57 protein-coding genes (1 of these 57 running past the window's edge) are annotated in these 55,664 nt (G+C 66.1%); 23 read left to right on the forward strand and 34 right to left on the reverse strand.

The features are described 5' to 3' along the window. Window positions 1–14: 14 nt before the first annotated feature. The 5 genes from RT513_RS12310 to RT513_RS12330 form a co-directional block, all read right to left on the reverse strand. On the reverse strand, window positions 15–809 hold the full coding sequence (locus RT513_RS12310) for a hypothetical protein (protein ID WP_313534100.1): 795 nt from the start codon (window positions 807–809) through the stop codon (window positions 15–17). A gap of 122 nt (window positions 810–931) precedes the next feature. Further along, window positions 932–1,375, reverse strand: coding sequence for a hypothetical protein (locus RT513_RS12315; protein WP_290691323.1), 444 nt, complete (start codon window positions 1,373–1,375; stop codon window positions 932–934). Window positions 1,376–2,882: 1,507 nt separating this feature from the next. Next, complete coding sequence (locus tag RT513_RS12320) at window positions 2,883–3,518, reverse strand: BRO family protein (RefSeq protein ID WP_290691320.1); 636 nt, start codon at window positions 3,516–3,518, stop codon at window positions 2,883–2,885. Window positions 3,519–3,727: 209 nt separating this feature from the next. Further along, the gene (locus RT513_RS12325) at window positions 3,728–3,931 is read right to left on the reverse strand and encodes a hypothetical protein (RefSeq protein ID WP_290691317.1); all 204 of its coding nucleotides are present in this window, start codon (window positions 3,929–3,931) and stop codon (window positions 3,728–3,730) included. 518 nt (window positions 3,932–4,449) lie between these two features. Further along, window positions 4,450–5,004 carry a recombinase family protein gene (locus RT513_RS12330; protein ID WP_290691314.1) on the reverse strand — a complete coding sequence of 185 codons (555 nt, stop codon included), beginning with the start codon at window positions 5,002–5,004 and terminating at the stop codon, window positions 4,450–4,452. Between the two features lie 453 nt (window positions 5,005–5,457). On the opposite strand from RT513_RS12330, the gene RT513_RS12335 reads away from it, so the two are divergent. Genes RT513_RS12335 through RT513_RS12370 form a run of 8 tightly spaced genes read left to right on the forward strand, consistent with a single transcriptional unit; the run spans window position 5,458 to window position 11,508 of the window. Continuing rightward, window positions 5,458–6,069: a ribonuclease D gene (locus RT513_RS12335; RefSeq protein WP_088215764.1), complete on the forward strand. Its 612-nt coding sequence runs from the start codon at window positions 5,458–5,460 to the stop codon at window positions 6,067–6,069. Window positions 6,070–6,085: 16 nt separating this feature from the next. Continuing rightward, window positions 6,086–7,048 (forward strand): SIS domain-containing protein, encoded by a 963-nt coding sequence (locus tag RT513_RS12340; RefSeq protein ID WP_290691311.1) that lies wholly within the window; start codon window positions 6,086–6,088, stop codon window positions 7,046–7,048. Window positions 7,049–7,052: 4 nt separating this feature from the next. Then, complete coding sequence (lptC, locus tag RT513_RS12345; protein WP_088215762.1) at window positions 7,053–7,721, forward strand: LPS export ABC transporter periplasmic protein LptC; 669 nt, start codon at window positions 7,053–7,055, stop codon at window positions 7,719–7,721. Next, window positions 7,718–8,278: a lipopolysaccharide transport periplasmic protein LptA gene (gene lptA / locus RT513_RS12350; protein WP_088215761.1), complete on the forward strand. Its 561-nt coding sequence runs from the start codon at window positions 7,718–7,720 to the stop codon at window positions 8,276–8,278. The genes lptC and lptA overlap by 4 nt, the downstream gene beginning before the upstream one ends. A 5-nt stretch (window positions 8,279–8,283) precedes the next feature. Next, the gene (lptB, locus tag RT513_RS12355; protein ID WP_088215855.1) at window positions 8,284–9,042 is read left to right on the forward strand and encodes an LPS export ABC transporter ATP-binding protein; all 759 of its coding nucleotides are present in this window, start codon (window positions 8,284–8,286) and stop codon (window positions 9,040–9,042) included. Window positions 9,043–9,058: 16 nt separating this feature from the next. Continuing rightward, window positions 9,059–10,420: a hypothetical protein gene (locus RT513_RS12360; protein ID WP_290691331.1), complete on the forward strand. Its 1,362-nt coding sequence runs from the start codon at window positions 9,059–9,061 to the stop codon at window positions 10,418–10,420. A gap of 11 nt (window positions 10,421–10,431) precedes the next feature. Beyond that, entirely contained in the window at window positions 10,432–11,007 is a 576-nt protein-coding gene (gene hpf, locus RT513_RS12365; protein WP_088215759.1) for a ribosome hibernation-promoting factor, HPF/YfiA family, read from the forward strand. A 36-nt stretch (window positions 11,008–11,043) separates the two neighbouring features. Beyond that, entirely contained in the window at window positions 11,044–11,508 is a 465-nt protein-coding gene (locus tag RT513_RS12370; protein WP_035742686.1) for a PTS sugar transporter subunit IIA, read from the forward strand. A 160-nt stretch (window positions 11,509–11,668) separates the two neighbouring features. Here RT513_RS12370 and galU read toward each other — a convergent pair whose 3' ends face one another. The 3 genes from galU to cysQ form a co-directional block, all read right to left on the reverse strand. After that, window positions 11,669–12,562: a UTP--glucose-1-phosphate uridylyltransferase GalU gene (galU, locus tag RT513_RS12375; protein WP_035707656.1), complete on the reverse strand. Its 894-nt coding sequence runs from the start codon at window positions 12,560–12,562 to the stop codon at window positions 11,669–11,671. Window positions 12,563–12,730: 168 nt separating this feature from the next. After that, entirely contained in the window at window positions 12,731–13,543 is an 813-nt protein-coding gene (locus tag RT513_RS12380) for a 3-deoxy-manno-octulosonate cytidylyltransferase (protein ID WP_290691302.1), read from the reverse strand. Window positions 13,544–13,550: 7 nt separating this feature from the next. Next, the gene (cysQ, locus tag RT513_RS12385; RefSeq protein WP_290691299.1) at window positions 13,551–14,345 is read right to left on the reverse strand and encodes a 3'(2'),5'-bisphosphate nucleotidase CysQ; all 795 of its coding nucleotides are present in this window, start codon (window positions 14,343–14,345) and stop codon (window positions 13,551–13,553) included. 629 nt (window positions 14,346–14,974) lie between these two features. Between cysQ and dapE the strand changes: the two genes are divergently transcribed. The 3 genes from dapE to RT513_RS12405 all read left to right on the forward strand — a co-directional run bounded on the left by dapE (window position 14,975) and on the right by RT513_RS12405 (window position 19,851). Beyond that, complete coding sequence (gene dapE, locus RT513_RS12395; protein WP_290691297.1) at window positions 14,975–16,111, forward strand: succinyl-diaminopimelate desuccinylase; 1,137 nt, start codon at window positions 14,975–14,977, stop codon at window positions 16,109–16,111. 95 nt (window positions 16,112–16,206) lie between these two features. Next, window positions 16,207–18,489 (forward strand): ribonuclease R, encoded by a 2,283-nt coding sequence (gene rnr, locus RT513_RS12400; RefSeq protein WP_313534101.1) that lies wholly within the window; start codon window positions 16,207–16,209, stop codon window positions 18,487–18,489. Window positions 18,490–18,585: 96 nt separating this feature from the next. Further along, window positions 18,586–19,851, forward strand: coding sequence for a lytic murein transglycosylase (locus tag RT513_RS12405; protein WP_409518415.1), 1,266 nt, complete (start codon window positions 18,586–18,588; stop codon window positions 19,849–19,851). A gap of 77 nt (window positions 19,852–19,928) precedes the next feature. Here the strand turns inward: RT513_RS12405 and RT513_RS12410 are convergent, their stop codons facing one another. From RT513_RS12410 to RT513_RS12435, 6 genes are all read right to left on the reverse strand, one after another. Beyond that, the gene (locus RT513_RS12410; RefSeq protein WP_290688932.1) at window positions 19,929–20,756 is read right to left on the reverse strand and encodes a DUF1217 domain-containing protein; all 828 of its coding nucleotides are present in this window, start codon (window positions 20,754–20,756) and stop codon (window positions 19,929–19,931) included. After that, entirely contained in the window at window positions 20,753–21,151 is a 399-nt protein-coding gene (flbT, locus tag RT513_RS12415) for a flagellar biosynthesis repressor FlbT (protein ID WP_290688930.1), read from the reverse strand. Before flbT ends, RT513_RS12410 begins: the two co-directional genes overlap by 4 nt. Continuing rightward, the gene (gene flaF / locus RT513_RS12420) at window positions 21,148–21,525 is read right to left on the reverse strand and encodes a flagellar biosynthesis regulator FlaF (protein ID WP_290688928.1); all 378 of its coding nucleotides are present in this window, start codon (window positions 21,523–21,525) and stop codon (window positions 21,148–21,150) included. Before flaF ends, flbT begins: the two co-directional genes overlap by 4 nt. A 78-nt stretch (window positions 21,526–21,603) precedes the next feature. After that, window positions 21,604–22,806 (reverse strand): flagellin, encoded by a 1,203-nt coding sequence (locus RT513_RS12425; protein WP_290688926.1) that lies wholly within the window; start codon window positions 22,804–22,806, stop codon window positions 21,604–21,606. Window positions 22,807–22,980: 174 nt separating this feature from the next. Further along, window positions 22,981–23,277 carry a hypothetical protein gene (locus RT513_RS12430; RefSeq protein ID WP_290688924.1) on the reverse strand — a complete coding sequence of 99 codons (297 nt, stop codon included), beginning with the start codon at window positions 23,275–23,277 and terminating at the stop codon, window positions 22,981–22,983. Next, on the reverse strand, window positions 23,270–23,527 hold the full coding sequence (locus tag RT513_RS12435) for a rod-binding protein (protein WP_290688922.1): 258 nt from the start codon (window positions 23,525–23,527) through the stop codon (window positions 23,270–23,272). Before RT513_RS12435 ends, RT513_RS12430 begins: the two co-directional genes overlap by 8 nt. Before the next feature lie 101 nt (window positions 23,528–23,628). Here RT513_RS12435 and RT513_RS12440 point away from each other — a divergent pair, with 101 nt between their 5' ends. Both RT513_RS12440 and RT513_RS12445 read left to right on the forward strand, forming a co-directional pair. Further along, a complete protein-coding gene (locus tag RT513_RS12440; RefSeq protein WP_290688920.1) occupies window positions 23,629–25,044 on the forward strand; it encodes a flagellar hook-length control protein FliK in 1,416 nt (471 codons plus the stop codon). A gap of 7 nt (window positions 25,045–25,051) precedes the next feature. Continuing rightward, window positions 25,052–25,711 (forward strand): flagellar hook capping FlgD N-terminal domain-containing protein, encoded by a 660-nt coding sequence (locus RT513_RS12445; RefSeq protein ID WP_290688918.1) that lies wholly within the window; start codon window positions 25,052–25,054, stop codon window positions 25,709–25,711. Window positions 25,712–25,714: 3 nt separating this feature from the next. Here RT513_RS12445 and RT513_RS12450 read toward each other — a convergent pair whose 3' ends face one another. From RT513_RS12450 to RT513_RS12465, 4 genes are read right to left on the reverse strand one after another with little or no spacing between them, the layout of a single operon-like run. After that, the gene (locus tag RT513_RS12450; protein WP_290688916.1) at window positions 25,715–26,158 is read right to left on the reverse strand and encodes a MarR family winged helix-turn-helix transcriptional regulator; all 444 of its coding nucleotides are present in this window, start codon (window positions 26,156–26,158) and stop codon (window positions 25,715–25,717) included. Continuing rightward, entirely contained in the window at window positions 26,155–26,985 is an 831-nt protein-coding gene (locus RT513_RS12455; RefSeq protein ID WP_290688914.1) for a carbon-nitrogen hydrolase family protein, read from the reverse strand. Before RT513_RS12455 ends, RT513_RS12450 begins: the two co-directional genes overlap by 4 nt. 4 nt (window positions 26,986–26,989) lie before the next feature. After that, window positions 26,990–27,247, reverse strand: coding sequence for a glutaredoxin 3 (gene grxC / locus RT513_RS12460; protein WP_088215742.1), 258 nt, complete (start codon window positions 27,245–27,247; stop codon window positions 26,990–26,992). 33 nt (window positions 27,248–27,280) lie between these two features. Continuing rightward, a complete protein-coding gene (locus RT513_RS12465; protein ID WP_256947325.1) occupies window positions 27,281–28,018 on the reverse strand; it encodes a ComF family protein in 738 nt (245 codons plus the stop codon). 45 nt (window positions 28,019–28,063) lie between these two features. Between RT513_RS12465 and RT513_RS12470 the strand changes: the two genes are divergently transcribed. Together RT513_RS12470 and hemH are read left to right on the forward strand one after the other, a co-directional pair. Then, window positions 28,064–28,885, forward strand: a complete 822-nt coding sequence (locus RT513_RS12470) for an SAM-dependent methyltransferase (protein ID WP_290688911.1) — start codon at window positions 28,064–28,066, stop codon at window positions 28,883–28,885. Window positions 28,886–28,937: 52 nt separating this feature from the next. After that, complete coding sequence (gene hemH / locus RT513_RS12475) at window positions 28,938–30,005, forward strand: ferrochelatase (protein WP_290688909.1); 1,068 nt, start codon at window positions 28,938–28,940, stop codon at window positions 30,003–30,005. Between the two features lie 106 nt (window positions 30,006–30,111). Here the strand turns inward: hemH and RT513_RS12480 are convergent, their stop codons facing one another. Further along, window positions 30,112–30,306, reverse strand: coding sequence for a hypothetical protein (locus RT513_RS12480; protein ID WP_088215738.1), 195 nt, complete (start codon window positions 30,304–30,306; stop codon window positions 30,112–30,114). 138 nt (window positions 30,307–30,444) lie between these two features. Next, the gene (locus tag RT513_RS12485) at window positions 30,445–31,065 is read right to left on the reverse strand and encodes a L,D-transpeptidase (RefSeq protein ID WP_373447802.1); all 621 of its coding nucleotides are present in this window, start codon (window positions 31,063–31,065) and stop codon (window positions 30,445–30,447) included. Between the two features lie 219 nt (window positions 31,066–31,284). Between RT513_RS12485 and RT513_RS12490 the strand changes: the two genes are divergently transcribed. Further along, window positions 31,285–31,797, forward strand: a complete 513-nt coding sequence (locus RT513_RS12490) for a CAP domain-containing protein (RefSeq protein ID WP_088215737.1) — start codon at window positions 31,285–31,287, stop codon at window positions 31,795–31,797. A gap of 78 nt (window positions 31,798–31,875) precedes the next feature. Here the strand turns inward: RT513_RS12490 and RT513_RS12495 are convergent, their stop codons facing one another. The 7 genes from RT513_RS12495 to ruvC all read right to left on the reverse strand — a co-directional run bounded on the left by RT513_RS12495 (window position 31,876) and on the right by ruvC (window position 39,865). Further along, entirely contained in the window at window positions 31,876–32,370 is a 495-nt protein-coding gene (locus tag RT513_RS12495) for a murein L,D-transpeptidase family protein (protein WP_088215736.1), read from the reverse strand. A gap of 81 nt (window positions 32,371–32,451) precedes the next feature. Next, entirely contained in the window at window positions 32,452–33,675 is a 1,224-nt protein-coding gene (locus RT513_RS12500; RefSeq protein WP_290688907.1) for a class I SAM-dependent RNA methyltransferase, read from the reverse strand. Beyond that, window positions 33,672–35,525 carry an ABC transporter ATP-binding protein gene (locus RT513_RS12505; RefSeq protein WP_088215734.1) on the reverse strand — a complete coding sequence of 618 codons (1,854 nt, stop codon included), beginning with the start codon at window positions 35,523–35,525 and terminating at the stop codon, window positions 33,672–33,674. Before RT513_RS12505 ends, RT513_RS12500 begins: the two co-directional genes overlap by 4 nt. Continuing rightward, window positions 35,522–37,459 carry an ABC transporter ATP-binding protein gene (locus tag RT513_RS12510; protein ID WP_290688906.1) on the reverse strand — a complete coding sequence of 646 codons (1,938 nt, stop codon included), beginning with the start codon at window positions 37,457–37,459 and terminating at the stop codon, window positions 35,522–35,524. Before RT513_RS12510 ends, RT513_RS12505 begins: the two co-directional genes overlap by 4 nt. 133 nt (window positions 37,460–37,592) lie before the next feature. After that, window positions 37,593–38,639 (reverse strand): Holliday junction branch migration DNA helicase RuvB, encoded by a 1,047-nt coding sequence (gene ruvB / locus RT513_RS12515; protein WP_088215732.1) that lies wholly within the window; start codon window positions 38,637–38,639, stop codon window positions 37,593–37,595. Window positions 38,640–38,699: 60 nt separating this feature from the next. After that, window positions 38,700–39,365 carry a Holliday junction branch migration protein RuvA gene (gene ruvA / locus RT513_RS12520; protein WP_313534102.1) on the reverse strand — a complete coding sequence of 222 codons (666 nt, stop codon included), beginning with the start codon at window positions 39,363–39,365 and terminating at the stop codon, window positions 38,700–38,702. Next, window positions 39,362–39,865, reverse strand: a complete 504-nt coding sequence (ruvC, locus tag RT513_RS12525) for a crossover junction endodeoxyribonuclease RuvC (protein ID WP_088215730.1) — start codon at window positions 39,863–39,865, stop codon at window positions 39,362–39,364. The genes ruvA and ruvC overlap by 4 nt, the downstream gene beginning before the upstream one ends. Window positions 39,866–40,190: 325 nt before the next feature. On the opposite strand from ruvC, the gene RT513_RS12530 reads away from it, so the two are divergent. Continuing rightward, window positions 40,191–40,400 carry a DUF1127 domain-containing protein gene (locus tag RT513_RS12530; RefSeq protein WP_088215729.1) on the forward strand — a complete coding sequence of 70 codons (210 nt, stop codon included), beginning with the start codon at window positions 40,191–40,193 and terminating at the stop codon, window positions 40,398–40,400. Window positions 40,401–40,503: 103 nt separating this feature from the next. On the opposite strand, the gene RT513_RS12535 is transcribed toward RT513_RS12530, so the two are convergent. The 4 genes from RT513_RS12535 to RT513_RS12550 form a co-directional block, all read right to left on the reverse strand. Beyond that, window positions 40,504–41,370 (reverse strand): 50S ribosomal protein L11 methyltransferase, encoded by an 867-nt coding sequence (locus RT513_RS12535; RefSeq protein ID WP_290687463.1) that lies wholly within the window; start codon window positions 41,368–41,370, stop codon window positions 40,504–40,506. Between the two features lie 28 nt (window positions 41,371–41,398). Further along, entirely contained in the window at window positions 41,399–42,100 is a 702-nt protein-coding gene (locus tag RT513_RS12540; protein ID WP_290687462.1) for an AAA family ATPase, read from the reverse strand. A 70-nt stretch (window positions 42,101–42,170) separates the two neighbouring features. Next, window positions 42,171–42,824 (reverse strand): peptide-methionine (S)-S-oxide reductase MsrA, encoded by a 654-nt coding sequence (gene msrA, locus RT513_RS12545; RefSeq protein ID WP_088215727.1) that lies wholly within the window; start codon window positions 42,822–42,824, stop codon window positions 42,171–42,173. Between the two features lie 85 nt (window positions 42,825–42,909). Beyond that, window positions 42,910–45,138 carry a primosomal protein N' gene (locus RT513_RS12550; RefSeq protein WP_290687460.1) on the reverse strand — a complete coding sequence of 743 codons (2,229 nt, stop codon included), beginning with the start codon at window positions 45,136–45,138 and terminating at the stop codon, window positions 42,910–42,912. A 68-nt stretch (window positions 45,139–45,206) separates the two neighbouring features. Here RT513_RS12550 and fsa point away from each other — a divergent pair, with 68 nt between their 5' ends. The 5 genes from fsa to RT513_RS12575 all read left to right on the forward strand — a co-directional run bounded on the left by fsa (window position 45,207) and on the right by RT513_RS12575 (window position 49,463). Continuing rightward, window positions 45,207–45,860, forward strand: a complete 654-nt coding sequence (fsa, locus tag RT513_RS12555) for a fructose-6-phosphate aldolase (protein WP_035707584.1) — start codon at window positions 45,207–45,209, stop codon at window positions 45,858–45,860. Next, entirely contained in the window at window positions 45,857–46,666 is an 810-nt protein-coding gene (locus tag RT513_RS12560) for an aminoglycoside phosphotransferase family protein (RefSeq protein WP_409518416.1), read from the forward strand. The genes fsa and RT513_RS12560 overlap by 4 nt, the downstream gene beginning before the upstream one ends. A gap of 63 nt (window positions 46,667–46,729) precedes the next feature. Continuing rightward, window positions 46,730–47,413: a DUF484 family protein gene (locus RT513_RS12565; protein ID WP_290687456.1), complete on the forward strand. Its 684-nt coding sequence runs from the start codon at window positions 46,730–46,732 to the stop codon at window positions 47,411–47,413. Continuing rightward, a complete protein-coding gene (locus tag RT513_RS12570) occupies window positions 47,410–48,330 on the forward strand; it encodes a tyrosine recombinase XerC (protein WP_088215724.1) in 921 nt (306 codons plus the stop codon). Before RT513_RS12565 ends, RT513_RS12570 begins: the two co-directional genes overlap by 4 nt. Window positions 48,331–48,755: 425 nt before the next feature. Next, window positions 48,756–49,463 (forward strand): CDP-alcohol phosphatidyltransferase family protein, encoded by a 708-nt coding sequence (locus tag RT513_RS12575; protein WP_088215851.1) that lies wholly within the window; start codon window positions 48,756–48,758, stop codon window positions 49,461–49,463. 113 nt (window positions 49,464–49,576) lie between these two features. Here the strand turns inward: RT513_RS12575 and ileS are convergent, their stop codons facing one another. From ileS to RT513_RS12590, 3 genes are all read right to left on the reverse strand, one after another. Further along, a complete protein-coding gene (gene ileS / locus RT513_RS12580) occupies window positions 49,577–52,510 on the reverse strand; it encodes an isoleucine--tRNA ligase (protein WP_290687471.1) in 2,934 nt (977 codons plus the stop codon). 173 nt (window positions 52,511–52,683) lie between these two features. Next, window positions 52,684–53,694: a YcjF family protein gene (locus RT513_RS12585; protein WP_088215723.1), complete on the reverse strand. Its 1,011-nt coding sequence runs from the start codon at window positions 53,692–53,694 to the stop codon at window positions 52,684–52,686. Then, window positions 53,691–55,106 carry a YcjX family protein gene (locus RT513_RS12590; protein WP_088215722.1) on the reverse strand — a complete coding sequence of 472 codons (1,416 nt, stop codon included), beginning with the start codon at window positions 55,104–55,106 and terminating at the stop codon, window positions 53,691–53,693. The genes RT513_RS12585 and RT513_RS12590 overlap by 4 nt, the downstream gene beginning before the upstream one ends. Before the next feature lie 95 nt (window positions 55,107–55,201). Between RT513_RS12590 and truA the strand changes: the two genes are divergently transcribed. Then, window positions 55,202–55,664, forward strand: the 5' portion of a protein-coding gene (truA, locus tag RT513_RS12595) for a tRNA pseudouridine(38-40) synthase TruA (protein ID WP_290687469.1). Its footprint extends 305 nt past the window's final position; 463 of the gene's 768 nt are visible here — the first part of the coding sequence; it begins with the start codon at window positions 55,202–55,204; the stop codon falls past the right edge of the window.

The following is a 55,664-nucleotide window of genomic DNA, read 5'->3' on the forward strand; positions in this document are numbered from 1 at the left end:
AGTTCACCCGGAGATTACGCCGCCGTCCAATTTCCACCACTTCCGAGACACGACCTTTCAATGAGCGCTTCGGCCTTGGTGGTGTATCCCGCGATCCGGGACAGGGACGGGATGACCTCCCCGTTGCCTCCCTGCCTGTCCGCAGTAAGGAGTTGACGGACGACCTCCACCTCCCCCCGCTGTGCATACTCCTGAGCGAGCGCAAAGAGTGTCTCGTTCTGCTCCTGCCCGGAGAGCCCTAGGAAGTCCCTGTTGGCGCTGCTACGCTGGAACACCTTCCTGACAATCTCGGAGGGCTCCACGGATGCATGAAGGTCATCATCGACGCTGTTCCGCATCCCGTCGAGGATCGTGGAGTTGATGAGCGTCTTGGTGTGCTCTGTCTTTTCAGCCGCATCCTTCTCCATCCACGAGCCCCGGAAGGCGTCTGTCTGGCGATAGAAGTTGGCCTTGGAGATTTCCGTGGGGAGGTCCGCCGCGAAGTCCTCGCGCATCCTGTCGAACTCCGCCCCGGCATCTCCGTAGGTGCGGTCGAAGTCGGTGTTGTAATAGGAGGACCACGAGACGCGGAAGTCGGAGGAAGCGCGTTCGCCAAGGAGCGCATTCAGGGCATCGTTCCGCACCCTTATGCCGTCCGAAGAGCCCGTTCGAGCCTCCTCACGTAGCTGCTCCGGTGTCATCATCTGGAGCCGCGCGAAGTATTCCTTGTTCTCGGTGGAGTTGGGATCGTTCTTGATCGCCCGATCCACCTTTCCATACTCCTCCAGCGTCGCGTTAAGCCCCCCAAGGGAGCGCACGAGGGCGTCCACATTGGAGTTCCGAACGGGCTGTGCTGCGCGGAGAACGGGGGCGGAAGCGATGCCGGGGGATTGCAGCTTGATCCGAGGGGTGCGCGGGTCTGCGATGTCCGTTCCAAAAATGCCGGATTTGCTCATTGGGCGCTCTCCTCTTTGTCAGCAACCCTCGGGGCACGGAGCAAACGGATAAGGCGACGAACCTCCGTCACATCTCCCGCCACACCTGAAACACCCTTGAGAACCTCCGGCATCAGCACGACGCCCTCTTTCGTGGCTGCGATCAAAATTGGGAAGATGGGGGTAAGAAGCCGTAGGGCCTCATCTGTCAGGTCAAGGAGGAAGCGCACCTCTTCGACCGAGGCAAGGAAGGTGCGGATTTCGGCTACTTCCGTCTCAAGATGTGCCGGAGTGATCTGGCCCCCCTCTACCGGAAAAAGCGCGCGGGGCACGTAGTCGGCAACCATGGTCAGGTTGGCAATGATGCTGCCACGGAGTCGGCGGAATTCTTCGAGGATTGGATCAAACACGTCCTCTTCCGTGTCGGGAGAGAACACATCGGTGGTATTTTGGATAGTCATCTCGGGTTGTTTTCCTGAAAGTTGGGTAAGGGTTCCCGCCGCCCCGCAACAATGCGGTCGTGGGTGAAGGCTTTCCCGGTCGCTGCCGCGCCGGATACTGCATGAGGTCCGCAGAAGAACGGGCACACCTTTTCCGGCACGTCACGACAGGACGCGCGGATTTCGGCATCTATTCTAGCGGCACTGACTCGCCGTCCTGATACCCTCACAGAGCCACGGAGAGCGCCTGTGGAGTCGGCCTCCGATTTCTCAGAGGGTTGGGCATGGGCAAACCTTCTAACGCCTCCAGAATACCGCTCATGGCCTCCGTGCGTGTCAGATTTGATAGTGTCCCGCCTATCGTGCGCGGGGGTAAGGGTTGCACTGAGTGCCTAGGACGGGGCGCGGCTTCCACACCACGCGACGGTTGAGTCGGGGCAGCGTTGCGCCCCTGTGAGTGTAGTTATGGAGGAAGGAGGCAGCCCAGTCAACGGAAATTATCAAGCCATTTCAGCTAGTTATTGCGGTATTGGATTTTTGTATTTGTGTTGTCTGGTTCTACTAGAAAAATCAGAAGGTTGCGACGTGACTGTGCCCAAAACTGTGCCCAAAGACGCATAAACTAGCCCTTTCCGGGCCGCGTCACATCGCGCACTTCGGCCAATGTAAGCGGGGTGAGAGGTTCCGGGACACCCCATCCCGGCCCTGTATTCGGGCATGAGGAGCTTCCTACGGTTTCACTGTCAGCGGGCACGAGGGGCAAAAGATACCCAAGCACCCGCGCAAGGGGGACCCATGAGCATAGGTCCGTCATCGGTAGGCCGTGCTGAAGGGACTGAAGCGAAGCCACACAGCAGTCAATCGAGTTAAGGACTTCGCGCTCAGGTGGGCGCTTCCCCCGTCTGATGATAGCAGCGGCCTTCGGAGCATTTCGTGGGTGAATTTCCCCGGTCTCCTTGCCACGGTCAGGAATGAGAGGGGTGACGTAGTCGAGAGCACTGGCCAGAGGTGCCCACACTTGGGGAGCGCCCACGGGAGCGCCCTGTTGCAAGGCGTTCAGAGCCACCATGCAACAGCCCGCCGCTTGCAATACATCTCTTTCCGCGTTTGACGCTTTGGATGCGGCGCGCGGTCTCGGTCTGGTTTTGGGTGTCATGCTTATCTCCAAATGCGGGTCCAAGGTCTGCCCGCCAGCAAAAACATGAATCTGTCCCGGCTGACTGTAAACCGCATTAAGCTATTGAAAAATATGAAGCATTCCCAGTACTGGGAACGCGTGTTGAAGAACGAATCACAACCCTTTGACGGGAATCGAAAACTCCCTCGCGCCCCTTCCAAGCTCATGCGACGCGAATGTGGCATCACAGCAACATCTTATGGTTGTATTTCTTCCCCGCGCGCATATGCGCCGTCCTTGCGGATCGCGGTCGAGAACGTCGCGTCTATACACGTTCACCTGCGCCTCAAACTCCTTCCCATGGGTCCGAATGAAGCGGGTGTCCTTGCCGATGGGGACCCCGAGGGTGGCTCAGAGCTTCCGAACAGCGGCGGTGATGCGCCCCTTCTCGGATTGCGTGAAATAGACGTGATTGATTGCCGCATACTCCGCCAAGGTCACGGACGTGAGTTCCGCAGTGAGCTTCCCGTTCTCCTTCTCCAGCTTCCCGTTTTCCCTCTCCAGCTTCTCCTTCTCCACGCGGAGCCGGTCCACCTTCCCGTTGAGGAGCGTAAGTGCCTTGAGGACAAGCTCGTCCTCCGACATCTCGCCAGTCACCACCTTCTCCTCGCCCATGATGTAACCGCCGTCCTTGCGGATCGCGGGGAGGACATCGCGCGTCACCCAGTCTTGGAACTCGCGGGCCACGGGGTTCTTCCGTTTGGCGCGCATGATGAGCTTGTAGAGGCCACTTTCGGAGATGAGCGCCAGCTGATAGCGGGCTCCTGAGAAGAGGTCGCTCAGCGCGTTATACGCGCTCAGCTTTCGGATGACCATCTGCTCGTCATCCGTAAGGAATGAACGTGCGCTGATGCCGGTGGTCCGCCCGAACAAGGCGGAGTAGAGGTCCACCGCCACGAACCATGGCTCCCCGGCGATCTTCACGGCCCGCAAGGTGATGCCTTTAAATTCGAATTGGAAGATTTCGTTCTCGTTGCTGTCTTTCATGCTTCACTCCAGATGCTATCCGGGCGCTCTTTCAGCGCCCTTAGTTTCTCGGGATCGAACCCGGCCCACTCCAGAACGCCATCCACTTCCACCACCGGAAGGCCCTTGAAGCCCGCCGCTGAGAGGCACCCGGAAAGAGCGTCTAGGCAAAGCAAAACGGCCCCCGAAGGAGCCGTGAAAGGTCAGTTAGCGATGTCGGGAGGGTTGGGTTATACGACCCCGAGGAGCTTCAATGTGGCCCCGAAGAACGCAGCGCCAGCCGCGAAGAGGCCCGTCCCGACCACCAGAGGATACCACCAGCGTTCCCGGTTGATCTTGGCAGTCTCCGCAATGATGCGGTTGACCTCCACCTTGAGCTTCTCGATCTCCACCGCTTCGCGCATGGTCATGCTCATGTTGTCCGCCTCGGGCATGAAAGGTCTCCTGTAGAAGATAGGCACGGTTGCCTTGACGATCCAGCAAAAAGGCCCCTGCGCTGACCTTCCTGACTACCTGCTGCTCGTCATCAATGAGGTGGCCGCACGGGGAACATACCCTCAATTTGAGGGCAGGTGCTGGTTCCCACCAAGGGTAGTGAAGTTCCACTCCCCCCAGCGCCCCTCACAGCGCCTGTAGCGGTCCTCGGTAGGGGTTGTAGGCCGGGATTGCCCAGCGCTCCTCTATGAGCTTCCTAGAGGCTGTGGTAAGGCTATGTCGCACAGGAGGCCCGTAGAGCGCCTGTGATGTGCTGTAATGGTTCTCGGTAGGGTAAGTGCAAGAGCGGGGAGAGCGTCTGTAGGGTGCCTTTGATGGCCTTTGAGCGGCTCCCTGAGAATATCTCAGGGACTTCCGATAGGGTTGACCGCTGCCCGCTGCCCACCTCCCCCGCATCACAGATATGATGGCACAGAGGATGAGTTACTCGCGAGTAACAAACCGCAGACAAGCCCCCTTACGCCCCTTCCAGAAGCCGGTAAACGCTGCTCCGGGCAATCCCAAGCCGCTTCGCTATCTCCGTTCCGCCTACTCCTTCCCTGTGGAGCCGTAGCACCTCATCGGCCTTGGCTCGTGCCGTGGGTGCTCTGCCACGATACTTGCCTTCTACCTTGGCCTTGGCGATGCCCTCCCGTTGGCGTTCCAGCATGATCTCCCTCTCGAACTGAGCGATGCCGCCCAGCAGGGTGAGCATGAGCCGCCCGGTAGGCGTGGAGGTATCAAGGCCCATGTCGAGGACCCTCAACCCCGCCTTGCGCTCCTCAAGCGTTCCTACGATCTCCATGAGGTGCCGCGTAGAGCGCGCGAGACGGTCCAGCTTGGTGACGACAAGCGTATCTCCTTCGCGGATGAAGGACAGCGCCGAGGCAAGCTCTGTGCGCGCCACCACGTCTACTGAGGACACCTGCTCCTCATACAACCGAGTGCATCCTGCCGCCGTCAGGTCCCGCCGCTGTGCATCCAGCCCTGCTGTCTGATCCAGCGTGGAAGTCCTCGCATATCCAATGAGCATTGCCGTCTCCCCTGTCCGCGTGCTGTCCTACTAGGGTTGTCCGATAGAGATGCTGTCCGATAATGTCAATATGGACCCATGTGGGACGGTTGGAGCGGGGTGGAGCGCTGTCCTGCTGGGGCAAGGGCAGTGGGACAGGTTTGCGTCACTCTCTCGAAAGGGAGTGTGGAGGGAACCGTGTGAGCCACCGGGGGGTATGCATCATCACCACCTGTCGAGGTCGGTGCTTCGGATTTTTGCGGCAAAATAGCCCCGCCTTGCTCTCCCGCCGCGAGATCGCTATCTAGGAGCACATTGAGGGTATCGTTCGGGACACACGAGAGCTTCTCGCCGCTCTACCCATATCGTCAACCATATGATTTTCAATCGAAAATCAGGATGAGCGCATGGGTGGGTTGGTGCCGGAACACCTCTCCTGGGCACCACCCCCTCCCCGCGAGGAAAGGTGAGAACGTGGCGATCCATCTTCATCAGGGTGACCTGCCGGACGGAGTTGATCTCGGTCCGGTCGTGGCCATTGATACGGAGACGATGGGGCTTGACCCCCGGCGGGATCGGCTGTGCCTGGTTCAGCTGTCCGCGGGGAACGGCGAGGCGCATCTGGTGCAGATCGGCAAGGGGCAGACCAGCGCCCCGAACCTTCAGCGCATGCTGGCCGATCCGAACGTCCTGAAGCTCTTTCATTTCGGGCGGTTCGACATTGCCGCGCTCTACAATGCGTTCGGCACGCTGACGGCGCCGGTGTACTGCACCAAGATCGCCTCCAAGCTCATCCGCACCTTCACCGACCGGCACGGGCTGAAGTATCTGGTGAGCGAGCTGGTGGGCGTGGACATCTCCAAGCAACAGCAGACGTCCGACTGGGGCGCCGAAACACTGACGCAGGCGCAGCTCGAATATGCCGCATCGGACGTGCTTTACCTGCACCGCCTGCGGGAAGAACTGGACCGTCGGCTCGCGCGGGAAGACCGGACGGAGCTGGCACGGGCCTGTTTTGACTTCCTGCCGACCCGCGCCATCCTCGACCTGAAGGGCTGGGCGGAGCCCGACCTGTTCTCGCACTGACCTCGCAGGACAACAGATGACGGAGGCCGACACTTTCATCCAGACGGGCCGCCGCGTGATCCTGCGCGAAGCGGAGGCGCTTGTCCTGCTCGCGGATACGCTCGGGAGCAGTTTCGCGCGGGCGGTGGAGACGATACTCGCCACCCGCGGGCGGGTGACCGTCTCCGGCATGGGGAAATCCGGCCATGTCGCGCGGAAGATCGCCGCGACGCTCGCCTCCACCGGCACGCCCGCGCATTTCGTCCATCCGGCGGAGGCCAGCCATGGCGACCTCGGCATGATCACGGGGGAGGATGTGGCGCTCGTGCTGTCCAACTCCGGCGAGACGCCGGAACTGGCCGATATCCTCGCCCATACCCGCCGCTTCGACATTCCGCTGATCGGGGTGGCGAGCCGGGCGGAGTCCACGCTGCTGCGGCAATCCGACGTGGCGCTTCTGCTTCCTCCCGCGCCGGAGGCGGGCGGCGAAGGGCTGGTGCCCACCACCTCCACCACCATGACGCTGGCACTGGGAGATGCCCTTGCCATCGCGCTGATGGAACACCGGCATTTCACGGCGGAGAATTTCCGCGTCTTCCATCCCGGCGGCAAGCTCGGCGCGCGGCTGCTGAAGGTGCGCGACCTCATGCACACCGATCTCCCGCTCGTCCCGCGCGACGCGCCCATGTCGGATGCGCTCCTGACGATGAGCCGGCTCGGCTTCGGCGTCACCGGCGTGACGGAGGCGGACGGCACCCTCGCCGGCATTATCACCGACGGCGACCTGCGCCGCCACATGGCCGGACTGCTGGACAGGCGCGCGGACCAGGTGATGACCCCTGCCCCCCGCACCATCGGCCCCGACGCGCTGGCGGAGCGCGCGCTGGCGGTGATGCAGGACCGGCGCATCACCGTGCTCTTCGTGGTGGAGCCGGAGGGCAGCCGCAACCCGGTGGGCCTCATCCACATTCAGGACTGCCTCCGCGCGGGCGTGGTGTGAGGCAATGACAGAGGCCGCCGCCGCCCGCGCGACCCGCAGGATCACCTATTCCCGCTTCGTCGCCTGGGCGAAGGTCATCCTGCCTCTCGTGGCGCTCGGCATTCTGTCGACCATCTTCCTGATCTCCCACCGGATCGACCCGAATTCCGGCATTCCCTTTGCAGAAGCCAATCTGGATGTGGAGGCGCTGATCCGCGATCAGCGGATCACCAATCCGACCTATGCCGGGATGACCTCCGACGGCACGATGGTCACCATCGCCGCCTATACCGCCCGGCCCGACCGAGAGGATCCGGGCCATGCAACGGCGGAAAACGTGCTCGCGCGGCTGGAGGAACCGGGCGGCGCGGAGACTGTCGTGACCGCCCCGACGGGGATCGTCGATACAGGCGCCAAGACCCTCCGGCTGAGCGGCGGCGTGGATGTCAACCGGTCCGACGGATACGAGATGCATGCCCCCACCGTCACGGCGCTTCTTGACGTGGGCCAGCTCGACGCCACCGGCCCCGTGGACGGGCGCGGCCCGCTCGGCACGCTGCAGGCCGGGGCGATGCAGGTCTTCCGCCAGAAAACCGGGGGAGACGGCGGGGGCGAAAACTACCGGCTGGTTTTCACCGAAGGCGTGCGGATAGTGTATCAGCCAAAGGCTCCCGAGGAGAGGAAGACCCCATGACCCTTGTCCTGCGCGCGGCTCTCGGCGCGTTACTGCTCCTCCCGCTCGCCCCCCTCCTGAGCCAGCCCGTCCTTGCGCAGGGCGTGGGCCTCCAGTTCAACGAGATGAAGCAGGATCCGGGCCAGCCGGTGGAGATCACCTCCAACCAGCTCGAGGTGGATCAGGCCAAGGGCACCGCGGTCTTTACCGGCGATGTGGTGGTGACGCAGGGCACCACGCGGATGAGCGCCGACCGCGTGGAGGCGACCTATGCCGCGGGAGCGGACGGGGCGGAGGGCGGTATTTCCACCATCCACGCGACCGGCAACGTGCTCATCGCCTCCGGTGACCTTGGCGTTCAGGGGGCGGAGGCCGTCTATACCATGGCTGAGGACCAGATCGTCATGACCGGCAGCGTCGTCGTCACGCAGGCGGGAAGCACGATCACCGGCCAGCGTCTCGTCGTCAATGTGGGCAGCGGCACGGGCCGGATGGAGGGGCGCGTCCGCACCGTCATCCAGTCCGGCAACCCGCCCGGCACCCCATCCCGCCCCTCATCCGGCCGGAGCAACCGCTGATGCGGATGCCCCGCCCCACACCGCCGCAACCGGCCTCGCCCAGCGGACTTGTCGTGCGTGGCCTGCGCAAGAGCTATGGCAAGCGCACGATCATCCGCGATGTTTCCCTCCATCTCGCCCGCGGGGAGGTGGTCGGGCTGCTCGGCCCGAACGGCTCCGGCAAGACCACCTGTTTCTACGCCATCGCCGGTCTGGTCATGGCCGACGGGGGCGAGGTCATCATCGACGGGCGGGATGCCTCCGGCCTGCCGATGTATCGCCGCGCGCGGCTTGGCATCGGTTATCTGCCGCAGGAGATGTCGATCTTCCGCGGCCTCTCGGTGGAGGACAACATCCTCGCCATTCTGGAGATCTCGGAGAAGCACCGCCACCGCCGCCGCGAACGGCTGGAGGAGTTGCTCTCGGAATTCTCCATCACCCATCTGCGCAATTCCCCCGCGCTCGCCCTGTCGGGTGGGGAGCGTCGGCGGGTGGAGATCGCGCGGAGCCTCGCGGCCAATCCCCGTTACCTGCTGCTGGACGAACCCTTCGCTGGGGTCGATCCGATCTCCATTTCCGATATCCGGGATCTGGTGAAGGATCTGAGCGCGCGGGGCATCGGCGTGCTCATCACCGACCATAACGTACGCGAGACACTGGAAATCGTCGATCGCGCCTATATCCTCCATGATGGAACCGTGCTGATGAGCGGCACGGCGGCAGAGGTGGTCAGCAACCCCGACGTGCGACGCGTCTATCTCGGGGAGGCCTTCACCTACAGCTGAGGGGGCAGACTTGGCCGTGACACCCAGGCTCGGCCTGAAACACCAGCAACGGCTCGCGCTGACGCCGGCACTGCGTCAGTCGATCGGCCTGCTCGCGCTGCCCGCTCTGGGGCTGATGGAGACGCTGGCAGCGGAAGCGGCAGAGAACCCCTTCCTGAGGTTCCGCGCCCGCCGGCAGGAAAGCGGTGGCGCGCTCTATGATCTCGCGCTCGGCACCGTGGCGGCGGTACGCCCTTTGACGGAAGAGCTGACGGCGCAGATCAGCATGAAGGCGCTGCCCCCGACACTCTCCCGCGCGGCATTGACGCTGGCCGCCCATGTCGGGCCGGACGGCTATCTGGAGGGAGAGGCCAGAGCCCTGCTGGCAGCGGCCGGACAATCCGCAGACTTCGCCGAAGCAGCCGTGACCGTGCTGAAGACCTGTGAGCCGACAGGGGTCGGCTCCCGCAGTTTCGCGGAATTCCTCGCCGCGCGGCTGGAGGAAGACGGAATCGACGAGCCGACCGCCCATCGCATAGCCGCGCTTGTCGCGACGCCTGCGGGACGTCTCCGCCAGCGACGCGCGCTCCCGTCCCTCCCCGATCTGCCCCCGCCGCTCCTGAAACGGGTCCGTGCCCTTCTGCGGCGCCTGCCGAACGCCCCGGTCGGGGAAGCGTCGCCAGCGCCTTCGGGGCCTGCACTGCCGGACCTGCGCATCGTGCGCCAGAACGACGGAAGCCTTCTCGTGGAGCGGGCACGGTCGTTCACCCTGTCGCTCGACGCGCGGCTTGTGCAGGCGCTTCGCGGCGGGGAGAGCGTCGAGGCGCGGCTCGCGCAGGCACGCGCGCTGATCGCCGCGGTGGAGTGGCGGCAGGCCACGCTGCTCCGCATCGGGAAAGCGATCCTTGCCCGGCAGGCCGACTTCTTTCATTCCGGTCCCGACGCGCTCCGGCCCCTGACACGGACGACGCTGGCGGAAGAACTGGCCCTGCACCCCTCCACGCTCGGGCGGGCGATCACCGCCAAGTCGCTGATCTTCGGAGGCCGGTTGCTGCCGCTCTCCATGTTCTTCTCCAGCGCGCTTCCCGCGACGGAGGGCGCTGAAAGCACATCTGTGTCGAGCGCCGCCGTCCGGCAGCACCTCCTGCGTCTGATCGCCGCAGAACCGCCCCAGACCCCCCTTTCCGACGCCATGCTGTGCGACCTTCTCCGGGGTCGCGGCGTTGACATTTCCCGGCGAACCGTCGCCAAATACCGCGAGAGCATGCGGATACCGTCCTCAGCGCAGCGCCGCCGTTCGGTGCGCCTGACCCGGATGGAGGAGAGTGACGGGGACCGGGGTAATGACCACGGGGAAATGAACCGGCGCGGCGCGCGCGGGTTTCCCTCTGGAGCCTGAAAGGAGAGACCATGCGCTATCAGATCAGCGGCAAGCAGCTCGACATCGGCGAAGCACTCCAGACGCATGTGCGGACGGAGATCGACGCCCTTGCGCTCAAATATGCGCAGGAGCCGACGGATGCCCTCGTCACATTCTCCCGCAATTCCTATGAGTTCGCCTGCGAGGCGACACTCCACCTTCCCAGCGGCCTGTCCATTCAGGCCAAGGGAACGGCGACGGAAATCTATGCCGCCTGCGCAGCCTGCACGGAGAAGATGGAAAAGCAGCTTCGCCGTTATCGCCGCCGCCTGAAGGCGCATCAGAGGAACCGCGCGCAGCCGGTTGTCTTTGACGGGGGTTCCTCGTATATCCTCGCCGCGAGTGACGGACCCGAGGATGTCGAACCCGATACGCTGCAACCGATGATCATCGCGGAGATGGAGGCGCGCATACCCTCCGTATCCGTGGGCGAGGCGGTGATGCAGATGGAACTGGCGGGATCGTCTCTTCTGGTCTTTCGAAATGAAGGACACGGCGGCGTGAACGTTGTATATCGTCGCGATGACGGGAATATCGGCTGGATCGACCCGCGTAACACGAGGTAGCGCTGCCTGACCGGCGGCGCCGGACGAAAGAGCTCCATGGATATATCGAGCCTTCTCAAGCCCGGGGCCGTCAAGGTCATCGGTCATCTGACAAGCAAGAAGCGCTTGTTTCAGGAACTCGGCGAAATCGCCGCGGCGGCCTATGATCTGGACGCCGCGTCTGCGACCGACGCGTTGCAGGAGCGGGAAAGCCTTGGCCCGACGGGCGTGGGTCACGGCATTGCCCTGCCCCATGCCCGGCTCGACGGGGTGGACAGGGTGGTCGGCGCTTTCGTCCGGCTGGAGAAACCGCTGGATTTCGACGCGGTGGACCGGCAGCCTGTGGACCTGATCTTCGCGCTTTTTGCCCCGAAGGACAGCGGGGTCGAGCATCTGAAGGCGCTGGCCCTCGTATCCCGCACGATGCGCGACCCGCAGATCTGCGCCAAGCTCCGCGCCAATGTGGATCCGGCCAAGCTGCACGCGATCCTGACCGAAGCACGCCCGGTCGCAGCCGGCTGACGCCTCGGCGGAGAGGCCCGCATCTCGGTGGGGATGAGAGCGTCTCGGTGGGCATAATGAAAAGGCCGCTCTTTCCGAGCGGCCTTTTGTTTTGGACTCCCGGCTTCGGCGCCGGGGAGGTTTGGGGAGCCGCGCCGCAGCGGCGCGGCAACCCCGCCGCTTACTGTGCCGCCTTCTGGATCGGAACGATCTCGTTCAGATAATCGGCGAATTCGTCATGCAGCTCTTCCCGGGCCAGCCCGAATGCGACGGTGGCCTGAAGGAAGCCCGCCTTGGAGCCGCAATCGAACCGCTGGCCACGGAAGCGGAAACCATAGACGTTGCCGGATTCGGTGATCTCGCGGGCAATGGCATCGGTGAGCTGAATTTCCCCGCCCGCGCCTTCCTTCTTCTCGTTGAGATGCTGCATGACCTTGGGTTGCAGGATGTAGCGGCCGATCACGGCGAGGTTCGACGGAGCCTCCCCCTTCTTAGGCTTCTCCACCATGCCCTTCGCCCTTACCAGCGAGCCCATGTCATCGGCGATGTCGAGCACGCCGTAGGAGGATGCCTTTTCAGGCAGCACTTCCATCGCCGCGACGATGTTGCCGCCGGTTTCGGCATAGGCTTCCACCATCTGCTGAAGGCAGGGCCGCTCCGCCGCGATCACGTCATCGGGCAGGATCACCGCGAAGGGTTCATCGCCGACGAGGTTGCGCGCGCACCACACCGCATGGCCGAGGCCGAGCGCCTTGTGCTGGCGGATATAGGCGATCTCACCGGAATCCATGTAGGTGGACTGAAGGATTTCCAGCAGGTCGGTCTTGCCCGACTTGCGGAGCGAATTCTCAAGCTCGGGCGCGTTGTCGAAGTAGTCCTCGAGCGCGCTCTTGCCCTTGGAGGTGACAAAAATGAACTCTTCAATCCCCGCGGCCCGCGCCTCGTCGATCGCATACTGGATCAGCGGACGATCAACGAGGGTCATGATCTCCTTCGGCACGGATTTGGTCGCGGGGAGGAACCGCGTTCCCAAGCCCGCGACGGGGAAAATGGCCTTGGTAACCTTGGTCTTCATTCGGGTCTCCGAACTGTGGCGTTCAGCGCCGGCCAATTCCGACGCGACTACACCAACACTATAGCGCATTCTGTGACGGGACGACGCAGTTATGCATGCGCGGAAAGATAGTAGCATCCAAACGCCGCTTTGCCACAAAAGTTGCCGACAATTTAGGCAAGATGTTGCCTATCCTGCACGGACAACTCCCGTCCGCCGGGCCAGCATCGCTTCTATCCTGGCAACATCCTCCAGGTTGTTGAGCTCCCAGAACTCCATCCCGCGCGCCGCCACCTCGACGCAAAGCACCGCACGGCCGTTCTCCAGAAACCGGAGCTGCTCCAGCCCTTCGAGCGTCTCCAGAGCGCCGATCTCCCAGCCGGGATAGGCCGCCAGCGCCTCAGGCCGATAGGCATAGACGCCCACATGGTGAAAGACCGGAGTCGCGTCCTGCGGCTCATAGGCTTGAGAGGTAAAGGGAATCACCTCCTTGGAGAAGTAGAGCCCCCTCCCCCCCGCGCCAAAGACCGCGGTCGTGCCGCCCACCCGGCCCGCGCGGCGATCGGCCAGCAGCCCTTCCAGCATCGCGCCATCGCAGCGCAGGACCGGTGTCGCGATCTCCGCCTCCGGCGCCTGTTTCAGACCGGCGATCAGGTCTTCCACAAACCAATGGGGTGTGAGCGGCGCATCCCCCTGCAGGTTGACGACGATGTCGTAGCCACCGCCCAGCGCCGCATGTGCCGCAGCGCAGCGTTCGGTGCCGTTCCGGCAGGTGTCGGGGGTCATCACGACCTCCGCTCCGAAGGCCTCCGCCGCTGCGCGAATCCGGTCGTCATCCGTGGCGACCACCACCCGGTCGATGCCGCCCACAGCGATTGCCGCCTCCCATGACCGCTGGATCAGCGTGCGGGGCACCCCGTCCGGCCCGGTCAGCGGGACAAGCGGCTTTCCCGGATAGCGGGTGGAGGCGTAGCGGGCTGGAATGACTATGAGCGTCTTCATGGACACCTCAGGCTGGAAGGAGGGCGACGCCCGGAGCGTAGGCGACAAAGGTCGGATTGCGAAACGCCGACTTGCCATATGTCAGCGGAGAGAGGTCGTCGAGACGCGCCACCTCCCCCCCCGCGGCACGGAGAACGGCATCCCCCGCCGCCGTATCCCATTCCATCGTCGGGCCGAGCCGCGGATAGAGATCCGCCTCCCCCGCCGCGACGAGGCAGAATTTCAGCGAAGACCCCGCGGCCTCCGACGCGGCAACCCTGTAGCGCGCGATATACTCCTCCGTCGCCGCATCCCTGTGGGACTTGGAGGCGACGACGATCAGCGCGTCATTGTCGGGCCTGCGCACCTGCAGCCGGCGGAGCGGGCCGGGGCGCGGGCCGAACGGCCCCTCCTCCTCCACCGCGCGGCCTGCGGCGTCGGTGTAGAAGAGCCGCTCCCGCGCCGGGGCATAGACCACGCCGCGAACGGGCCGGCCCTCCTCCACCAGAGCGATGTTCACGGTGAAATCCGCCCGCCTGCGCACGAATTCCTTTGTCCCATCCAGCGGATCGACGATGAGGAAGGTCCGCGCCTGCGCTGCGTGGGTCGCGGCCTGCTCCTCCGTCACCAGCGGCAGCTCCGGGAAGGCAGCGCGCAGCCCTTCGGAGATCACACGGTCGGCGGCGAGATCGGCCAGCGTCACCGGACTCTCGTCGGCCTTGGCCCGTGTGCCGAGCGTCCCGCTGTCATAGATCGCGAGGATCTCCCGCCCCGCTGCAAGGGCAAGGTCGCGAAAGACACGCTCGATCAGGTCGAAGTCCATGGCGTCTCACTCCTCCGCTCCGCGTCTGATAGCGCCGCGGAGCCATGCGGGGCAAGCAGGCAGATGACGAAGTCCAGCGAAAAAACGCCAGCAAACACAAGGAGACACGGCAGCGCGCCCTGCCCCCCTCATAGGGCCAGTGTCGCGGGAGCAAACCGGGCAGGCGGGCCGGAGATGGGGCGGCGTGGCACGCCGTTTCAGGGCGTCATCCATGCCGGGTTGATGTCAGGAACAGTCGGGTGCGCCTTCAGTGGACTACAACCTCCGTCTCGGCGACCCGGAATATCAGGTGCCGATGATGCGGCGCGGCGCGCAGGCGCCGGACGTGCTCCGCGGCACTGGCGAAGGGCGTCTTGCCGAAATGACGGTCGGCTGGGCGGATGACCGCGCGCTGAGCGTGGTGATGCCAGACGCTCGGACCCGACTAGGCGGACCGCGAAGGCGGGGGCAGACGGGGCAGACGGGCGGGTCCAGCAGGCAGCAAAGACGGGCAGCAAAGACGGGCGGAGAGAAGGGCGGCCATACAGTCGGCCCCGACAAGACCGCGACAGGACCGCGACAGGCGCGGGAAGCATTGCCCACCCGACCCCGGGCGCGCTACTCCCTCTTCCGACAGCAGGAGGTCGCCCATGCCCACAGATCCCGTAGCCCTCACCGCCGAACTGATCCGCTGCCCCTCCGTCACTCCGGAGGAAGGCGGCGCGCTCCTCCTCATGGAACGGGTGCTGACGGAGGCCGGGTTCGCCTGCACACGGGTGGACCGTAACGGCATTGCCAACCTGTTCGCCCGCTGGGGCAAGAGCGGAAACGGGCGGAGCTTCGGCTTCAACGGGCATACCGACGTGGTCCCCGCAGGCGAAGGCTGGAGCCATGACCCCTTCGGGGGGGAAGTGGTCGGCCCGGAGATCTGGGGACGCGGCGCGACCGACATGAAATCGGGCGTCGCCGCCTTCGTCGCAGCGGCCATCGACTTCGTGCAGGAGACGCCGCCCGACGGCTCCATCATCATCACGCTGACGGGGGACGAGGAAGGCGACGGCGTGGACGGGACCACTGCGATCCTCGACTGGATGGAGGCGCAGGGCGAGCGGATGGATGTCTGCCTCGTCGGCGAGCCCACCTGCCCGGAGCGGCTGGGCGACATGATGAAGATCGGACGGAGGGGTTCCATGAGCGCCTTTCTGACCGCAGCGGGCGTGCAGGGCCATTCCGCCTATCCGCACCGCGCGAGGAACCCGCTGACCGGCCTCGTCCGGCTCCTCGACCGGCTGGCGAACCACAGCCTCGATACCGGAACCGATCATTTCGACGCTTCCACCCTCGCCATCACCACCGTGGATACGGGCAACAAGGCCACCAACGTGATCCCGGCCGAGGCGCGGGCGACGGTCAACATCCGCTTCAACGACACCCACAGCTCGCAAAGCCTCACCGACTGGATCCGGCAGGAGGCCGACCGGGTGACAGCGGAAACCGGCATCACCTTCGGGATGCGCACCAAGGTCTCGGGAGAAGCCTTCCTGACGCCGCCCGGTCCGCTCTCCGGCCTCATTGCCCGCGCGGTGGAGGCGGAGACGGGCATCACCCCCGCGCTCTCCACCACCGGGGGCACGTCGGACGCGCGTTTCGTGCGCCGCCATTGCCCCGTGGTGGAATTCGGGCTGGTCGGCAAGACGATGCACCAAGTGGACGAACGGGTGGAGATCGCGCAGATCCTGGGCCTGAAGGCGATATATGCCCGCATCCTGCGGGACTATTTCGCCTGAGGCTTCTGCGGGAGCCGTGAAAATGCGGCAAACCCGCTGCCCCCGCCGCCGGTTTCCCGGATGACCGGACCCGCAGCCTGTGGTAGGGCGTGTGCATGAACCCGCTGCCCTCCAAATCCCAGATCCTTGAGTGGATCGCCGCACATCCCGGCCTTTCGGCCAAGCGCGACATCGCGAAAGCCTTCAACGTGAAGGGCGATCAGCGGGTCGAGCTGAAACGCATCCTGAAAGAGCTGGAGACGGAAGGCCAGCTCGAGCGGAAACGGAGCCGCTACCGCGATGCGGAGAAGCTGCCCCCGGTCTCCGTTCTGGAGGTGCTGAAGCCGGACGGCAACGGCGACCTTTTCGCCCGCGCGCTGGAATGGCAGGGCGACGGGCCGGAGCCGCGCATCCTCATGGTGCTGCGCAAGACCGATCCCGCGATCGGCCCCGGCGACCGCATCCTTGCCCGCGTGGTGGAGGCAGGGGCGGAGGACCATCATTACGAGGCCCGCCTGATCCGCAAGATCGGCAGCAACCCGCGCCGCATCCTCGGCGTCTTCCGCAAGGAAACGGAGGGCGGGCGCATCGTGCCCATCGACAAGGGCGCCGACCGCGACTGGCGCGTGGCCGCAACCGCCACGCAGGGCGCACAGGATGGCGAGCTGGTGGAGGCCGAACAGCTTGGCCACCGCGCCCGCATGGGTCTGCCGCAAGCGCGCGTCATCGAACGGCTGGGCGACCCCTCGGCTCCGAAGGCCGTTTCGCTCATCGCGATCCATCAGCACGGCATCCGCGACGCCTTCCCCGACAGCGTGATCGCCGAGGCCGATGCTATGAAACCCGCGACCGTGCGCGGCCGGGACGATCTGCGCGACATGCCCCTCGTCACCATCGACCCCGCCGATGCCCGCGACCATGACGATGCGGTCTATGCGGAGCCGGACAGCGATGAAGGCAACCCCGGCGGCCATATCGTCTGGGTAGCCATCGCGGATGTGGCGCATTACGTGAAACCCGGCTCGGCGCTGGACCGTGAGGCGCGGGAGCGTGGCAATTCCACCTACTTCCCCGACCGTGTGGTGCCCATGCTGCCGGACAGGCTGTCGGGCGACCTCTGCTCGCTCCACGAAGGGGTTGCGCGCCCCTGCATCGCCGTCCGCATGCGGCTCGACGCGGAGGGCAACAAGATCAGCCACCGTTTCGTGCGGGGCTTCATGCGCTCCGCCGCATCGCTGACCTATGAGCAGGTGCAGGCCGCGCAGGACGGGGCGCCTGATGCACAGGCGGAACCACTGCTGGACCGCGTGATCCGCCCGCTTTACGCCGCCTACGCCGCCGCCAGCGCCGCGCGGGCGCGCCGTCAGCCGCTGGACCTCGACCTGCCGGAGCGGCGGATCATCCTGACGGAAGACGGCCGCGTCGCCTCCGTCGCCTTCCGGGACCGGCTGGACGCGCACAAGCTCATCGAGGAGTTCATGATCCTCGCCAATGTCGCCGCGGCGGAGGAATTGATCCAGCGCCGCCGTCCCCTGCTGTTCCGCGTGCACGAGGAGCCCTCGCCCGAGAAGCTCGACGCGCTCCGCGAAGTGGCGGAGGCGTCCGGCTTCACGCTGGCCAAGGGACAGGTGCTTCAGACCCGGCATCTCAACAACCTGCTCGCACAGGCGGAGGGGACTTCGTTCGACCAGCTTCTGAACATCTCCACCCTCCGGTCGATGACGCAGGCCTATTACCACCCGGAGAACTTCGGCCATTTCGGGCTGGCGCTGCGGTCCTACGCCCATTTCACCTCGCCGATCCGGCGCTATTCCGACCTCATCGTCCATCGCGCGCTGATCTCGGCCCATGGCTGGGGGAAGGACGGTCTGACCCCCGCCGATATCGAGGGGCTGGAGGCCACGGCGGAGCATATCTCGGAGACGGAGCGTCGCTCCATGGCGGCGGAGCGGGACACGACGGACCGCTACCTTGCCGCCTATCTGTCCGAGCGGGTGGGCAATGAATTCTCGGGCCGCATCGCCGGCATCACCCGTTTCGGCGTCTTCGTCCGGCTGGATGAGACCGGGGCGGACGGGCTGATCCCCATCCGCGCGCTGGGGCATGAGTATTTCCATTTCGACGCTGACAGCCAGACGCTGATGGGCGATCAGACCGGCCTCACGCTCTCGCTCGGGCAGCGCGTCACCGTCCGGCTGGCGGAGGCCGTGCCAGTGACCGGCGGGCTGGTGCTGGACCTGCTGACGCTGGAGGACAACGAACTGCCGCGCGGCCCGCGGGCGGGGGGCCGTCCCGGCGGGCGGCGCACGGGGGCGCCCAAGGGGCGCAAGCCCGGCCCGGCCAAGGCGCGCAAGGACGCAACCTCCCGCAAGCTCACCCGCCGCAAGCGGGAAAGATAGGACGAAAGTTTCACCTGCGACCACCGCGACGCTTTGCAGATCGGTCTTCCGTTGCTACCATCGGCGCAACAAAAAGAATATCGAGCAGGTGACAGTATGCGCAATTCCTTGACCGCCTTCGCGGTGGCCGGCCTCGTCGCACTTCCGGCCTGCGGGTCGTCCGACTGGGTATCGCGGTCCTCCGCGGAAACGCGTGATTTCCCCCGCGCGCCCGTTGCGGTGCAGGCCCTGAACATGGTGGAGGATCAGGGTTTCGACAGCTGGCTCTCCGGCTTCCGGGGTCGGGCGACGGCTCAGGGGATATCGCCCCGGACCTTTGACACTGCCTTCGCGGGCGTGGGCTACGTGCCGGAAGTGATCCAGCGCGACCGTAATCAGGCCGAGTTCACGCGGTCCATCTGGCAATATCTGGACAGCGCCGTCTCCGACACGCGGATCGAGAACGGGCGCAAGGCGCTGGCCGAGAACCGCCGCGTGCTGGACGAAATCGAGGCCCGCTACGGTGTGGAGCGTGAGGTGGTCGTCGCGGTCTGGGGCATGGAAAGCTCCTATGGCAGCCACCGGGGAACCATGCCGGTGATTCCTTCGCTTGCAACCCTGGCCTATGACGGACGGCGCGGCGCGTTCTTCGAACAGCAACTCGTCGCCGCGCTGAAGATCATTCAGGCAGGCGATGTCGATGCCCGGCACATGACCGGCTCCTGGGCCGGGGCGATGGGCCACACGCAGTTCATCCCGACAAGCTACCTGCTCTACGCCGTGGATTTCCATGGCGACGGCAAGCGGGACATCTGGTCCGACGACCCCTCTGACGCGCTTGCCTCCACCGCCGCCTATCTGGCGCGCTCCGGCTGGACGCGCGGCCAGCCCTGGGGGGTGGAGGTGGTGCTTCCTGCCGGGTTCAACCATTCTCTCGCGGGCAAGGGTACGCGCAAGAGTGTCGCGGAATGGTCCTCTCTGGGCATCCGCTCCGCCGATGGCACGAGGCTACGGGATCATGGCGCGGCGTCCGTGCTCCAGCCTGCCGGGGCAAGTGGCCCTGCCTTTCTGATCTTCAACAATTTCCGCGCCATCTCGCGCTACAACGCCGCCGACAGCTATGTGATGGGTGTCGGCCATCTTTCCGACCGGCTGAAGGGCGGCGGCCCCTTCCTTACCGCCTGGCCCAGAACGGACCGGGCGCTTACCCAATCGGAGAGAACGGAACTGCAGCAACGCCTCGCCCGTGCCGGTTTCGATCCCGGGAGCGCGGATGGCAAAATCGGCCCCGACACGATTGCCGCCATCCGGGGCTATCAGGTCGCGAGCGGCATGACACCGGACGGCTATCCTTCCTACGATCTGCTCAATCGTCTGCGCTGACGGTCTCCATGAGGGGGGTTCACGCCCCCGCCCGCTTCGGTTCCTGCCCTCGCGGTGCAGGATCACTCCGTGGTGGGCTACCTCCGCAAGATGGAAAGCAGGGAGGCCGCGCTCCCCTGCCCCCGCAAAAGGGCGAGCGCCCCCGCGCCGGGTGCGTTTTGCGATGCTCCCGATTGAAGATCGGACATCAGGAGGAAGCGGCGGATCAGCGCTTCGGACTGGTCAGGATCGGCGAACTGCTTGATGGTATTCTGGCCGAGCGTGCTCTGCGCCCGGCTCTTCATCGTTCGCAGTTGCAGGTCTATGTCGAGAGCGCCGAAACTCGCCGGTAAGGCAAACGCCCGTTCGAAAACGGTACGCAACGGCTTCGACCCCAGCACCGCATACCAAAGAGTGTTGTCCGATCCGGGTCGCTCAGCCAGTTTCTCCAATTCGCGCTGCGCATTCATCGCCAGTCGCATGTCGTCGTTGCTTTCCCCCACTGCCGCTTCAAACGCACGTGTCTTGTATGCAGAGAGGATGGCATCCGCGAAACCCTCCCTCTGCGTTAAAGGCGGCTCTTCGGTGAAGGAAAAAGTCGATGCCATCTCGGCATAGGCTTTGTTGGAAAGCCGATTGGCGAGCGCGGTTCGTTCGTTGACACCGTCTTCCAGTACTTTTCGGATGAAGTACTTGTTACCAATGTCATCACCCAGACCAAAGGCGCCAAGCGCAACCTGAAGCAGGCGCCGGTCCGCGACCAGCTCCTCTGCGCTGGAAATTCCGCTGATGCGTTCTCTGAAATAGGCTTCGTCGCGCTGCATTTTAGCGGAAGCGACGAAAGTTTCCTTCTGCGCTTCCGCTGTACGTTGAAGAAACCGCCATCCGGCATATCCACCGACGGGAATGACGGGACCGAAGCTCATGGTTCTGCCAGAAGTCGCGCTTCCCTGGGCAACAACCCGCGAAGCGTTTTAAGAGCCGCATAGTATTGATGTGCGACGACACTCTGCCGCGCCTGTGACAACAACAGCCGGCTGGCAGCATCCGCCATGACATCATCAAGTTGATCTATCGCCGCCAAAAGATCGGCCCATGTCGCCTGTTCCGTCGCATCGCCGGACAGAACCAGCTGCGCCATATAACAGGCCCGACGGACGGGTGTTGTCGCCTCTCGGGGATGAAGCGCATCGCGGAGGCGAAGAATATGGGCCCCGGGAGTGATGATCGAAAAGCGCGATCGTCTATCGCCATTTTCAATCACGGCCCCGTTGACGAGCAGCCTCTCTCCCGGAGCAAGTTTGAGAACCAGCCCGCTCAAGAGCCCGTCCCCCGTTGCCGGATGCCTGCCATGACAGCCATATTGATCTCGATCAGCGCCTCCACTTCCGCGGTGCCGTTCAATACACGATCACTCTGAACCCGGACGAACTCCGCGAGATAGAAGATCTGCGCGCGGAGCGCGGCGGGCAATCCATTGCGCTGGCTCGCGACATCCGTCGCCAATACGGTCCACAGTCTGCGATTGTCGTGAAGCCCCTGGACGAGAGCCGGGAAACCAGCCCGACCGCCAGCCACGGCCGCACGGAGTTGCCGTGTCGCCCTTGCAAAGGCCTCGTATTCCATATCGCGCTCCGTTCCCAGCATAGGCTCGGTTCGCGCGTAGGCGCTTCGCGCCTTCTCGATTGCGTTCAAGATGCATCCTTTCAGCGACACATGGCTCAACGCTCGGAAAAAAGGCGCGGCGAGGCATAGGCCCCGCCGCAGACGATATTAACGGAAGAGCGACAGCACGTTCTGCGGCGCAGAGTTCGCGATGGACAGCGCCTGAATCCCCAGCTGCTGCTGCACCTGCAGCGCCTGGAGCCGCGCCGAGGCTTCTTCCATATCCGCGTCCACCATGGCCCCGATACCTTGTGTCAGAGCATCGGACAGTTTGCTGATGAAGTTCGCCTGCTTTTCGACACGGCTTTCGGTGGAGCCCAGCGTCGCGCCCGCGGTCTTTACGGTATCGAGAAGTCCTTCGATCGCCGTCAGCGCCGACGCAGCCCCCGCGACGGTGCTCACATCGATGGAGTCGAGCGCGCCCAGGCCGCCGCTGCCCGCGTTCTGAAAGCGACCGGAGACGGCAAGGTCGCCCGCCCCATTGTTCGTAAGCAGCAGCGTGCCCGGCGCCCCGCTGTCGTAGTCAAGGCTGACACCCTCGATGCCCAAGGCTTCGACCGCGCCCTTCAGACCAACTGCGACCAGATCGGCCGGGGTCGAGGAGGCGACATCGTCGGCAGTGACAGTATAGCTTGCGGTCTTGTCACCGATAGTCACCGAGATCCGGTCGCCGGCGGCCAGAGCATCGGTATCATTGTCGATGACGATGCTGGTGCTTGCCCCGCCACCATCCACCGTGGTCGCAAAGGTATCCGCTCCCGTCGACACACCGTCCGAACCGGTGAAGGCGGCCTTCGCGGTATAGGTGCCGATGGACAGATCCTGCTTCGCCACGCTGATCTTGGTCGGTGTCACAGACCCGTCGGAGCTGCGATCCAGAGACGCCAGATAGTCGACCGACCCTGTTCCTTCCAGCAGACTGATACCGCTGAATTGCGCCGTGCTGATCGTGGACTTGATGTTCGCGATAACCCCTTCGATGTCCTTTTGGAGTTCGGCGGAACCGGTTCCCTGCTGCGCAGCGACGATCTTGCCTTTGATCGAAGTCAGATCTTCAGCAATCGATTCGACCGCAGTCCGGGCAACGGCAATAGTGGACTTCGCCTGGGACAAGCCGTCCGACACCGCCTTGAAGCTCGCCACATCGGATTCCATCGTTTTGGAAATGGCCCAGACGGCGGCGTTGTCCTTGGCGGAAGCGACCGACTTCCCGGTGGAGATTTCGTCCTGAGTTTTGGCAAGACTGCTGTTAATGCCCTTCAACGTCTGAAGGGCGACCATCGCGCTCGAGTTCGTAAGAATGCTGGACATAGGAATTCCCCTGATAAGGTCGCGTTTTGCGCCCGTTGTGCCGTGAATTGGCTGGTCCGGCCTTCTGCCCGATGCGGATTTTTCCGCGCCATCCCTCTGGATGCCTGTCCATCATGGCGCCGAATCTCTAATGAATTCCTAAAGCGACGCGGAGAATATCTCGCATTCTAACGATCAGGCCTTTCGCTCGACGGCAGGGCCGGTGCTGTCCGTGATGCGGCGGCCATCTGTCCCATAAGCGGAAAAGGAGCCGTTGAGAGATGCCGATGGTCGCAGGCCCGTCAGCGCCGCCCTGATAAGTCCCTGGTTTCGGAGCGCGCGAGCGCGAATAATAGCAAGCTCCTCGCCTGAAGCTCGTGGCAGTTGCGCCAGCAGATCATCTGTCGCATCGATCAGCTCCGTCAGCCGTTCAAATCGCCCGGCGACAATCGCTTCACGCGTTGCCTCCATGAGTGCGAGCGCATTACGCATGGCCGCTCTCCCCCCGAATCAGCGCAGTGAAGAGGCTCTCCGAAAGGCCCACACCCCCCGCGCGTACAAGTTGCTTCGCCTGAGCCTCGCGCAGAAAGGAGGCGAACTGCCCCTCGCCCACACCGCCGCCGAAATCGTTCTTCGCTTCGGCAGGTTTGAGCATTTCCGCGAGAAAAGCGCCCTCCAGTGCTTCCGCAGCGGCTCGCAGTTTCAGTAACCGTGACTGATCAGGCATTCCATCGATTTCCATCGGCATCTCCTTTCACTCGTTGCCAGCATATTTCGCGCGCAGCGGTAAAGATTGAGTAACTTCCTGCGGTCATTATCGAATGGCACAAAGCGAGGCCTACGATGGACGCCATTGCTCTTCTTTCGAATGCTGCCCCAACGACGGATGCCGGGTTGGCGCCTGCTGCATGCGAATTCCTGGTGGGTCCGGCGTTTGAAGATGAGCTTGAAGCGGGGCCCGCCAATTCCAAAGAGCCTGAACCCGGGCCAAGGACATTGATGCCCAGCCCGCTGATTCCCTTCTCTGTCCGTCTCGAAGCAGAGGCGCCAAATTCGACTAAACTTGATGGCACTTACCGGGTTATGCCGGTTTTGCCAGATTCGGCCGTCCTGCAGGACATTCAGCCGGAAGCGGTTGAAATCGAGGATATTCGGTCGGAAGCTTTACCAAGTCCTTTTGAGACAGGCATGGAAGGCCCAGTGCAATCGGACGAGGAGAGGAAAAACCCGCCGCAACTCTCAGAGCAAACGGGGGCTGTCTCTGCGACCGCGGCTTTCGCTTTGCCGGTTATTTCCTCAGCAGCGGCTGAGACACGCACAATGCCGGAAATCAGGCCAGCGAGTAAGGAGTTGTCAGAGGGTTTTTCCTACGAGCAGCCGCATTTCCGGCAATCGGGAAACGCGCCGGGAAGTATCGAGAGCACGCCCCCCGCCATCGTCAGGCCGTCAACGGAATCGCAGGATATCGGGCCGCCGGCAGCCAAAAGCCTCACGCCTGACATGCACAATCGCATGGATATCGCGGAGCGCGGCCCCCCCAGCCGTGAAATAAATCCGCCCGAGATCGCCGCGGCGGTGCCGCCGCGACCGTCCGGCCAGCCCATGGGCGCGGAAGGCAGGGCGGATATCCTGCCGCCGGACAAGATGGCTTCCCAAGCGGCGGCGGGTGCCAGCCCCCTTCATACCGGCAAGGTCGATTTTGAGCCCGGCGGGGATGCGACGGAGCCCGAGAACCAAGGACGTGGGGCCGGACCCGATTCGCGCGGTGAGGCCGTAGTTGTCCTGGACAGAGAAGCGGTGGAGATGCCTGCTCTCCGCGAGTCTGGAAGGGCTGAACGACACTCGGAGGGCGTCAACGAAGCCCGTCCCCGTTTTTTCTCGCCGCCCGCTCCGGTCGCGGAGGAGGCACACCGGCTGCTTTTGCGGCAGGATGGTGAGGCGATGGAGCTGTCTCTGGACGACAAAGACCTTGGGCGGCTGGACTTGAAGATCCACGAAACACCAAGCGGTATCCGCGTGGAAGTTGATTCAAGCCGAGCGGACTCCCTGGACGCGGCAAAGCGTCAGGCAGCGGAGCTTCAGCGGGATCTCCGGCAGCAGGGCTATGGCGAGGTCAGCTTCCATTTCGGCGGCGAAAAGAGGCAGGACCGTCGTAATCAGCTCCGATCAGAGGCAGTCGAAACCCAGTTTGCCGTGACGATCGAAGCCGTTCCCCGAAAAGGTCTGGCTGGTGAGGACCGGCTGGATTTGCGCATGTGAGGACAAAGTGGACATTGCAAATACGACAGCGCAGCGCAGCACAGGAACGCCAAGCGCGTCAGGCGGAGGGTTCGCCAGCACCGATTTTCAGACATTCCTTCGGATGCTGACAACGCAGTTGCAGAATCAGGATCCGTTGAATCCGATGGAATCCAGCGAATTCGCCGTGCAGCTCGCGACATTCTCGGGCGTCGAGCAGCAGATGCGGACGAACCAGCTTCTGGAAGGGTTGGCCTCCGGCCCGGGGCTTGGGGGGGTGTCGGGCTTCTCCAACTGGCTGGGCAAGGAGGTGGCAGTGACCTCTCCCGCGGTTTACGATGGCGCGCCGTTGACCCTTCTTCCACCGGAGTTGGCGGAGGCGGATCGTGCCGTTCTGATTGTCCGGGACAGCGGTGGAGACATCGTCGCGCGTGAGGATTTCCCGATGGATGGCGGCGCCGTGAGTTGGGCGGGAAGCCTGTCGGGTGAGGTCCCCCTCCCGCCGGGCCGCTACAGTTTCAGCGTCCAGACGTATTCCGGGACAACACCGCTCACGACGGAGAGCGTGCCGGCCTATCAGCGCGTTGAGGAGATACGGGCCGACACCAACGGCGCCATCCAGCTCATCCTTCGGGGGGGTGCCCAGTTCAGCGCCGATCAGGTGGTTGCCATGCGGGAACCGGGATGAAGCTCAATCCTCCTCCAGCCACATGCGCAACTCCCGCAGAACCGGAAGAACCGCGCGCACACGTTCTGTGCCGAGCGCACGCGCCGTGCGTGACATGGCCGGAGAGATCGCGGCAAAGGCGGCATCGCGGGCCGCGCGGCCTGCGGGACTGATGGCCACGAACTTGCGACGGGCGTCGTCCCAGTCCGGGCGCACATGAACATGACCCGCCCATTCGAGTTTCGAAATGGTGTTGGACATCGCGCCACGGGTGACGTGGAAGGCGCGGGCAAGCTGGGCCGGCGTGCGCTCTTCGTTCAGATGGGCGAGGTGGTTGAGAACAGCGAAATGCGACAGTTCCATCCCCCGCGGCAGAGCCTTTGACAGCAAGGTCCGCGCGAGTTGATCGACCATATAGATTTCGCTGAAAAGAAGGGCGCCCAGCGGCTCGTGCTCCGGCGGCGTCATGGTCCCGCAAAGGCCCGGTCATGGTCGAGAGAGGGCACTCTGCCGCGGGCCTTGCGCACTTCCGCAAGGTCGAGATCGACGAACGTCACGCCCGGCTCCGTCCCCGCATCCACCAGAACCTCTCCCCAAGGGGCGACGACAAGCCCATGACCGTAGGTTCTCCGCCCCGGGCCCTTGCGCTCGACATGCGTGCCCGTCTGCGCGGGCGCGAGAACGAAGCAGCCCGTCTCTATGGCACGGGCCCGCAGCAGAGGCTCCCAATGCGCGGCACCGGTGGTGGTATTGAAGGCGGCAGGAACCGTAAGAATTTCCGCGCCCGCCTTGGCCAGCGCGCGATACAGATAGGGAAACCGCAGATCGTAGCAGATCGACAGCCCGACCTTCCCGAAAGGTGTCGCTACCACCTCCGCCCGCTCGCCGGGCCGATAGCCGGAGGATTCGCGATACACTTCCGTCTCGGAGACCTGCACGTCGAACATGTGGATCTTGTCGTAGCGCGCGGCGATCTCCCCCTCCGGCGTGATGAGGAAGGCGCGGTTGGCAAAACGGCCATCCGGGTCGTGCGTCAGAAGCGCGAGCGAGCCGATCAGCAGCCAGACCCCGTGGTCCCGCGCGCGGGCGCGAAGCGCGGCGAGAGTAGGATCGTCTTCCTCGTGGCGCAGCACTGCGCGCTGGTGGGCGCGGTCGGTGGAGATGCAGTTCGTCACCTCCGGCGTCAACACGAACTCCGCCCCGCCAGCCACCGCCTGATCGATGAGCGCGAGGGTGCCGGGGAGGTTTTCCTCCGGCAGATCGGTGACGTTGAGCTGAACCAGAGCCGCGCGCATCCCTTCAGCCCTTGAGCAGCGGATCGAGGCGACCGGCCGCTTCCAGCGCGTGCAGATCATCGGAGCCGCCGACATGCACATCGCCGATGAAAATCTGTGGCACCGTATGCCGCCCGCCCGCCCGCCGGGTCATCGCGCTACGCAGATCGGGATCACGGGACACATCGATTTCTCGATAGGCGACGCCTTTTTTGGCAAGCAAACGTTTTGCTGCCGCGCAATAGGGGCAGGTGGGCGTCGTGTAGATCTCGATATCGGCCATGGTATCCTCGTGGTTCGCGCCAGATATAAGTGCTTATCCCCCTTTCGCAACGCGTGCGAGCACAACCGCCGCGACCTGCGACGCCCCCGCCGCCCGGAGCGCCGCGGTGCAGGCGGCAAGGGTGGCGCCCGATGTCAGCACATCATCGACCAGAAGCACCGGGCGACCGGCGATCGCCGCGGCCCGACGCGGCGTGCAGCGGATCGCACCAGCCATGTTGGCAAAACGGCCTGCCTTGTCACGCCCATCCTGGCTGCCGGTGGAACGCGGCCGATGCAGCAGATCAACGACGCAGTCCATCGCGGTTTCCCGCGCCAGCGCCTGCGCCAGCAAGGCCGACTGATTGTAGCGCCGCCGCAGCAGCCTGACCCAGTGAAGCGGCACGGGCGCGATCACCGTTTCGGGAAGCAGGAGCGGTTCAGCTGCCTGCCTCAACCAGCGCCCGGCCGGACGATGAAGTTCGGTGCGGTCGCCATGCTTGAACGCCAGAACAAGCCGCCGCCCCGTCCCGGCATAGGTGAAGACCGCGCGCGCCCTGTCCCAGACCGGCGGTTCGCGCAGGCAGCCGTCGCAGAGCACGCCGTCTTCCGGCCCACCCGGCAGGGGCAGGCCGCAGGCGTCGCAGACCAGACCGTCCAGGAAATCCACATCCCGCCAGCAGTCCGGGCAAAGGCCGAAGTCCTCCGCCACCGGCGCGGCGCAGGCCACGCATTGCGGCGGATAGAGCGCGCGCAGGGCCGCGCGCCCTCCCCGCGCGACGAGCGTTTGCAAAGTGCGGACCCTGCCCCTAGATTCGGCAGGTTCCAAGGTAGGCTCATGCATCAACCACCCCAACTGACCGATCGCCCCCAACTTCTCCGCCAGCGCGAGCGGGCGCGGCGGGACCAACCCGCGCTCTTTCTGCATGATGCCGTGGCGGACGAGATGCAGGAGAGACTGACAGAGGTTAACAGAAGGTTTACGAACCCGGCCATCGTCACCGCTTTTCCCGAAGCGTGGCACGCCTTCCCCAATGCCCGATTCGTCGCGGATGAGGAGGTGCTGGACCTTGAGGAAGGCGCGCATGACCTGCTGATCCATGACCTCGCGCTGCACTGGTCCGCCGATCCGGTGGGACAACTGGTGCAGGCGCGCCGCGCGCTCCGGCCTGACGGGCTGTTTCTGGGCGCGCTTTTCGCCGGTCAGACGCTCAGCGAGCTCCGGGCCGCCCTGGCGGAGGCGGAGGTCGCGCTGACCGGAGGGCTGTCCCCCCGCGTGGCGCCGATGGGGGAGATTCGCGATCTGGGCGGGCTGCTTTACCGTGCGGGCCTGGCCCTGCCGGTGGCCGACGGGGTGAAGCTGACGGTGACCTATGGCGATCTCATGGCGCTGTTTCGCGACCTCCGGGCGATGGCGGAGACAAATGCGCTGGCCGCGCGGCGCAAGACGATGCCGCCGCGGATGCTGTTCCCGACGGCTGCGGAGATCTATGGACGGACCTATGCCCTGCCAGATGGCCGCCTGCCTGCCACATTCGAGATCGTGTATCTCACCGGCTGGGCGCCCGATGCCAGCCAGCAGCAGCCGCTGCGGCCGGGCACCGCGATTCAGCGGCTGGAGGATGCCTTGAACGCGCCCCGCGACAAAGGCACGAATTGAAATCCCGCGGCCAGCGGTTATCTCGCCGTTGTCCGCCAGCAGGAAACCCGACATGCTAGACCAGAAGCCATCCTCTCTCGCGGCTCGTCCCTCGCACGCCCCGCCGGACCATCCGCCGCTTCCGCCCCGCCGGATCGGCGTGTTGCTGGCCAATCTCGGCACGCCCGACGGGTATGACTACTGGTCGATGCGGCGCTACCTGAACGAGTTTCTCTCCGACAAGCGGGTCATCGACTACCCCGCGTGGAAATGGCAGCCGCTGTTGCAGACGGTGATCCTGACGAAGCGGCCTTTCTCCTCCGGCGCGAATTACAAGCTGATCTGGGACGAGGAGCGGGGTGAAAGCCCCCTGCTCACCATCACCCGCAATCAGACGGAAGCGCTGCGCGACGCGCTGGCCGCGCGCTTTGGCGAGGCCGTGACGGTGGATTTCTGCATGCGTTATGGCAACCCCTCGACCGCAGAGAAGGTGGCGGAGATGGTGGCCGCAGGCTGCGACCGCATCCTGTTCTTCCCGCTCTATCCGCAATATGCGGGGGCCACGACCGCGACCGCGAACGACCAGTTCTTCCGCGCCCTGATGGCCGAGCGGTGGCAGCCCGCCGCGCGGACCGTGCCTGCCTATTTCGACCATCCGCTCTATGTGGAGGCGCTCGCCCGATCCGTGGAGACCGCCTATGCCGCGCTGCCGGTGCGGCCGCAGAAGCTCGTCACCTCTTACCACGGCATGCCGGTGCGCTATCACCTCTCGGGCGATCCCTACCAATGCCAGTGCCAGAAGACGACGCGCCTGCTGCGCGAAAGGCTGGGTTGGGAGAAAGACGCGGTGGACGTGACCTTCCAGTCGGTCTTCGGGCCGGAGGAATGGCTCAAGCCTTATACGGTCGAGCACGTGGCGGTTCTGGCGCGGGAGGGCATCCGCAATATCGCCGTGATGGCTCCCGCGTTTTCCGCCGATTGCATCGAGACGCTGGAGGAAATCAACGGCGAGATCCGCCATGCCTTCGAGGAGGCCGGGGGCGAAACCTTTACCTACATTCCCTGCCTGAACGACGAGGCTGCCCATATCGCGGCGCTGGAGGCCATCGTGGCGGAGAACCTGGCCGGGTGGGTGGCCTGACTCAGACCGAAGTGGGCCCGAACAGACATGGGAAAGGGCGGTGGTTGCCCACCGCCCCCTGAGTTCCGGGCCGTGACCGGTCCTGCGACCGGCGTGCCGGGGTATCTCAGTTCGCCGCCAGAGCCGCGCCGACCAGCACGACGAGCAGCAGCGGCACGACCACACCGGCCGAGGAGGAGGACGTGTCCTGCACCACGACTTCCGGTTGGACGACCGGTTCCACGACCGGAGCGTTGATGTTTCCTGCGAAAGCCGAAGAAGCAGCAACCGACACGGCAGCCGCGAGCGCGATCTTTTTCATGTTGACCTCCAGTGATATCCCGCCCCGCGTATACGGAGCCGGGCCTGAAAAACGAGCCTCGTAAACTCCAGTAATCACCGAAAATTGCGCCTGCAAAGAGGGTTTGAGCGGAGCGCCGCTTACACCCCTGAGGAGGCGTCAAATTAGCAACACCTGTGTGCCCACATTGGCCATGCCGAACAGCTCGGCGATGTGTTCATTGTAAAGCCCGATGCAGCCGTTGGAGGACCGCCGTCCGATCTTGCGCGTATCCTGCGTTCCATGGATCCGGTAGTAGGCCCAGGAGAGGTAGAGCGCATGCGTGCCCAGCGGATTGTCCGGGCCCGGCCCGATGAAATCCGGCCAGTCGGGATTGCGCTGCTTCATCGCCGGTGTCGGGCGCCAGGAGGGGCCGTCAACCTTCTTCACCACCTCGGTCCGTCCCTTGCGGGTCAGATCGTCGGTCTCCGGCACGGAGGTCGGATAGAGCCGGTAGATCGTCTGGTCCTCCGACCAGAAATGCAGCGCGCGGCTGTTGATATCGACCAGAATCGCCCCGTTCCTGGTATTGCTGAAGTAGTCCTGCCAGTGATGCGTGCGAAAGCTGGAGATGTTGCGCCGGATCGTCGGCGACAGCGGTTTTTCCATCTCGGTGGAGTTGGACATGTTCGCCTGAGCGCGGGCGACGGCCGGTGCTGCGAGGCTGCCGAGCAACATGCCCCCGACGAACATGCGCCGGCTGAAACCGACCCCAGAAGCGGAACCCTGCGACTTCTTCATCCCTCACTCCTTCGACCGCCCGTGGCGATCTGATTGCGGCGTCCTTTCACCTTGACAGGTGTGCTTCTGGTCATCCCAGAATTTGCGCTTTAATGCTCTCTGTCACAGGCTGCAAATCAACAAATACTCGTGATGCCGCCTTTTGACAGGGATATTTGCGACCGCGGGCCCGGGCGGCTACATCTCCGGGGACCCTTCTCCAACAGGCAAACGAACCACATGCTCCGAACTTCGCTTCTTCTGCTCACCACCGCGGCGACGCTCGCCGCCTGTTCCTCGCCGCCGCCCATCCAGTATGGCACGGATGGGAAGCCGCTGCCCCGCCTTTACCAGCTGAGCGCCGGAGAGACGGGCGCCATCCAGTACCGGATGCTGGACGGGGTGAATGCGCTCCGCTCGGCGCGCGGGCTGGCGATGCTGCAGCTTTCGCCGGAACTGAACGCCGCCGCTGCGACCCATTCGCGCGACATGGCGGTGCAGAACCGGCCCTGGCACTTCGGCTCCGACGGCTCCTCGCCCATCATCCGGGCGCAACGCGCGGGTTATGGCGGTGAGGTTCGGGGGGAGCTCATCTCCGAAACCTATGAGACGGAGCTGGAGACGCTGGCCGCGTGGATGGAGGACAAACCCTCGCGCGAGACGCTTCTCGACCCGGCCGCCCGCCTGATGGGGTTCGACTTCTTTCAGGATGGCAGGGGCAAGATATGGTGGACGATGCTGCTCGGAAGCTGATCCGCACAGCGCAGACGCCACGGCCTCCCGGGGAGAGGTCGTGGCAACCGACGGGAAGGGGCCGTGCGGCCCCTTTTCCTATGGCAGCAGGTAGATCGGCGTTCCTTCACGGACCATGGAGTATATCTCCTCGATCTCCTTGTCGGTCACGGCGATGCAACCGGCCGTCCAGTCCCGCGCGCGGCCCTTGGCCCAACCGGCCTCTCCATGGATGAAGATGTCACCGCCCGGAGAGAGGCCGAGCGCACGCGCGACCTCCACATCATGCGGGTTGGGATAGGAAATCCCGACCGACAGATGATACTGGCTGTTGGGATTGCGCCGGTCGATGAAGTAGAGCCCCTCCGGCGTGCGGCCATCGCCCGAAATCTGCTTGTGGCCCTGAGGCTGCGGCCCCAGCCCGATGTCATAGGTCTTGATCGCGATATTGTCGTGCAGCAGATACATTTTCCGCTGCGACTTGTGCACCTGTATCGACGTGACCTCTGGCCCGTCATAGCTTTTGAACTTGGATTGCGCTCCGCAGGCCGTCAGCGTCACGCAAAGCAAGAGAAGCGAAAGAATTCGCCACATGGTTATGGTCCTGCCCGTCCCTTTTTTTATTGCCCGGGAGGGTAGCAGATTTCCGCCAGATTCGCCTAGGCGGTTTGGACGTCAGTCGCGGCGGAAAGATGCAACCAGTTCCACATGGGTGGACCAGCGGAATTGATCCACCGGCTGGACCCAGTCCAGCCTGTAGCCCGCGCCCGTGAGCAGACGCGCGTCACGGGCGAAGGTCAGGGGATTGCAGGAGACACCGGCGATTCGCGGCACGCCCGCAGCGGCGATCTCTCGCGTCTGGGCCTCGGCTCCGGCGCGCGGGGGGTCGATGACCACCGCGTCGAGCCGCTTGAGTTCGGGGACGAGCAACGGGCGGCGGAACAGGTCGCGCGCCTCTGCCGTGACCTTGCGCAGCCCCTGGGCGCCCCGCCAGCCGCGTTCCAGCGCCCGGATGGCCGGTGCGCTTCCCTCTACGGCCAGCACCTCGGCCCGCTCGGCCAGCGGCAGGGCAAAGGTGCCGGACCCGCAGAACAGATCCCCCACGCGAGGGGCGGTCCCGACGATCTCCCGCATGGCGGCGAGCAGCGCGGCCTCCCCTTCGGCGGTGGCCTGAAGAAACGCGCCGGGGGGCGGCGAGACGAGGGCCGCGCCGAATCGCTGGAACGGCTCGGCGGCCTGCACGGCGACCTCCCCCTCCCAGCTCAGACGTGCGATCCCGTGCCGCCCCGCGATCACCGCCAGATCCCTGCGGAGCGCGGCGTCCAGCGGCTTGCCGCCCGTCACCGCCAGATCGGCCCCGCCGATGGCACGGGTGAGGGTAAGCGTCAGTTCCGCCTTCCGCGAGGCACCGAGCAGCGTCACCTCCTCCAGCGCCGGGCGGAGGGCCATCAACTCGGGATGGAGGAGCAGGCAGGCAGGCGTATCCACGAGCTGATCGGAAGCGCGCCCGTGAAAGCCGATCATCGCCCCTGTCTTGGTGCGCCGCCCGGACAGCGCCGCCCGGCGGCGGGACCGGGGGGGCGAGGTCAGGATGGGGCGCAGTTCCGTCTCGATCCCCTGTGCGGCAAGGGCTGCCGCCACCACCTGCGTCTTCCACGCGGCCACGAAGGCGTCGGAGGCATGCTGGAGCGCGCAGCCCCCGCAGGCACGGTAATGCGGACAGGGCGCGCGGACCCGGTCTGAGGAAGGGGTGACGATGCGCGGCTGGGCGAGGCGATCGCCCAAGACATCCCCCGCAACCTCTTCCCCCGGGAGGGCGCCGGGAATGAACACCGGGCCGTCCGCCCCCACGGCAATCCCGTCGCCATGATGGCCGAGGCGCTGAACGGTGAGGGTCATTCCGCCGCCTCCGTCTCCGCCCCGTCCATGGGATCGACGGCCAGAAAGCCGCCCGACTGCCGCCGCCAGTAGCGGGCATAGAGACCGTCGCGGGCCAGCAGGGCGTCATGCGTGCCCTCCTCCACGATCCGGCCCTCGTCCAGCACCACGATCCGATCCATCGCGGCAATGGTGGAGAGGCGGTGCGCGATGGCGAGGACGGTCTTGCCCTCCATCACCCGGTCGAGCGAGTCCTGAATGGCGGCCTCCACCTCGCTGTCCAATGCGGAGGTGGCCTCGTCCAGCACGAGGATCGGCGCGTTCTTCAGGAAGGCGCGGGCGAGGGCTATCCGCTGCCGCTGGCCGCCGGAGAGCTTCACCCCCCGCTCGCCCAGATGCGCGTCATAGCCCTTGCGCCCCTGATGGTCGGACATCTTCAGGATGAACTCATGCGCCTCGGCGGCCTTGGCTGCGGCGATCATCTCCTCCTCCGTCGCGTCGGGGCGACCGTAGAGAATGTTGTCGCGGGCGGAGCGGTTGAACATCGCCGTCTCCTGCGTGACCATGGCGATCTGGCGGCGCAGGCTCTCCTGCGTCACGTCGCGCACGTCGTAGCCGTCGATCAGAACGCGCCCCTTCTCCGTGTCGTAGAGCCGGAGAAGCAGCGCGACCAGCGTCGATTTCCCCGCACCCGACGCGCCCACCAGAGCGACCTTCTGCCCAGCGGGAATGTCGAGCGTGACGCCCCGGACCCCGGCCGACCCGCCGCCATAGGTGAAGGTCACGTCGTCATAGGTCATTGCCCCGCTCACCCGCGTCAGTTCGATCGCATCGGGCTTGTCGGTCAGGCTGTGCAGGCGGGAGAGGGTGTTCATGCCGTCCTCGATCTCGCCCACATTGGCATAGATGCTCATCAGCGACATGGAGACCCAGCCCGTCATCTGCGAGATGCGGAGCGCGATGGCCCCGGAGGCCGCGATATCCCCCGCCGTGGCCATGCCCCGCGTCCAGAGCAGCAGCGCCCCCCCGATGAGCACCACGGGCAGGATGCCGCCCAGCGCATTCAGCCCGAAGCGCAGCCAGGTGGAGACGATGCCGAAGCGGATGGTCTTGCGGCGGTAATCGCTCATCGCACCTAGGGCGACCTGATCCTCGAAATCCGCGTGGGCAAAGAGTTTCACCGTCTTGATGTTGGTGATCGTGTCCACGACATGGCCGGAGATCATCGCCCGCGCCGCCGCCCGCTGGGTCGAGCGCTTGCGGACACGCGGCAGGAAGTAGCGGATGAGCAGCAGGTAGAGCAGCAGCCAGACCGCCAGCGCCAGTGCGATCCACGGGTCGATGGCGACCAGCACCGCGACCGAGCCGACGACCGAGGCAAGCGCGAAGGTGACCGCGTTGATGAAATCGGTCGCGGTTTCCGTCACGGCGCGGGCGGTCTGCATCTGCTTCTGCGCGATGCGCCCCGCGAAATCGTTGTCGAAGAACGTGACGGACTGGCCCAGCGTCCAGCGGAACAGCCGCGAAAGGACCAGCGGCATCACGTTGGGCGCGACCAGCAGGTTGTTGGCCGCCGTGGAGACGCCGATGGCCACCGGGCGCAACACCGCAAAGAACAGCACGAAGCCGATCAGCGTCGCGGAATGGGCGGAGAAGTAATCCGCCGTCGCGGTGCTGGTCGTCGTGTCGATCACCCGCCCCAGCACCAGCGCCGTCATGACCTCCAGCACGCCCGCCAGCGCCGCGAGCACCCCCGCGATCAGCAGCCACACCCAGGCGCCCTTGATGCACCACAGGAAGAAGGCGCCCAGCGTCTGCGGCGGCGACGATTCCGCCGGGATGAAGATATCGGCGTTCGTGACCCCTCTCATGCGGGTTCTCCTGCGGTCAGGGGAGCGTTCTCCCCGTTGGTCGTCTTCGGGCCAGTCCCTGCCTCAGTCTCTGCCTCAGTCTCTGGGCCACTCTCCATCCCGGTATCCATGCCGAGGAACCCGCCCGACTGCCGCGCCCAGAGGCCGGCGTAGATGCCGCCCGCGGCCAGCAGCTCGTCATGGCTGCCGTCCTCCACCACGCGGCCGGCATCCAGCACAACGATCCGGTCCATGGCGGCGATGGTGGACAGGCGGTGCGCGATGGCGATCACCGTCTTGCCCTCCATCACGCCGTAGAGCGTCTCCTGAATGGCGGCCTCCACTTCGCTGTCCAATGCGGAGGTGGCCTCGTCCAGCACGAGGATCGGGGCGTTCTTCAGGATCACGCGGGCCAGCGCCACACGCTGCCGTTGCCCGCCGGAGAGCTTCACCCCCCGCTCGCCCACCTGCGCGTCATAGCCCGCGCGCCCCTCGCGGTCGCGCAGCTGGAGGATGAAGTCATGCGCCTCCGCCCGCTTCGCCGCGGCGATCATCTCCTCCTCCGTCGCATCGGGGCGACCGTAGAGGATATTCTCCCGCACCGTCCGGTGGAGAAGCGAGCTTTCCTGCTGCACCATGCCGATCGCACGGCGCAGGCTGTCCTGCGTGACCCCGGCGATGTCCTGCCCGTCGAGCAGGATGCGGCCGCGCTCCGGGTCGTAGAACCGCAGCAGCAGCTTCACCAGCGTCGTCTTGCCCGCGCCGGACCGCCCGATCAGGCCGATCCGCTCGCCCGGGCGAACGGTGAGGGTGACGCCGTCCAACCCCGCGCTGCCGCGGCCGTAGTGGTGGCTCACGTTTTCGAACTGGACGAGCCCCTTGGTGAGCTTCAGCGCCACCGCCTCCCGCCGGTCAACGAGGTGGATCGGCTCGGCCAGCGTCTGCATCCCCTCCTCCACGATGCCGAGCGACTGGAAGAAGTGGGTGAGCGCCCACATGATCCAGCCGGTCATCGCGTTGAGCCGGAGGGTCAGGGCCGTTGCCGCCGCGACCGCCCCCACAGAGGCGCTCCCCTGCATCCAGAGCCAGAGCGCCCAGCCCACGACGGCCACGATCAGCAACCCGTTCAGCGCCATCAGCACCACATCCATCGTGGTGAACACGCGCATCTCCCGCGCGGTGGCCTGCCGGAACCGCTCCATCCCCTCGCGGGCATAGTCCACCTCCTTGCCCTGATGGGCAAAGAGCTTGACCGAATGGATGTTGGTGTAGCTGTCCACCACCCGCCCCGTCAGCGCGGAACGGGCGTCCGAAGCGGCCTGCGAGGCGACGCTCACCCGCACCATCGTCCAGCGCATGAGCAGCCCGTAGAGCACGAGCCAGCCGAGCAGCGGCAGCGCCAGGCGCGGATCCGCATCCGCCAGCAGCACGGTCGCGCCGATGATATAGGCCAGCGCAAAGGTGATCGCGTCGAAAATCTGATAGACGGCATCTCCCGCAGAACCGGGGGCCTGCATGATCCGGTTGGCGACCCGCCCCGCGAAGTCGTTCTCGAACCAGCCGACGGACTGGCGGAGCACATGGCGGTGCGAGCGCCAGCGGATGAGCGTGCCGAAGTTCGGCACGATGGTGTTGTTGAGAAACGCCACCGACAGCCCCTGGACCACCGGGCGGAGCGTGAGCATGAACAGGCCCGCCAGCAGCAGCTCCGTCCCATGGGCGGCCCAGACCTCCGCCGGGGTGCCCTGCGAGAGGAAGTCCACCACACGGCCCATGTACCACACCAGCGCCACCTCCACCGAGGCCACGATGATGCAGAGCACCGCCGTGATGGCGAACACCCCGCGAAAGGGCCGGGCGAAGGACAGCAGGAACGGCCACAGGCGGCGCGGAGGGGCATCCCGCTCCTCATACGCCGTGTAGGGATCGACAAGGGTTTCAAAGAAGCGGAACATCGCTTCTGCCTTTCTGCGGTCGTGGAACGGGCTGACCGGGACGGCAGGGGCGTCTCATCCGTCAGCGCGGCTCCACACAATCCTGTCAGGACAGGGCATATAGGGCGGAATCCCTCTCAGGGAAACCGGGGGGCTAGCCGAAAAGGTCACCCTGTGGCGCGGGGCGCACCTCCGTCCGCGGGGCTTCGAGCCCCAGATGCCGCCACGCCGCCTGCGCCAGCATCCGCCCGCGCGGCGTGCGCGCGATGAGCCCCTGCTGCAGCAGGTAGGGCTCCGTCACCTCCTCTATCGCATCGCGGGATTCCGACAGCGCGGCAGAGAGCGTCTCCACCCCCACCGGTCCGCCGCCGTAGCTTTCCGCGATGAGCCGGAGGTAGCGCCGGTCGCTGCCATCGAGCCCCAGCGCATCGACGCCAAGCCTGCTCAACGCCCCGTCCGCGAGCGGCTGGGTGATATGGCCGTTCCCCTCCACCAGCGCGAAATCCACCACGCGGCGCAGGAGCCGCCCGGCGATCCGGGGAGTGCCGCGGGCGCGGCGGGCGATCTCCCGCAGGCCGCCTTCCTCCGCCGTGATCCCCATGAGGCGCGCGCCGCGGGCGACGATCTGGAACAGCTCGTCCTCCGTGTAGAACTGGAGGCGTGTGGGAATGCCGAACCTGTCCCTGAGCGGCGTGGTGAGCAGTCCGAGCCGCGTCGTCGCCCCGACCAGCGTGAAGGGCGGCAGGTCGATCCGCACGGTGCGCGCGGCAGGCCCCTCCCCGATCACCAGGTCGAGGGCGAAATCCTCCAGCGCGGGATAGAGCACTTCCTCCACCACCGGCGAGAGGCGGTGGATCTCGTCGATGAACAGCACATCCCGGGGTTCGAGATTGGTCAGGATCGCGGCGAGATCCCCGGCTTTGGCCAGAACCGGGCCGGAGGTCATCCGGAACCCCACACCCAGTTCGCGCGCCATGATCTGGGCCAGCGTCGTCTTGCCCAGACCGGGGGGGCCGTGGAAGAGCGTATGGTCCATCGCCTCGCCCCGCATCCGGGCGGCTTCGATGAAGATGCGCAGGTTGGCGCGCGCCTCCGCCTGACCAATGAACTCGTCCAGAAGCTGCGGGCGAAGCGCCCGGTCGGTTTCGGAGCTGTCCTCCGGCAGCGGCTCTGGCCGCAGGGTGGGATCTGGCATGGACATGATGGCGCCTCTCGCCGGAACTTTCGCGGAACATTGCCCGGAAGGCAAGACTTTGCGGCCCTAGCCCTTCGGCGCGAGCAGTTTCAGGGCTGCGCGGATCAGGTCCGGCGTCGCGGCCTCCGGCGCACGGCCCGCAGCCTCCGCCACCGCCGCCGCCGCCTCCCCCTGCCCATAGCCGAGGTTCAGCAGCGCCGACAGCGCCTCCGCCGTCGCAGCCGCCGAGGGAGAGGGCGGAGGCGGCGGCGGCAGGTCCACCACCACGCCCTCCTCGGCCGTCAGGGGCGCCGCGACCGTCGGCCCCGGCCCGGCCCCGAGCGCCATGACGGCGGGAGCCTTGCCCTTCAGCTCATTCACCACGCGCTGCGCGATCTTCGGGCCGACACCGGGCGCCGCCTTCACCGTCGTCCAGTCGCCGAGCGCGATGGCGCGCGCCAGCCCCTCCGCCCCGAGGGTTCCCAGAATGGCCAGCGCCGCCTTGGCGCCGATACCCTGCACGGTCAGCAGCAGCCGGTGCCACTCCTTCTCCAGCAGCGTCGGAAAGCCGAAAAGCTGGAGCAGGTCCTCCCGCACCAGCAGTTCCGTCCAGAGCGCGGCAGCGCCGCCCACGGCGGGCAGCGCGGCCATCGTCCTGTCCGAGACGTAAACGACATAGCCCACGCCGCGCACGTCGATCACCACATGGTCCTGGCCCCGATGCACGACCAGCCCGGCCACGCGCCCGATCATTGCGCCCTCGCCAGCGCGGCGGCGAGTCGGCCTGCGGATTGCATGTGATGCGCATGACAGATCGCCACGGCCAGCGCATCCGCCGCATCCGGCCCGGCAATGGCGATGCCCGGCAGATGCAGCCGCACCATATGGTCGATCTGCCGCTTCTGCGCGTGCCCCACGCCCACGACCGTCTTCTTGACCGCGTTGGGGGCATATTCGCCCACCCGGATGCCCGCCTGCGCCGGGACGAGCAGGGCGATGCCCCGCGCCTGACCGAGCTTCAGCGTGGCCACGGCATCCTTGTTGACGAAGGTCTGCTCCACCGCCGCGGCCTCCGGCGCATGGGCGGCAAAGACGCGGGACAGCTGGGCGTGCAGGCTCATCAGCCGCATGGCGAGATCCTCCCCCTCAGAATGCAGGACGCCATTGGCGATATGGCTGAGTCGCGAGCCGCGCACCTCTATCACCCCCCAGCCGAGGTTTCGGAGGCCCGGATCTATCCCCATCACGCGCATTCCGACCTGTCCCGAGCATTCTGTTGTCTTTTTGCCTCGCTAGCACGAAAGGCGAACACCCGCCAGAACGATCGGGGCATCAGCGACAATCCCGCAAGGAAGTTGCGACTTCCCCCCACTTCCTCGAAGAAATCACCACAGACGCCGCGAGAAAATCAGCTTCATCGCAAGAACCCATTTTCATTGAATTTTTGTGAAAGAAGCCATGCGCGGCGCGCAAGAGCGCCATGACATCTGCGCCCGTTGAGTTCTCAAAATGCCCGCTCTAGATGCAACGCAGTCAAGATGATGCTCCCATAAAAAGCACTTTGTAAAGGATACCAAGATGGCTACGCTCGACACCAACCCGAGCCTCTCGGGCCGCTCGACCGAAGGCCGCGCCCCCCACCTGTTCTTCGGCGCCTTCAGCGCCCTGAAAAGCTGGAACGACGCGCGGCTGACCCGCAAGGCGCTCTCCCGCCTGTCGGACCGCGAACTCAACGACATCGGCCTGACCCGCGCCGATCTGGACGATATCGGCGCGCTCTTCCGCTGAGCCGCCGACCCGGTCCGCAACCGATGCGGGCCCGACGATTGCAAGGCCGCGTTCCCCGCACAGGGGCGCGGCCTTTCGCATTCTGGTTAGTTGCGCAGACAGATCACTTGCGCAGAACGAGCGTGGTCCAGTCGCCCAGTTCATCGCGCGCGGCAACGCCGAAGCCCTGCGCCTCATAGGCGGCGACGACATCATCGGCCTGCTGGTTCAGAATGCCCGACAGGATGACATAGCCGCCCTCCGCCACGTTCACGCCCATATCGGGCGCAAGTTCCACCAGCGGACCCTTGAGGATATTGGCAAAGACCAGATCGAAGGGCGCGCGGGCGGTGATCGCCGGATTGTCGAAACCCGCGGCCTCCACGCAGATCAACCGGTCGCCAAGGCCGTTCGCCTCCGCGTTCGCGGCAGCAACCTCCACCGCAACGACGTCGATATCGGAGGCGAGCACCGTGCCCGGCCAGAGGGAGGCCGCCGCCATGGCAAGAACCGCCGTGCCGCAGCCGATATCCGCCACGTTCCGCCCGACGAACCCCTCGTCCGCGAGCCTGTCGAGCGCCTTGAGGCACCCCAGCGTCGTGGCGTGGTGGCCGGTGCCGAAGGCCACCGCCGCCTCGATCAGCAGGGCCACGCGGCCATCGGGCACCTTGTCGGCGTCATGCGCGCCATAGACGAAGAAGCGCCCCGCCTCCACCGGATGCAGTTCGCGCCGAACCTTGGCGACCCAGTCGATCTCCGGCAGTTCGGAGACGGTGAAATCCTTGGCCGCATGAACGGCGGCGAGCAGCGCCAGCGCCACCTCGTCCGGCGGATCGAAGAAATAGGCGCCGACTTCCCACAGACCGGAGCCGTCCTCGATCTCGAAGGCGCCGACGCCGTAGGGCTCGGGCTCCAGATCCTCCAGCGCTTCGGCAAGCGCATCGGCAGGCTCGCGGCCGGGCAGCGTGGTCAGGGCGGCATAGGTGGGCATGTGGGCCTCCGGGCGTTTCCGGCCCCGCCTAAGCGGAGGCGCGGGAGGGGTCAAGGACGGAAAGGCTGATCTCCATGAGCCTGTCGGGCGGGAGCGCCGCGTCAAGCGTCGTGACGGGGCAGGCGAATGTCTCCAGCCAGGCCAGATGCCCCGCCAGCGACCGGCCCGTGAAGAAGGGATCGTCATAGCTTTCCGCCCAGGCGAGAAACTCCGCCGTCTCCGGGCAGTCGGCGGCATCGCCGTAGCGCAACCGCTCCCGCCGGCGGAGACGCTCCATCCGCTCTCCGGGGTCGAGGCGGAGGAAGATGACCGCCGTCACCCGTTCCCGCAGCCGGCCCTCCCACCGCATCGGCGCGCCGGACAGAACCCAGTCCCGCCGGGGCAGGAACATCGCCTCCATGAGCGCGAACCGCTCCGCAGGCGGGCGGGGTGTGCGAAAGGGGGGATCCGTGGGGTGCCAGTAGAAATCGTCGGTGTCGAAATGCTGGCTCGCAAGACGGATCGCCAGCAATCGTCCCAGCGTCGATGTCCCGGTCCCGGAGGCTCCCGTCACCAGGATGCGGCAGGGGGGAACGTGGCGGGACGCGCCGATCGGAACCTGTCCGGGAAAGGCCGTCTGCGGTGCCGGGGCGGAGGGGTGCCCGTAGCGATCTCCGCCGGTCCTGTCCTTGGCAGACGGGCCGTCCGCCTCCGGCGTGCCGCCGTCCTGTCCTTCGGCTCTCTCGCTCACCGCGCCCTCCGCTTGCGATCCCGTTGCCAGCCCCGGTCCCCCGGAGCCGGCTTTGCCGCAGGCGTCGCGGTCAGGTCGCCGCGCCGATCCCGACCGGGCAGGTGACGCCGGTGCCCCCGATGCCGCAATAGCCCGCAGGGTTCTTTGCCAGATACTGCTGGTGGTAATCCTCTGCCGGATAATAGGCGGGCGCGGGCAGGATTTCCGTGGTGATGGCGCCATAGCCCGCAGCCTTCAGCCGCGGCGCAAAGGCGGCCAGCGAGGCTTCCGCAGCCGCGCGCTGCGCCTCATCGGTCCAGTAGATCGCGGAGCGGTACTGCGTGCCGACATCGTTGCCCTGCCGCATGCCCTGCGTGGGGTTGTGGTTCTCCCAAAAGACCTTCAGCAGATCCTCATAGCTGACCATGGCCGGATCATAGACGACGCGGACCACCTCGTTATGGCCGGTCATGCCGGAGCAGACCTCCTGATAGGTCGGGTTGGGCGTCACGCCGCCTGCATAGCCGACGGAGGTGGACCACACTCCCGGCACCTTCCAGAAGATACGTTCCACACCCCAGAAACAGCCCATGCCGAAGATCGCCACCTGCATCCCCTCCGGCATGTCCCAGAGAGAGCGGCCGGACACGAAATGCGTCTCGGCGGTGGGAATGGGATGGGTGCGGCCGGGAAGCGCCTCGTCACGCGTGGGAAGCGCCAGTTTCTTGCCGGGGAAGGTGAACATGCTCGGTCCTCCTGTGAGTGGAGAGAATATAGGAAACCTGCGGCCAACCCCAAGTAATCGCGGGGGCAAGGTGGCATGTTCCAGCCTAGTAGAAGCTCTGCGGGTCGATGTCGATGGTTACCCGGAGGTGACCGGGCACACGAAGCTGCGAGATCCATTCGGAGATCGCGCCCTGAAGGCCCACGCCCTTGCCCGCCTTCACCAGCAGACGCACCCTGTGGCGGCCCCTGACGCGCGCGATCGGTGCCGGGGCCGGGCCATAGACCTGCGCCCCCACGCGGCGGAGCGGCTGGTCCCGCCGCGCGAGTTCGGCGCCGAAGTCGAACGCCTCCGCAACATCGGGGGAGGACAGGATGATCCCCGCCATGCGCCCGTAGGGCGGCACCCCCGCCGCGCGGCGCTCCTCCGCCTCGGCCCGCCAGAAACCCTCCTCATCGCCCGAAAGGATCGCGCGGATCACCGGATGCTCGGGCTGGAAGGACTGGAGCAGCGCCAGCCCCTGACGCCCCTCCGCCCGGCCCGCCCGGCCCGCCACCTGCCGCATGAGCTGAAACGTGCGTTCCGCCGCGCGCAGATCGGAGCCTTTCAGCCCCAGATCGGTGTCGATCACGCCGACCAGCGTCAGAAGCGGGAAGTTGTGGCCCTTGGCGACGAGCTGCGTGCCGATGATGATGTCGGCGCCGCCCTCCGCGATCTCTTCTATCCGCGCCTTCAGCGCGCGCGCGGAGCCGAAAAGGTCGGAGGACAGCACGGCGATCCGGCGGCCCGGAAATAGCGCCTCCACCTCCTCCGCCAGCCGCTCCACCCCCGGCCCGACGGGGGCGAGCTTGCCCTCCACCCCGCAGGAGGGGCAGGCGGTGGGGATCGGCTTCGTCTCGCCACATTGATGGCAGACGAGCCGCTTCTGGAACCGGTGTTCCACCATCCGGGCGTCGCAGTGGTCGCAGCCGATCTGGTGCCCGCAGGCCCGGCAGACGGTCAGCGGCGCATAGCCCCGCCGGTTGAGGAACAGCAGCGCCTGCTCCCCCGCCTCCACCCGCGCCGACACGGCGGCGGCAAGCGTGGGGGAGATCCAGCGGTTGGAGGGAACATCCTCGTCGCGCATGTCGATGGCCCGCATCTCGGGCAATTCCGCGGCACCATAGCGCGCGGCAAGGTCGATCCGCGCGTATTTCCCCGCCTCCGCATTGGCCCAGCTTTCGAGCGACGGCGTGGCGGAAGCCAGAATGACCTGCGCCGAGCAGAGCGAGGCCCGCAGCACCGCCATGTCGCGCGCATTGTAGAGGATCCCCTCCTCCTGCTTGTAGGAGGTATCGTGCTCCTCATCGACAACGATCAGCCCCAGATCGCGGAAGGGCAGGAACAGCGCGGACCGTGCGCCGACGACGAACTGCGCTTCGCCCCTGCTCACCGCGCGCCAGAGGCGGCGGCGTTCGGTCTGGGTGGCGCCGGAATGCCACTCCGCAGGCCGCGCGCCGAAGCGCGCCTCCACCCGCTTGAGGAATTCCGCCGTCAGCGCGATCTCCGGCAGCAGCACAAGCGCCTGCCGCCCGGCGCGCAGACATTCGGCCACGGCCTCCAGATAAACCTCCGTCTTGCCCGAACCGGTGACGCCCTTCAGCAGCGTCGTGCCATAACGGCCAGAGGCCACGCCCTCCCGGAGCCGCGCCGCGGCGGCGGCCTGATCCTCCGTCAGCGCATGACCGGCGCGGGCGGGGTCGAGCCGCGGATAGGGCTGGTCGCGGGGGGCCTCCTGCTCCAGCAGCACAGCCTGCGCCACGAGGCCCTTCACCACGCCGGAGGAAACCCCGGCCAGCCCCGCCAGCTCGGCGGGCGTGAAGCCCGGATCGCCATATTCGTCCAGGATGTCCAGAACCCGCGCCCGGGCCTCCGTCATCCGGTCCGGCTCCCGCCCGCCCCGCAGCAGGATGCGCCGCGTCGCGGGCGGCGCGCCAAGCCCCGGCGCCCGCGTGGCGAGCCGGAGCATGAGCGCGAGCGGCGTCAGCGTGTATTGCGCGCCGCGCTCCAGAAACTGGCGCATCGTCTCCGCCATGGGCTCCGCATCCAGAACGCGGGTGACGGGGCGGAGCCGGGCCGCGTCGAAGTCGCCGTCTCCCGACCCCCAGACCACGCCCAGCACCTGCCGCGGACCGAGCGGAACCTGCACGAAATCCCCCTCCGCGCAGCCGCCCTCCGGCGCCAGATAGTCCAGCCGCCGGTCGAGCGCCGTGGTCACGACGCCGACGCGCGCGCCCGCCGGATAGTGGCCGGGGGCGGCTGACGCGGCAACGGGGGTGTGAAACAGGTCAGTCATGCACTTTCCGCCCGCCTCCCGGTGGGGTATGACGGCCTCCAATCCCTTTCACGAACAGGACACCCGTGATGAAGTTCTTCGTCGACACCGCCGATGTCGCGGCCATCGCCGAGCTGAACGAGCTTGGCATGGTCGACGGCGTCACCACCAACCCGTCGCTCATCCTGAAATCCGGCCGCAACATCCTTGAAGTCACCAAGGAGATCTGCGGCATCGTTTCCGGCCCGGTCTCCGCCGAAGTCGTGGCGCAGGACGCCGACGACATGATCGCGGAGGGCCGCAAGCTCGCCGAAATCGCGCCGAACATCACGGTCAAGGTGCCGCTGACCTGGGCGGGCCTGAAGGCCTGCAAGGTGCTGTCGGACGAAGGGTTCATGGTCAACGTGACGCTCTGCTTCTCCCCCAACCAGGCGCTGATCGCCGCCAAGGCCGGGGCCACTTTCATCTCGCCCTTCATCGGGCGCCTGGACGATATAAACATCGACGGCCTGGATCTCATCGCCGACATCCGGCACATATATGACAACTACGGGTTCGAGACGCAAATCCTGGCCGCGTCCATCCGCACCGTGAACCATATCACCGAATGCGCGAAGATCGGGGCCGATGTCATCACCGCGCCCCCCGCCGTCATCAAGGCGCTGGCCAGCCATCCGCTGACCGAAAAGGGCCTCGACCAGTTCAACAAGGACTGGGCGGCGACGGGGCAGAAGATCCTCTGACCCGTTTCGACCCCTGGCTGGCGCGTTGGGGGCTGATCCCCGACGGGCCGGTAACGGACACTCCCGGCGCACGGCTCCTGCCCGTGCGGCACCTCGGCCGGCCCGCGATGCTGAAGGTCACGCGGTCGGACGAGGAGCGCGCGGGGTATCCGCTGATGGTCTGGTGGCACGGTGAAGGCGCGGCCCGCGTGCTGGCCTGCGAGGGCGATGCGCTGCTGATGGCGCGGGCCACGGGGCCACGGTCGCTCCTCCACATGTCCCGGACGGGAGAGGATGCCGCGGCGACGGCGGCGCTCTGCGCGGTGCTCGCCCGTCTTCACCGCCCCCGCGCCGGGGCGCCGCCGCTCGCCCCGCTGGAGACGTGGTTTGCCAGTCTGTGGCGCTTTGCCGCCGATCCGAGACTGGCCCGCGGGACCGAGATCGCACGGCAGGCGCTGGCCGACCAGCAGGAGCGCCTGCCGCTCCACGGCGATCTGCATCACGGCAACGTGCTCGACTTCGGCGGGGAGGGTTGGCTCGCCATCGACCCGAAGGGGATCGAAGGCGACAGGGCGTTCGACCATGTCCGGCTTTTCACCAATCCCGATCTTGCCGAGCCCCGCCACCCCGTCGCGCTGATGCCGGGCGTCTTTGAGGCGCGTCTGGCCATCGTCGCCCGTGACGCCGGGATCGACCGTCCCCGCCTGCTCCGCTGGATCGTGGCGGGAACGGCTCTGTCCGCGGCGTGGCTGCTGGAGGACGGCGCGGATGCCACGCTCACTCTGGCCGTAATGTCACGCGCGCTGGAAGAATTGGACGGGGGCTGACCGCCCGCGTTGCCGCCTTCCCGCCGCCCCGCCATAGTCGGGACAAAAATCGAGAGGGCAGCCATGGCGGACAATACGGCACAGGAACTGCGCGAACGTATTCTTGCGGAACCGGAACTCATTCTCGAAGACAGGGATCTGATGCGCGCCCTCATCGCGGCGAATGACCGCGCGCTCGGCCCCAATGTGATAGACCTGCGCAGCGTCGCGATGGAGCGGCTCGAATCCGAACTCGACCGGCTGGAGGATACCCACCGGCACGTCATCGCCGCCGCCTATGACAACCTCGCCGGCACCCGGATCGTGCAGCGCGCCGTGCTGAAGCTTCTGGAGCCTGTGGATTTCGCCGAATTTCTCGCCATGCTGCAGGATGAGGCGCGGCAAATCCTGCGCCTCGACAGCGTGCGCCTGGTGATCGAGGCGGAGGTGGAGGCGGAAACCGCCGGCCCCCTTCCCGTCCTGAAGATCGCGCCCGCGGGCTTCTGCGACGCCTATGTCTCCACCGGGCGGCGGGGGCGGGCCAAGCCGGTCACGCTCCGCCCCCTTCAGGATTCGGGCGAGCTTTATGACGATGCCGCCATCCTGTCCGAAGCGCTGCTGCTGCTGGATCTCGGCCCCGGACGGCTGCCGGGGCTGCTGGCGCTCGGTTCCTCCGACGCCAACCACTTCCGTTCGAGCCACGGCACGGAGCTTCTCACCTTTCTCGCTGGGGCCTTTGAGCGGATGATGCGCCGCTGGCTGGCATGAGCCTGCTTTCCCCGGCGGTCAGGGACGCGCTGGAGCAATGGCTGACCCGGCTCCGCGCGGTGGAGGGTGCGGCGGAAAACACGGTGATCGCCTATCGCAGCGATGTCGTGGGGTTTCTCACGTTCCTCTCCACCCATCATGGCGGCGCAGCGGGTCTGGCTCCCCTCGCCCGCATTACAGGCTCCGACATGCGGGCCTGGATGGCGCATGAGCGCGGGCGCGGCCTGTCGGCGCGGTCGCTTGCCCGTGCGCTCACGGCGGTCAAGACCTTCTACGGCTGGCTGGCGGAACGCGAGGGGTTCGAGCCGACCGCCGTCCTCAGCATCCGCCCGCCCCGCTTCAAGGCCCGCCTGCCCCGCCCGTTGAGCGAGGAGGCCGCGCTTTCCGTCATCGACCGGGTGGAGCTTCAGCACGAGGAGCCGTGGCTCGGCGCCCGCGACGCCGCCGTGGTGACGCTGCTCTACGGCTGCGGCCTGCGGATTTCCGAAGCGCTGTCCCTGCGTCGTCGCGACGCCCCGCTGGGTGAGACGCTGCGCGTCATCGGCAAGGGCAACAAGGAGCGTCTCGTTCCCGTGCTGCCCGCCGCACGGCAGGCGGTCGCGGATTACGTCGCCCTGCTTCCCTTCGCCGTCCCGGCGGAGGAGCCGCTGTTCCGGGGCGCGCGCGGCGGTCCGCTCAACCCCGGCCTGATCGCCCGTGCGATGGAGCGGGTCAGGAGCCAGATGGGCCTGCCCGCGACCGCCACCCCCCATGCGCTCCGCCACTCCTTCGCCACGCATCTTCTGAACGCGGGAGGCGACCTCCGGGCGATACAGGAACTGCTGGGCCACGCTTCGCTTTCCACCACGCAGGTCTATACCGCCGTTGATGCACGGCGGCTGATGGAGGTCTACGAGAACACCCACCCGCGGGCATGACCGGCGGAGATCGCTTCAAGACTCATCCTTACCGCAGTGATGCAGAACCGAACCCCCTCCTGAGGTCACTTTCAGACCCCATCACGCAACGATGGGGCGCATAGCCCGCGGAAAAGCAAATTCCGCTGCACCTCGCAGGAGCAGGGGTTTGGCACACTCTCGGCGGAAAACGGGCGGGGCGCGGGCAGCGCGGCGGCGGGATTGAACGGAAGACAAGTGTCGGCGGCAATCTGGGGCCACGGTTGCAGGCAATGCGGCGGGCCTGTCCGATGCCCGGCTCTCCCCCCTGCGGGGGCTCCCGCCTGCCTCCATGATTGCAGGGCCAGACAGGGCGATCGGGCGGTCCGGTAACCCTCGCGCGCGTCCCCGGCGTTGCGCCCGAGGGAAATATGGGCGATGACCGGGGGGAACGTCACGGGATTGCCATGATCACCACCGCTCGCGCCTATCTGGTCCATATCTTCACCGCCACTGGGGCGATCTGGGCGACGCTGGCCATGCTTGCCGCCGTCGATCACAAGTGGGACACGATGTTCCTGTGGCTGGTCGTCGCCTTCATCGTGGACGGAATCGACGGCCCGCTGGCCCGCCGTTACGACGTGCGGGAAAAGGCGCCGATCATAGATGGGGTGCTGCTCGACCTCATCATCGACTACCTGACCTATGTGTTCATCCCGGCCTATGCGCTCTTTGCCTCCGGGATCCTGCCCGGATGGACAGGCTGGTGCGCGATACTGGTCATCAACTTCGCCTCCGTGCTCTATTTCGCGGACAGCCGGATGAAGACCAAGGACAATTCCTTTTCCGGCTTCCCGGCCTGCTGGAACATGGTGGTGCTCGTGTTCTTTGCGCTGAAGCCGGATTTCTGGATCGTGCTTGCCATCGTCATAGCCTTGGCGGTGCTGATGTTCGCGCCGCTGAAATTCGTCCATCCCATGCGCACGAAGCGCTGGTCTGCCCTGACGCGCCCGGTGGCGTTTCTCTGGGTGGCGCTGGCCGGGTGGAGCGCCTGGGTGGATTTCTGGCCCTCTGGCGTCGTGCAATGGGGGCTGGCGATCACGACGATCTATCTCGTCCTCGCGGGGATCGTGCAGCAGATGACCGAAAGGCCCGGGCGCTTCTCGCCGCCCTGACAGGGCCCTGACAGGCGCCGTTGACGGGATATGGAAAAGGGCGCGAACCGCGCCCTTTTTCTTTTAACCGAGTATCTTTTACCTGAGTATCTTTTACCCAGGCGCCGCCCGCTTCAGGCAAGCACGCCATCGCAGCGGGCACAGGTGCCCGGGTGCTTGTGGGTGCCGACATCGGGCAGGATCTTCCAGCAGCGTTCGCATTTGCCGCCGTCCGCATGTTCAAAGACCACGCCCACGCCTTCGATCTCCGGCAGGCGGAACGCCTCGGCCGGGATCGGATCGGTCGTCAGCCAGATTTCCGAGGTGATGCAGACATCCGCGAATTCGACGCCCTTCAGCGCCTCCTGCATGTCCGGGTTGCGCACATGGACGACGGGAGCGGCCTCCAGGCTGGAGCCGATTACCTTCTCCTGCCGCTGGATCTCCAGCGCTGCCGTCACCACCCGGCGCACGCGGCGGATCTCCTCCCATTTGCGGGCGAGCGCGGCATCCTGCCAGTCCGCAGGCGTCTCGGGGAAGTCCTCCAGATGAACGGAAGACTCCTCGCCCGGATAGCGCGACAGCCAGACATCCTCCATCGTGAACGCCAGCACCGGGGCGAGCCATGTCACCAGCCGGTGGAACAGCATGTCGAGCACCGTGCGGGCCGCGCGCCGGCGCAGGCTGTCCACGTCATCGCAGTAGAGCACGTCCTTGCGGATATCGAAGTAGAAGGCCGACAGATCGACGGTGCAGAACTGGAACAGCTTCTGGAACACACCCTGGAAGTCATAGGCGTCATAGCCGCGCCGGACCTCGCCATCCAGCTCGGCCAAACGGTGCAGCACCCAGCGTTCCAGCTCCGGCATATCCTCCGCCGCGATGCGTTCCGCCTCGTCCCAGCCGTCGAGATTGCCGAGCATGAAGCGCATGGTGTTGCGCAGGCGGCGATAGCTGTCGGCGGTGCCCTTCAGGATTTCCTTGCCGATCCGCTGGTCCACCGTGAAATCGGACTGCGCCACCCAGAGCCGCAGGATGTCCGCCCCGTATTCCTTGATGACCTCCGCCGGCACCACGGTATTGCCGAGCGACTTGGACATCTTCATGCCCTTCTCGTCCAGCGTGAAGCCGTGGGTCAGCACGCCGCGGTAGGGCGCGCGCCCGATGGTGCCGCAGGCCTGCAGCATGGAGGAGTGGAACCAGCCGCGATGCTGGTCCGTGCCCTCCAGATACAGATCCGCGATGCCGTCCGGCGTGCCGTCGGGCCGGTCGCGCAGCACGAAGGCATGGGTGGATCCGCTGTCGAACCACACGTCCAGCACGTCCCTGACCTGATCGTAGGCGGCGGGATCGTAAAGGCCGTCCAGCACCTTTTCCTTGAACCCGTCCTCGAACCATACATCCGCGCCGTCGGCCTCGAAGGCCGCGACGATCCGGGCGTTCACCTCCGCGTCGCGGAGCAGGAAATCGGCGTCTGTAGGTTTCCCGCCCCGTTTCACGAAGCAGGTGAGCGGCACCCCCCAGGCGCGCTGGCGCGACAGAACCCAGTCGGGCCGCGTCTCCATCATGGAATGCAGCCGGTTGCGCCCCGACACGGGCGTAAACGCCACCAAGTCCTCGATGGAGGTCAGCGCGCGCTGGCGGATCGTGTCGCCATAGGTGGCCATGCCATCGTCCAGCGGCTTGTCGATCGCCACGAACCATTGCGGCGTGTTGCGGTAGATGACCGGGGCCTTGGAGCGCCAGCTATGCGGATAGGAGTGCTTGATCCGGCCCCGCGCGATCAGGGCGCCCGCCTCGACCAGCCGGTCGATGACGGCCTTGTTCGCACCGCCCTCCTTGCCCTTCGGCGTGATGATGAACTCCCCGGCGAACAGCGGCAGGTCGGCCCGGTAGGAGCCGTCCTCCATCACGTTGTAGGTCATCGGAAGGCCGAACTTCAGCCCGAGCTGATAGTCGTCGTCGCCGTGGCTGGGCGCGGTATGGACAAAGCCCGTGCCGGCATCGTCGGTGACGTGATCGCCCGGCAGCATGGGCACGTCATAGTCCCACTCGCCTTCGCCGCCCTCCACACCGCGGAGCGGATGGGACAGGATCAGCCCGCCCAGCTCCTCCGCCGTCACGTCGCGCAGCCGCTCCGCCCGGTCGATCCGCGCGGCGGTGAACACGCTGTCCGCCAGCTTGTCGGCCAGCAGCAGACGGTCGCCGGGTTTCGCCCAGTTGTCCTCGGCGGCTTCCTTCACTTCGTAAAGGCCGTAGGAGATCTCAGGGCTGAAGGCCACGGCGCGGTTCTGCGGGATCGTCCAGGGCGTCGTCGTCCAGATCACCACCGCCGCCGAGAGAAGGCCGGTGTCCATGCAGCCGTCCCCCTCCGGGAAGCTGCCGGCCGCGACCACCGGGAACTTTACCCAGATCGTGTGCGAGGTGTGATCGTGATACTCGATCTCCGCCTCGGCCAGCGCGGTCTTTTCGACCGGTGACCACATGACCGGCTTCGACCCCTGATAGACCGAGCCGTTCATGACGAACTTCATGTATTCGTCGGCGATCACGGCTTCGGCGTGATAGGCCATGGTCAGGTAGGGATCGGCCCAGTTGCCGGTGATGCCGAGGCGCTTGAACTCCTCCCGCTGGATATCGACCCAGCCTTCGGCGAAGCGGCGGCATTCGCGGCGGAAGTCCACCACGGGCACGTCGTCCTTGTTCAGACCCTTGGCGCGGTACTGTTCCTCGATCTTCCATTCGATCGGCAGGCCGTGACAGTCCCAGCCGGGGACGTAGCGGCTGTCCTTGCCCATCATCTGCTGGGAGCGGACGATGAAGTCCTTCAGCGTCTTGTTCAGCGCGTGGCCGATATGCAGATGCCCGTTCGCATAGGGAGGGCCGTCATGCAGCACGAAGGACGCGCGCCCCGTCTTTTCCCGCAGACGGTCGTAGATACCGATCCGCTCCCACCGGGCCAGCCATTCCGGCTCCCGCGCGGGCAGGCCCGCACGCATGGGGAATTCGGTCTTCGGCAGGAAGACGGTGTCGCGGTAGTCCACGGTATCGGCAGGCGTATCGGTCATCGGAACGGTCCGGTCAGAGGAGGGAATGTCGGCGCGGGTCGGAAAACCCATGTCCCCGGCGTCTCTGAAAGGTCAGAGAGCCGGGCCGGTAATTCGGAAATTGCGTGCCAGCGTCGCGTTCATTGGGCGCTTATAGAGCCGCTCACCCGTCCCGTCCACACCCGGCTTGCGGGTCACCTGCGGTCGAACAAGCCGGTCAGGGCGCGGCTCACGAGGTTAGCCACCTTGGGACGCGGCGCGCGGCGGAAGGGCAGCGGGCGGCAGACCTCCATCGCCGCGACGCCGACCCGCGCGGTGAGGGAGCCGTTCACCACCCCCTCGCCGAAGCGGCGCGACAGCTTGGACAGAAGCCCCCCGCCGACCAGCGGCTCGATCAGATCGTCGCCCGCCGCGACCGCGCCGGTGGCAACCAGATGGGTCAGAACGGTGCGCAGCAGCCGCCAGCTGCCGAAAAAGCCGGTCCGCCCGCCGTAGATCTCCGCGATGCGGCGGATCATCCGCAGGTTTGCGGCCAGCGCCGTCAGCACATCCGCCAGCGCCAGCGGGACGAAGGCGGTGACCACGGCCACCTGCCGCGCCGCGCCCTCCACCTCCCGCCGGGCGGCGATGTCGAGGGGGGCCAGCACCTCGACCTCCGCCAGATCGATGAGGCCGTCGCCGTCCAGCAGTTCCTCCCGCCGCGCGGCATACCGCTCCCGCCCCCAGCGGAGCTCGGGGCGGCCCGCGTAAAGCGCCACCACGTCATCGGCCACCTTGCGCGCGGCGGACAGGTCGCCCGAGGCCAGCGCCTTCTCCACCTCCACCTTCACGTGGTCGAGACGGGCGAGACGCAGATAGGCGACCCATTCCTTGCCGATGAGCAGCAGCAGCGCGAGACAGAACAGCCCGACCAGCACCAGCGCGATGGTGCCGAGCGTCGGGTTCCGCTGGATAAGGCCGGTGATGTAATCCCATGTGGCGAGCGTCACGACAAAGCCGATCAGCGCGACCAGCACCGCCCAGAAGAACTTCGCCAGGCGGGAAGGACGGCTGGAGGCCAGCACCGCCATCGTCCGCATCGCCTGCCCGGTGGGAAGGTCGGCGTCCGGGTCGTCCATGATCGGCGGGGCGGAGGCGGGCGTGACCTCCGGCCGGTCGTCGTCGGCATATTCGATCAGCACGCCCTTGCGTGGGGTCTCGCTCACAGCCGGTCTCCGATCAGGAACTCCGCCGCGCGGTCAAGGCGGATATGGGGCGGCCCCTCGCCGGGGCGCAGATGCAGCTGGGGGGGCGCGAAGTTCATGATCTCGTAATCCGCATCCAGCCATTTCTTCACCCCCTCCCGCGCGGGGGACAGCAGGCGGGCGGGGTCGTCGGGCAGTTCGCCGGGGTAATAGGCCGCCTGCCGCCCGGAGCCGAGCAGCGTTCCCCGCACGGCGTCCAGCATCTGGCCGCGCCAGTCGATCTGCTCCTCCACCGTCGCGCGGATGGAGGCGATGGACATGGCCGCGGTCCGGGCACCGGAGAAATCCGCCCGGTCCCGTGCCTCCCGCACGAGGGCCTCCATGATGGCGGTGAGCCTCGGGTGCTGGGAATGGTGAAGGTGATCCGCCTTTGTGGCGGCGAACAGGATCCGCTCCACCCGCCTGCCGCCCAGCATGGAGGTAAGCCAGCGGTTCCGTCCCGGCCGGAAAGCGCCGAGGATGTCGGCCAGCGCCTGCCGCAGATCCTCCACCGCGGGCGGGCCGGAATGGATCGCGCCAAGCGCATCGACCAGCACCACCTGCCGGTCGATCCGGGCGAAATGGTCGCGGAAGAAGGGCTTCACCACCTCCCGCTTGTAGGCATCGAACCGGCGTTCGCATTCGCGCCAAAGGCTGCCCCGCGCGGGCTTCTCCGGCGGGCGGAGGGGGGCAAAGGTCAGCACCGGGGAGCCGGCCATCTCTCCCGGCAGCAGGAAGCGGCCCGGCGTGCAGTCGGAAAAGCCCGCCTCCCGCGCGGTATGGAGATAGGCGGTGAAGGCCTCGGCCAGCGTCTTTATCGTCGGCTCGTCGAACTTCCCGCCTGCATCGGTGTCATCAAGGAGGGCAAGGAAGGCACGACCCTCCTCCCGCGTCTCCAGCCGCCGCAGGGTTTCCGCGGACCAGTCGGCATAGGTCTTTTCCATCAACCCAAGGTCCAGCAGCCATTCGCCGGGGTAATCCACGATGTCCAGATGCACCGTCCGCGGTCCTGACACGGCGCCCAGCAAACCCGTGGGCTGCACCCGGAAGGACAGGCGGAGCTGGGAGATGGAGCGCGTCGACTCCGGCCAGCGGGGATTGTCACCGCTCAGCGCGGCAAGATGCGATTCATAGTCGAACCGCGGGAGCGTGTCATCGGGCTGCGGCTGAAGCCAGGCCGCCTTGATCGCCCCCGAAGCGGCGGGGGAGAATTGCGGCATCCGCCCGCGATCCATCAGGTTCGCCACCAGCGAGGTAATGAACACCGTCTTGCCCGAACGCGCGAGCCCGGTGACGCCCAGACGGATCACGGGCTCGAAAAACGCCTCCGACACGGTCGCGCCCAGGGTTTCGACGCTCCGCGAGACGCCATCCGCAATCCTGCCAAGAACCAACTGCCGCTCCCTTTCGCGTGTTCTGCAAACATAGGGCCGGATCGGGGCGCTGTGTAGGGCTTGCGAAACGCGCCGCTTGGGGTCACATGGCGACCATGCCACGCTATGCCCTGAAAATCGAATATGATGGCGCGCCTTTCGCCGGGTGGCAGCGCCAGTCCGGCCAGCCGTCGGTGCAGCAGGCGGTGGAAACCGCTCTCCGCCGGCTGGAGGCGGAGGCGCCGGGCATCGGCGCGGCGGGGCGGACGGATTCCGGCGTCCATGCCACAGGCCAGGTGGCCCATTGCGACCTTGCGCGCGCCTGGCAGCCGTTCCGGCTGATGGAGGCGCTGAACCACCATCTGAAGCCTGATCCCGTGGCGGTGGTGGCCGTCGCGGAGGTGGCCGGAGATTTCCACGCCCGCTTCTCCGCGCTGGAGCGGCGCTACACCTTTCGCCTCGTCTCGCGGCGGGCGCCCGTCACCCATGACGCGGGGCTGGTCTGGCAGGTGCGGCAGACGCTGGACGCAGAGGCGATGCGGGCGGGCGCGGCGCGGCTTGTTGGCCGGCATGACTTCA

It is taken from the genome of Haematobacter sp. (genome assembly GCF_032102465.1).
Lineage (GTDB): Bacteria > Pseudomonadota > Alphaproteobacteria > Rhodobacterales > Rhodobacteraceae > Haematobacter.

Excerpts from the sequence above, each read along its gene's own strand:
- RT513_RS12315 (WP_290691323.1), bottom strand. The coding sequence starts at position 1,375 with ATGACTATCCAAAATACCACCGATGTGTTCTCTCCCGACACGGAAGAG.
- RT513_RS12320 (WP_290691320.1), bottom strand. The coding sequence starts at position 3,518 with ATGAAAGACAGCAACGAGAACGAAATCTTCCAATTCGAATTTAAAGGC.
- RT513_RS12325 (WP_290691317.1), bottom strand. The coding sequence starts at position 3,931 with ATGCCCGAGGCGGACAACATGAGCATGACCATGCGCGAAGCGGTGGAG.
- RT513_RS12330 (WP_290691314.1), bottom strand. The coding sequence starts at position 5,004 with ATGCTCATTGGATATGCGAGGACTTCCACGCTGGATCAGACAGCAGGG.
- RT513_RS12340 (WP_290691311.1), top strand. The coding sequence starts at position 6,086 with ATGACGGAGGCCGACACTTTCATCCAGACGGGCCGCCGCGTGATCCTG.
- lptC (WP_088215762.1), top strand. The coding sequence starts at position 7,053 with ATGACAGAGGCCGCCGCCGCCCGCGCGACCCGCAGGATCACCTATTCC.
- lptA (WP_088215761.1), top strand. The coding sequence starts at position 7,718 with ATGACCCTTGTCCTGCGCGCGGCTCTCGGCGCGTTACTGCTCCTCCCG.
- lptB (WP_088215855.1), top strand. The coding sequence starts at position 8,284 with ATGCCCCGCCCCACACCGCCGCAACCGGCCTCGCCCAGCGGACTTGTC.
- hpf (WP_088215759.1), top strand. The coding sequence starts at position 10,432 with ATGCGCTATCAGATCAGCGGCAAGCAGCTCGACATCGGCGAAGCACTC.
- RT513_RS12370 (WP_035742686.1), top strand. The coding sequence starts at position 11,044 with ATGGATATATCGAGCCTTCTCAAGCCCGGGGCCGTCAAGGTCATCGGT.
- galU (WP_035707656.1), bottom strand. The coding sequence starts at position 12,562 with ATGAAGACCAAGGTTACCAAGGCCATTTTCCCCGTCGCGGGCTTGGGA.
- RT513_RS12380 (WP_290691302.1), bottom strand. The coding sequence starts at position 13,543 with ATGAAGACGCTCATAGTCATTCCAGCCCGCTACGCCTCCACCCGCTAT.
- cysQ (WP_290691299.1), bottom strand. The coding sequence starts at position 14,345 with ATGGACTTCGACCTGATCGAGCGTGTCTTTCGCGACCTTGCCCTTGCA.
- dapE (WP_290691297.1), top strand. The coding sequence starts at position 14,975 with ATGCCCACAGATCCCGTAGCCCTCACCGCCGAACTGATCCGCTGCCCC.
- rnr (WP_313534101.1), top strand. The coding sequence starts at position 16,207 with ATGAACCCGCTGCCCTCCAAATCCCAGATCCTTGAGTGGATCGCCGCA.
- RT513_RS12405 (WP_409518415.1), top strand. The coding sequence starts at position 18,586 with ATGCGCAATTCCTTGACCGCCTTCGCGGTGGCCGGCCTCGTCGCACTT.
- RT513_RS12410 (WP_290688932.1), bottom strand. The coding sequence starts at position 20,756 with ATGAGCTTCGGTCCCGTCATTCCCGTCGGTGGATATGCCGGATGGCGG.
- RT513_RS12425 (WP_290688926.1), bottom strand. The coding sequence starts at position 22,806 with ATGTCCAGCATTCTTACGAACTCGAGCGCGATGGTCGCCCTTCAGACG.
- RT513_RS12430 (WP_290688924.1), bottom strand. The coding sequence starts at position 23,277 with ATGCGTAATGCGCTCGCACTCATGGAGGCAACGCGTGAAGCGATTGTC.
- RT513_RS12435 (WP_290688922.1), bottom strand. The coding sequence starts at position 23,527 with ATGGAAATCGATGGAATGCCTGATCAGTCACGGTTACTGAAACTGCGA.
- RT513_RS12440 (WP_290688920.1), top strand. The coding sequence starts at position 23,629 with ATGGACGCCATTGCTCTTCTTTCGAATGCTGCCCCAACGACGGATGCC.
- RT513_RS12450 (WP_290688916.1), bottom strand. The coding sequence starts at position 26,158 with ATGACGCCGCCGGAGCACGAGCCGCTGGGCGCCCTTCTTTTCAGCGAA.
- RT513_RS12455 (WP_290688914.1), bottom strand. The coding sequence starts at position 26,985 with ATGCGCGCGGCTCTGGTTCAGCTCAACGTCACCGATCTGCCGGAGGAA.
- grxC (WP_088215742.1), bottom strand. The coding sequence starts at position 27,247 with ATGGCCGATATCGAGATCTACACGACGCCCACCTGCCCCTATTGCGCG.
- RT513_RS12470 (WP_290688911.1), top strand. The coding sequence starts at position 28,064 with ATGCATCAACCACCCCAACTGACCGATCGCCCCCAACTTCTCCGCCAG.
- hemH (WP_290688909.1), top strand. The coding sequence starts at position 28,938 with ATGCTAGACCAGAAGCCATCCTCTCTCGCGGCTCGTCCCTCGCACGCC.
- RT513_RS12480 (WP_088215738.1), bottom strand. The coding sequence starts at position 30,306 with ATGAAAAAGATCGCGCTCGCGGCTGCCGTGTCGGTTGCTGCTTCTTCG.
- RT513_RS12485 (WP_373447802.1), bottom strand. The coding sequence starts at position 31,065 with ATGAAGAAGTCGCAGGGTTCCGCTTCTGGGGTCGGTTTCAGCCGGCGC.
- RT513_RS12490 (WP_088215737.1), top strand. The coding sequence starts at position 31,285 with ATGCTCCGAACTTCGCTTCTTCTGCTCACCACCGCGGCGACGCTCGCC.
- RT513_RS12495 (WP_088215736.1), bottom strand. The coding sequence starts at position 32,370 with ATGTGGCGAATTCTTTCGCTTCTCTTGCTTTGCGTGACGCTGACGGCC.
- RT513_RS12500 (WP_290688907.1), bottom strand. The coding sequence starts at position 33,675 with ATGACCCTCACCGTTCAGCGCCTCGGCCATCATGGCGACGGGATTGCC.
- RT513_RS12505 (WP_088215734.1), bottom strand. The coding sequence starts at position 35,525 with ATGAGAGGGGTCACGAACGCCGATATCTTCATCCCGGCGGAATCGTCG.
- RT513_RS12510 (WP_290688906.1), bottom strand. The coding sequence starts at position 37,459 with ATGTTCCGCTTCTTTGAAACCCTTGTCGATCCCTACACGGCGTATGAG.
- ruvB (WP_088215732.1), bottom strand. The coding sequence starts at position 38,639 with ATGTCCATGCCAGATCCCACCCTGCGGCCAGAGCCGCTGCCGGAGGAC.
- ruvA (WP_313534102.1), bottom strand. The coding sequence starts at position 39,365 with ATGATCGGGCGCGTGGCCGGGCTGGTCGTGCATCGGGGCCAGGACCAT.
- ruvC (WP_088215730.1), bottom strand. The coding sequence starts at position 39,865 with ATGCGCGTGATGGGGATAGATCCGGGCCTCCGAAACCTCGGCTGGGGG.
- RT513_RS12530 (WP_088215729.1), top strand. The coding sequence starts at position 40,191 with ATGGCTACGCTCGACACCAACCCGAGCCTCTCGGGCCGCTCGACCGAA.
- RT513_RS12535 (WP_290687463.1), bottom strand. The coding sequence starts at position 41,370 with ATGCCCACCTATGCCGCCCTGACCACGCTGCCCGGCCGCGAGCCTGCC.
- msrA (WP_088215727.1), bottom strand. The coding sequence starts at position 42,824 with ATGTTCACCTTCCCCGGCAAGAAACTGGCGCTTCCCACGCGTGACGAG.
- RT513_RS12550 (WP_290687460.1), bottom strand. The coding sequence starts at position 45,138 with ATGACTGACCTGTTTCACACCCCCGTTGCCGCGTCAGCCGCCCCCGGC.
- fsa (WP_035707584.1), top strand. The coding sequence starts at position 45,207 with ATGAAGTTCTTCGTCGACACCGCCGATGTCGCGGCCATCGCCGAGCTG.
- RT513_RS12565 (WP_290687456.1), top strand. The coding sequence starts at position 46,730 with ATGGCGGACAATACGGCACAGGAACTGCGCGAACGTATTCTTGCGGAA.
- RT513_RS12570 (WP_088215724.1), top strand. The coding sequence starts at position 47,410 with ATGAGCCTGCTTTCCCCGGCGGTCAGGGACGCGCTGGAGCAATGGCTG.
- RT513_RS12575 (WP_088215851.1), top strand. The coding sequence starts at position 48,756 with ATGATCACCACCGCTCGCGCCTATCTGGTCCATATCTTCACCGCCACT.
- ileS (WP_290687471.1), bottom strand. The coding sequence starts at position 52,510 with ATGACCGATACGCCTGCCGATACCGTGGACTACCGCGACACCGTCTTC.